Origin of the sequence: Vasconcelosia minhoensis LEGE 07310 (assembly GCF_015207255.1) — a bacterium.
Classification (GTDB): Bacteria; Cyanobacteriota; Cyanobacteriia; order Phormidesmidales; family Phormidesmidaceae; genus Vasconcelosia; species Vasconcelosia minhoensis.
Window position 1 is genome coordinate 1 of the sequence record NZ_JADEXG010000009.1, and the last position, 57,671, is coordinate 57,671.

The following is a 57,671-nucleotide window of genomic DNA, read 5'->3' on the forward strand; positions in this document are numbered from 1 at the left end:
GGGTTGAGGGGGATGTAGGGGGGTAATGGAGTGATGGGGTGATGGAGTAATGGAGTGTAGACGCGATAGCGGCTTCCCGCAGGGTAGGGGTGTTCGCGAAGCGTCCCGTAGGCGTTAGGGGTGGGGAGTCAAGAGGGAAGAGTTAAGAGGGAAGAGTCAAGAGTCAAGAAGGATGGGTGGGTCAGTAACGGTGGATGAGCTGGCGGACTTCGGCGGCTAGGGACTGGTCTTTCATGGCTTGCCACTCGGCTTGGCGGACGGCGAGATAGGTTTGGGCCAGTGGTTTGCCTAGAGCGGTCTGGAGGACTGAGTCTTGCTGGAGATGCTCAATTGCTCGGGAGAGCTGATCGGGTAGGGGATCGATTCCCTGCTGCTGGCGCTCCAGTTCAGTTAGCTCGCCCGGATCGACGGCTATGGGAGCACTTAGGGGGAGTTTGCTTTGAATTCCGTCTAGTCCAGCCGCGATCGCGCTGCCCAGAGCCAGATAGGGGTTTGCCGCGCCGTCTACGGTCTTGAGTTCGAAGTGGGTGGGGCTTGGCGGCTGGGGATTGCTGGGCACGCGCACTGCGGCCTCACGGTTGTCGAAGCCCCAGACCCGAAAGGCCCCGCTCCAGCAGCGGGGCTGAAGGCGGCGGAAGGAATTGCAGCTGGGCGTGGTAATTGCCATCAGGGCGTTGAGGTGAGCTAGCAGGCCCGCGATAAAGGACTGCGCCACTGCTGAAAGGCTTCCCTGGCCAGCGTCCTGCCGATAGGACGTAATGTTTTTCCCCTGCTGCCAGAGGCTCAGGTGCAGGTGACAGCCGCTGCCCGCTGCTGCCTCGAATGGCTTGGGAATAAACGAGGCGTGCAGGTCGTGTTGAAGGGCTACTGCTCGCACGGTTTCGCGCAGCACAATATGCTGGTCGGCAGCGCCCATAGCATCGGTGTAGCGCACGGAGATTTCCTGCTGGCCTGGCCCCGACTCAGGATAGTACTGCTCAACGGGGATATTTTGGGCGACGAGGGCGGACGCGATCGCGTCAATCACCGGACGCTGCCGATCCATCCCCAGGCTCTCAGCGAACGCGGTCTCATCGGCTGGCAGAATCTCACGCCCCACCCTGAGCAGGTAGAACTCCGGCTCGAACGCCGCTTTAATCTCCAGTCCTAGACCAGCGGCCTGTTCGATCATTCGCCGCAGAAAATCCCGGCTGCACCAGGGCCAGGGCTCGCCACCTGGCTGGACCATATCGCCGAGCACTCGCGCGTGGGTTGGGGCATAGGGTAGCACCCGCAGCGTAGACCAGTCGGGCCGCAGCCAGACTTCACCAACCGGACCCAGTCCGCTACCGGGGACAACGGCATCGATTGTGACCGGAACCGCCTGCTGCCCTGCCGAAATGCCAACGCCGTAGTCCAGGTGACGCGCTAGCGCTCCAACATGAATCGCTTTAGCTCTCAGAATATTGGCGTTATCGCACCAAAGCACGCGGACAAACTGCACGCCCTGACGGCTGAGCCAGTCGGGCAGCTCAGCCGGTGCAGGAGGCGCGAGGGAAGCGGTCATGCTGGTCAGGCTCTGCTTAAAGGGTTTCTAGAAACTCTAGCAGGTCAGCCATATCTTTGGCGGTGGGCTGAAACTGAGGCATTGGGGGCGTATTGCCGCTAATGACCTGGTTGATTAGAGCTACCCGCGACTTGCGGTCAGACACGCCGTGCAGATTTGGCCCGACTTCGCCCGAAGCTTCTAAGCCATGACAGGTAGCACAGTTGAGCTTGAAAATTTCTTCACCCCGAGCCGCATTGCCCGCAGTAGACAGCACCGACTGCATGTAGGGATCGGCTGCTCGCAGCGCCCGCATACCCCAGGTGATGAGTCCTACAGCTAGCACCAGGCTTAGCAGCAATAGGCCAATCTGCTGTAGCAGGTGAACTCCGGAGGATACTTCAGCTTCTTTTTCTAACGTCTCCTGGGTCACAGCTGAGCTATCCAAAACTTTTTGTTATGACACATAGCTTAAAGTTTTCTCACGAATTCCGGCAAGGGGGTAAAACCCTATTAGCCCCCGTACCGAGCCGATTTTTTTATCCAAACATTGGCTCAGCTCGCGTCTTAGACGACTGCTCAGGTCTAATCTTAGGGGTAAAAAAATGAATCTTTAGCAAACATAACTTAACATTCCCAATAGCCGTTCAGCTTTTTCACCCTGTAGCGATTAAAATAATGGCCATAGGTAATTTCTGACAGAAGGGAAATTGGATGTGGTAGAACCGTTGCTTGCAGGCATTGTGCTAGGGCTGATCCCAGTCACATTGGCCGGGCTGTTTGTCGCGGCTTATATGCAGTATCGGCGCGGCAGCCAGCTCGACGATATTTAGCTCGTCAGATTGGTTTGCCAGCGCCTTGATTACAAATACAGGCTGTCGCCTGACTGAGCCAGTCGGGCTGTGCCGTAGGCCGCTTCGGTAGCGCCCGCCGGGCAGACCGGCACCCGTAAATGGCGCGATCGCAGTTCCTGCCAGACCCAATTTTGAGCCCCGCCGCCCGCCGTGTACACCCGCTGCACGGCGGGCGCTCCCAATCTTTGCAGCAGCCGATAGCCCGTCGCCTCGATTCGGGCTATGCCGTCAAGCAGTCCATAGAGAAAGGCGACATCGCTGTCAGGTCTGGGCGTTAGTCGTGGCGCATAGGCGGGATCGTTTACTGGGAAGCGCTCCCCCGGCTGCGGCAGGGGATAGTAGTCATAGGGGCAGGGCTGCGATAGGTCGATCTGCTGGCTCAGGTGGCTGAGCTGGCTATCGGGAAAAAACTGCTTGAGCACTGCCCCACCGCTGTTGGAAGCTCCACCGGCCAGCCAAAGGTCGCCTAGCCGATGGCTATAGACGCCCGTGGCAGAATCATTCACCGGGCACGGGCTGAGCAGCTTGAGGACTAGCGTAGAGCCCAAGGACGTAACCGCCTCCCCCGGCCTTTGGGCACCGCTAGCCAAAAAAGCCGCAATACTGTCTGTGGTTCCGGCGTAGACCTGGCAGGTGGCAGGCAAGTCTAGCCGCCGGGAAATTTCTGGCAATATTGGCGCGATCTTGCTACCGGGCACCTTCACCGTCGGCAGCCAATTCGCTATCGGCAGCGCTAGCAGCCAGTCTGGATAGCGCCGCTCTGCCACGTCATAGCCCAGCTTCAAGGCGTTGTGATAGTCACTAATGCCCCACTGGCTGTGGAGCTGGGCGCTCAGCCAGTCGGCCTGATGCAGCAGATAGCGCGCCTGGCTCAGCGGCTCAGCCGGGAGGTGACGCTGCCACCAGAGCGCTTTAGCCAGGCTGGAGGTCGCGCTGAGAGCTGGACTGCCCTCTGGCGCAATGTTTTCTAACTCGTCCAGTCCTACGCCGCCGCGAGCATCGTTGTAGAGCAGCGGTGCCGTTAGGGGATTTCCAGCGCGATCGCACAGCAGTACCGTCGCTGAGGTTCCATTGATCGCAATCCCCTGCAGCTGCTGACGAACGTCCTGAGGTAAATCAGCTAGCAGCTGCCAGAGAACTTGCTGCCAGCCTTGAGGATCGGCGGCAGACTTAGAATCAAACGCCTGCTGGGTTTGGGCCAGAATCTGGCCGGTGGAGGAAAGCGCGATCGCCCTTGCGCCGCTGGTACCAAAGTCAATGCCGAGAGAAACCACTAAACCGTTGCCATGAAACCGCCTATTCGAGCACATCTACAAAAAAAGGGCGCTCAGACGAACGCCCTCCAGACACACAAACCACACACAGCCAACCCATCAGGGCTAAAGCGGTCTAGATACTGACCTCACTCACCTCACGGGTAATGTAGTCAAACGGCTGGTCGATAAAGGCGGCATTCTCAATACCGGCATCGGCAGCCATCCCTTTGACCATATCTTTCATAATTTGGATACCAATCACCGTCGGGGCAATCGGCACGCCCAGAGAGTTGTAGGTTTCTCTCAGGCCTTGCAGCACGCGCTCGGTGAGGACATCGTCATTACCGGCAATCATGGCGTAGCTGCTATAGCGTAGGTAGTAGTCCATATCGCGTAGGCAGGCCGCATAGCGCCGCGTGGTGTAGGCATTGCCGCCCGGGCGGATCAGCTCAGGCACTTGCTCAAACAGCCGGGTACCCGCTGCCCGTACGATCCCCGCCGCATTGGCGCTGATCATGGTCGCGACCTTCACCCGGTCCATGCCGCTGGTGAAATAGGACTTCAGCGACTCCATCGCATCTCGATCGAGGTAGCGACCGGCACCGTCGTAGTTGCTGATTAAGCTTGTTACCGTATCCCGCATAGATTTCCACTTCCAACTCGCAGCTCAACAGCCAGTTTATCATGGGCAGCTGGGCTCTATGAGAATGCGCCCAGCTGCGTAAACACTCTCAATCAAAAACGTTACAGACTGCAACAAACTCCTACAAAGTTTGGCCAGATTCTTCCCCAATTCTGGCCAAATTCTTTCGGGAGCGACGACTTTTCGTATAGGTCAATACAAAATGAGTTTCTCCCTATTTCTAGGATGGGTCAGGCCAAACCACTGTCTGGGGTTCGCTATTCCCGGCTGGGCAACCTAGCAAGCTTTGTAGTTTCTAGTGGTTTCTAGATATTTAAGTAAGGACATAAGGAGTAGTTCATGGCTCAGACCGCCCAAGAAGTCTTGAAATGGATTCAAGACGATGATATCCAGATGATCGATCTGAAGTTCATCGACATGCCAGGAATTTGGCAGCACCTGACTGTCCATCGGAGCCAGATCGAGGACGAGAGCTTTACCGACGGGGTTGCCTTCGACGGTTCCAGCATTCGCGGCTGGAAGGCAATCAACGAGTCCGACATGATGATGGTGCCGGATCCGAAGACGGCCTGGATGGATCCCTTCATGAAGGAGCCAACCCTGAGCCTGATCTGCTCAATTAAAGAGCCTCGTACAGGCGAGGACTATGACCGCTGCCCTCGAGTGATCGCTAAAAAGGCGCTGGAATATCTTCAGTCCAGCGGTATTGGCGATACAGCCTACTTCGGCCCAGAAGCCGAATTCTTCATCTTTGAAGACGTTCGCTTTGACCAGACTGAAAACTCCAGCTTTTACTTCGTAGACTCGGTCGAGGGCCGTTGGAATACCGGCAGCGATGAAGAGGGCGGCAACCTGGGCTACAAGCCGAGCTATAAGGGTGGCTATTTCCCTGTGGCACCAACCGATACACTCCAGGACATCCGCACCGAAATGCTGCTGACCATGGCCAAGTGCGGCGTACCGATTGAGAAGCACCACCACGAGGTCGCTACCGGCGGTCAGTGCGAGCTGGGCGTCCGCTTTGCCGAACTGATTCAGGCGGCGGACTACCTGATGACCTATAAGTACTGCGTTAAGAACGTCGCTAAGAAGTACGGCAAGACCGTCACCTTTATGCCCAAGCCGCTGTTCAACGACAACGGCTCGGGGATGCACACCCACCAGTCGATCTGGAGCGGTGGCGAGCCTAAGTTTGCCGGAGACCAATATGCCGGGCTGAGCCAGACAGCGCTTTACTACATCGGCGGCATTCTCAAACATGCGCCTGCCATCCTCGCCTTCAGCAACCCCAGCACCAACTCCTATAAGCGGCTGGTGCCTGGGTTTGAAGCGCCGGTGAACCTGGCCTACTCTCAGGGCAACCGCTCGGCCTCAGTGCGGATTCCGCTGTCGGGCGACAGCCCCAAGGCCAAGCGGCTGGAGTTCCGCTGTCCCGATGCGACGGCAAATCCCTACCTGGCCTTTGCCGCGATGCTCTGCGCTGGCATCGACGGGATCAAGAATGAAATCGACCCGGGCGATCCGCTAGATGTCGATATCTACGATCTCACCCCAGAGGAACTCTCCAAAATTCCATCAACCCCAGGTTCGCTGCTCGACGCCCTCAACGCTCTAGAGGCTGACCACGAGTTCCTAACGACGGGCGGCGTCTTCACAGAAGACTTCATCACCAACTGGATCGAGTTCAAGCTGGATAATGAAGTCAACCCGATGCGGCTGCGGCCCCACCCCTACGAGGTGGCACTCTACTACGACGCTTAGCTTCTCAACTGAGCTCAACAGCTAAATCCCTGGCTTCTCTAAAAGCTGGGGATTTTTTTGAGAAATGGCAAATTTGGGCGCGATCGCACCTGAGAGCCCCTGCAAATTTCGTTACAACCTTTTACAATAATCAAAGCTTTATCTATTTTCGCAACTTTACTTCCATCCTTCACGTCCTACTATGCCTGATACACTGACGCCTGACACATTCACCAAACTGGCTTACCAGACGTTCCAGCAGGGCAAACAGTACTTCGGTCTGGCCCACAAGACCATTAGCTCGCGGATTATGAACACGGTTTTTCCCAAGCCGCAGGAAGAGCCCAATCCGCTGACGCCGAAGATGATGAGCCTGCTGCAGGCGCGGATGAATGCGCTGATTGCGGTTGACTGGCAAGAGGCTGAAGCCGGCGTCTATCCCAAGAGCCTGCTGTTTGAAAATCGCTGGGACGACTTTTTCCGCTACTACCCGATGATGTGTCTGGATATTCCGGGCATCTGGCAGCGGGCCAACAGCAAACGCCATCAGGAATTTTCCACTGGGATCAATACGGAAGGCTATCCCGACTACTACGTTCAAAACTTTCACCACCAGACAGACGGCTATTTCAGCGATATGTCTGCCAACCTTTACGACCTTCAGGTCGAGGTATTGTTCAACGGCACGGCTGACCCCATGCGGCGGCGGATTCTGGTCCCGCTTAAGCGTCACGTTGAGAAAATGCAGGCGCAGCAGCAAAACGTCCAGGCGCTTCAGCCAGTCAAGGTGCTAGACGTGGCCTGCGGTACCGGGCACAGCCTCCAGATGATCCGGGCAACGCTGCCTCAGGCGTCACTGTACGGGCTAGATCTCTCTCCAGCCTACCTACGCAAGGCCAATCAGCTACTTTCTGAGGACGCGGGTATCTTGCCTCAGCTCGTCCATGCCAACGGTGAGCAGATGCCCTACCTGGATAACTACTTTGAAGCCGTTACCAGCACCTTCCTCTTTCACGAGCTACCCGCCGACGCTCGCCAAAATGTAATTGACGAAGCCTATCGGGTGACTAAACCTGGCGGCGTCTTTATCATCTGCGATTCGGTTCAGCTGTCGGACTCGCCTGAATTCACCCCGATGATGGAAAACTTCCCCGCTATTTTCCACGAGCCCTACTACCGTCACTACACGACGGATGATCTGGTCAAGCGCCTGGAGCAGGCCGGTTTTGTCAATGTCACGACGGCGAATCACTTTATGAGCAAGTACTGGGTGGCTGAGAAACCGGCTGGCGAATAGCAGGCGAATAGCGATCGCAAGGAATGACGCGCAGAGACATAAATAAAGTGCTTTAGGGTCGGCTCATCACCATAATGCGAGTAGCGATAAGTTCTCATCTTCATGAAATGATTCAATAGCATCAAAATATTGGCGCAGCAAACTTTCAACTTGTGATGTTGAGCAGTTTCCAAGGCGAAGCTAAATGACTTTTGGCGGATTTCCAAGTACAAGGCTCAGGTCATGCATATCAGTATCTTTCGAGACAATCATCAGCTTATTGCCTTTGGCATAATTCCAAACGACCGAGTCAATTGTCGCTTTCATACCTATCATCTCGAACATGAAGCGAATCTGGGTAAAGGTCGCTCAAACGGATTGGCAATTTTGGCGATAAGTTTTCATCAAAAAGCAATTTCATGCGGGTAGTGAAGCAGCCATAAATCGGCGTTCACGATCAGCAGCATAAGCGATGCAGGCCTTTAAATCTTCTCGCGTTAGGTCGGGAAAATCGTCGAGGATTTCTGCTTCAGTCATCTCGGAAGCTAGGTACTCAAGTACCTCATAAACTGTAATCCGTAAGCCGCGGACACAGGGTTTGCCGCCGCGCTTTCCAGGCTCGATTGTGATAATGTCTCGATAGTTCATGAGTTTTTTAAATCATTTATTATAGCTATTCGTATATCTTGCCGAGATAGAGAAATTCGGCGAACAATTTCCAACTCGGACTTTGTTCTGTGTAGGTCACGGGCTGCGCAATAAACCCTTCGAGTGCGGCATCGAGGAAGCTAGAAATATCCCCATTCTTCCATCCTAATGCCCCATCCAAAATATAGGCATTGGGAGTTTTGTTTTCAATCTCTTGTGCTCTTTTCCTCTCAGCGACTAATGCCTGTACAAATATAATGATATTGCGGGGGAAGGTATCCCAGTCATCCTCTATTCGTACTGATGGAGCTGCTCGAATAGCTGGGCGACTTTAGCTAAGTCCTTATCGCCAGGCGATCGCTCTACGCTGCTGGAAAGGTCAATCCCGGCTGGGGAGAGCTGCGCGATCGCGCTCAGTACATTCTCAGGACTCAGCCCACCGGCCAGAAACCAGGGCCGAGCGGGACGAAACTGGGTCAGCTTTTCCCAGTCCAGCGTTTGGCCCGTGCCGCCGAGCTGGGTGGGGTGATAGGCGTCGAGCAGCAGCGTATCGACGTAGGGTTCATAGGTTTGGGCCGACGCCAGGTCAGCCGCCGAGCGAACGCGCAGGGCTTTGATGAGTTCGACTTGGGACAGCGCTGCGCGCACCGCCTGACAGAAGGCTGGGCTTTCCTGGCCGTGGAGCTGGACGGCGGTGAGATGAGCTCGAGCAACTGTCGCCTGAATTGTCGGCAGGCTAGCGTTTGCAAAGACGCCGATGCAGTCCGGGTAGGGCGGCGGCAGAGCGGCGGTGATAGAGCCAATCTGGGCAGGTGAGATATAGCGAGGGGACTCAGGCACGCAGATAAATCCCAGGGCCGTGGCTCCCAGGGTAGCGATCGCGCTGCCCTGCTCCACGGTCGTAATGCCGCAAATTTTCACCCGCAAAGTCATGGGGCCGCTGCCGCTAATGTGAACTCTGATAAAAAAATCGAAAGGGGGTTGAGCCGGTTACCTATAATCGATAGTTAACTGATTAGCTTTTAGGAGACCCTGATGAATAGCCTAATCTGGCTGGCCCAAACCCCGCCGCCAACACCCGAATGGTCTTTTAGCGTAGCGCTGGTGATGATTGCCTGCAATCTGTTTGCGATTGCCATTGGCCGCTACGCCATCCAAAATCCGGGTAAGGGGCCACGGCTGCCGTTTACGCTGCCCGGGCTATTTGAAGGTTTTGGCGTACCCGAACTACTGGCGACGACCAGCCTGGGTCACATTTTAGGGGCTGGGATGATTTTGGGCTTGGGTAACGCTGGTCTGCTTTAGAGGGCCGACGCTAGCACCTTTGGAGCATCGGTTATCCCCCCAAGATCCTCAGCGAGTGATCTCATAAAATAGAGCTGTTGAGGGTCTCCAGGGGAGGCCACTGTGAAAGGAAAGGAATATGCAATCTGGTTGGCGCGTGGGTTCGCTATTTAATATCCCATTTTTTATTGACCGCTCCTGGTTTTTGGTCGTGGTTCTGATTGCTTTTGTTTATGGCAGTGACCCTGCCTGGCAGGAGCAGGTCGGGACCACGGCAGCCTGGGGCGTTGGTTTGCTGTTTGCCCTGCTGCTGTTTGGCTCGGTGCTGCTGCACGAGCTAGGTCACAGTCTGATTGCCCAGCGACAGGGGATTCAGGTCAACTCGATTACCCTATTTCTATTTGGCGGCGTCGCGGCGATTGACAAAGAGTCGAAAACGCCTGGGCAGGCTTTTCAGGTTGCAATTGCGGGTCCTCTAGTCAGCCTCTTTCTATTCCTGGCGCTGACCGCAGTGAGCCAGCTGCCCAGCCTGCCCGAATTTGGTCAAATTGTGATTCTCAATGTCGCCCGGACCAACTTAGTTTTAGCTCTGTTTAATTTGATTCCCGGGCTGCCGCTAGACGGCGGCCAGGTACTCAAATCTGCCGTTTGGAAAGCCACCGGCAGTCGCTCTACGGGCATCCGCTGGGCTGCACGCACCGGGCAGATTCTCGGCTGGACGGCGATTGGACTAGGCGTTCTGGCTTACCTCAGCAGCCAGCGGTTTGAACTGCTGTGGATCGCGCTAATTGGCTGGTTTGCCGTTCGCAACGCCAGCACCTACAGCCGCGTTACCGACTTGCAAGACGCGATCGCGTCCCTCAAAGCCGCCGATGCCACCGTCCGCGAGTTCCGAGTGCTGAATGCCGATATGACGCTGCGCCAGTTTGCCGACGAGCAGGTTTTACAAAATCCGGGTCAGGCACCTATCTACTTTGCCGCCTCAGACGGTCGCTATCGCGGTTTGGTTTCCGCAGAAGATCTGCGCACCGTCGAGCGCAGCGAGTGGGAAACGCGCACGCTGCATAGCATCGCCCATCCCCTGCTGGAAATTCCCCATGTGCAGGAAGATACACCGCTGAACGAGGTGATCAGCCAGCTGGAGGAAAGCGAGGTCAGCCGCCTCACGGTGCTGACGCCAGCTGACGCGGTCGCCGGTACGGTTGACCGGGGCGACATCGTGCGAGCCCTGGCGAAAAAGATGAACTTCCGCATCTCTGAAGCGATTATTCAGCGGATTAAGGAAGAGGGGAGCTATCCAGCTGGACTGCAGCTGGCCGCGATCGCCAAAGGCGCTGAGTAATTCCGCAGCTAGGCTTCACATCCATCAAAGCACTATAGCAAAACCCCCGCTTCCGGCTAGAAGCGGGGGTTTCTTAGGCTTACTCTAACCTGACTAGCTAGCCGCGCTGCCAACGGCACCCTTGAGGGCGGCGATTCCCTGCTCGACGCTGGCCCACAGACCCATATCGGGCTCCTTACCGGCCATCTCACGGGTGCCGACAAAGTACAAAACGCCTTTGAGTACTTCCTGGTGGGCGCGGTTTTCAAAGTTGACCTTGTTCAGCGGCTCCATGGCATTTTGCAAGGTGTCATCCAGGGACTGGGCGACCTTGTGTAGCACCAGGCCGGTCATGGTCTGCTGGTGCTTCAGCAGCTCTAGCTGGAAGAACTTGTCATACAGCGTAAGCTCAGAGCCGCTCATCATCTGATTGACTTTCTCAGCGTGCTTTTGGGTGATATCGCGAGACTCGGCAGTGGTGCCAGACTTAGCGATCGCGGTTTCAATAGTACCGAGGTTTTCGCGATCGCGCTTCAGCATCCCTTCCAACCGCTCCCGAATCGTGCTGTCGTCCGTCGCGGCCATCAGCTTTTGCTCTTGCTCAATCAGCACGTTTTGAAAAAGCTTCAGGTCGGCAAGCTTGGTTGCCAGGGTGGTCATGTCAGCCATTGCTATGGTCTCCAGAATAGTCGTGTTATTCGCCAAACTCCATGATTCTGCGAGACTTGGGCGGGTCACTCCCTCTTCAGAGAGATCTAGGCCCAGTTGCCTGGGTGAAATTTTTCAAGCTTCAGCAGCTGAATATCAGAATCCGTACCAAGCCCCCCGACCTTGCCCATGTAGCTTCAAATGGCCATTCGCAACCAACCGCCTGAAGTGCAGTTTGAGCGTATTCCGGCTTACGCCAGTTAAAGTAACCGCTTCGCCGATGGTGATTCGCCCATGGTCTTTTACATGTTCCAAAATTTGGGCCGATATTTCCGACAGATCTGCCAGCAACAGGCTTTCTCGCTCGGCTTTCTTGCGCAATCGCTGCATCTGTTGCTGCAATGCTCTCAGGAAAAACACTAGCCATGGCTCCCACAAGGGAGCATCGCTGCGAATGGTACGCTGCGTTTGCCGCAGCGCGATGTAATAACCTTCTTTACTCTGCTCAATTACGCTCTCAAGCGAGCTGTAGGGTACATAGGTATATCCTGCCTGCAATAGCAGCAGAGTTGTTAGCACCCGACTCAAGCGCCCGTTGCCATCTTGAAACGGATGGATTTCCAAAAAAACGACTATAAAAATGCCGATTATCAGAAGCGGATGCAGAATTTCTGCTTGTTTTTCTGCTTCAAACCAGGTTACCAGCTCCGTCATGAGCCGTGGAGTCTCAAAAGGACTAGCAGTTTCAAAAACAATGCCGACCTGATTGCCATCGGCATCAAAAGCTGCCACGCGGTTAGACGACGTTTTGTACTGACCCCGATGCCAGTCATCTTTTTCGCTGTAGATCAGCAAGTCCCGATGTAGCTGTCTAATGTAGTTCTCGGTAATCGGAATTTGCTGCCATGCCTGAAACACGGTTTCCATGACTGCGGCGTAACCGGCAACTTCCTGCTGATCGCGGCTAATGAATGCTTTGATGTCGAGATTGGACAAAAGCTCTGCGACTTCCCGATCAGACAGCTTACTCCCCTCAATCCGCGTGGAAGAGCCAATACTTTCAATGGTGGCAACTCGTCTGAGGGCAGACAGCCTTTCTGGCGCTAGAGTCCCTAGCGCTCGCCATGCCCCCTTAAACTCATCGATCTCTGCGATCAGCTTAAGTATCTCTGGGGTAATTTTCAGGGTTGACGTTGCGACCATCACCCATTAATACACCCAATTAGACCCAATTAGCGCGATCGCGCTAGCAAACCCTGTTTGGGTCGCAGACGCGGCTAATGGCTGACCGACCGCAGCACGCCCACAACTTCGTATAGGTCATTACCTGGATTGAATAGCGAAAATGGTTTAGATAGTCCGTACTGACCCATATCTTTTCGCAGTTTGACAAAAATGAAATCGGCACCGTTTGTGATCATTCCAAATCGAGTTGGCGTGGGCTGATCGCTGCTAGCCATATAGGTCAAAGTCTGAGGTAGTCCTACCAGCCAGCTAAACTGCGGGCCTTTGGCTTCCACCGTGGTTACCCAAAGCTGCTCGTTCAGCACTAAAATATCAATTCGCCCTCGGACAATTTCATCTTCAGCGTCAGTCTCAGTCGCCTCAATCTCAATCTCAATCGTTTTCTCAGCCACGGGGCGAAAAGGGCTTTTATAGAAGCCCGCAACCGACAGCAGCGGTGAGACAACCACCATTTTCACCAGCTCTTCGTGAATCGGATAGTCCGTCCAATAGATGTAATCTGCCTGGGTTTGGTCGAGTAGCTGCCGCTGGTAGTCGTTTAAGGCAGGCGGCGGCACCTGCCATTCAGTAAAGAAATCAGGCTCGGTTTCAGGCTGCAAACCAAACTTGGTCTTTACGTCATGTAGGGTGAGCTGAGTCGCTTGCAGAACTCTGACCATCGGTTATTCCTAATGTGCTCATAGCGATCAGGCTAAGTGAGGAATAGACCTGCGTCAACGCTGAATCGCTGGCTCAGCGCGATCGCCATTCCCTTACTGATGCTTCGCTTGCCATTGACCACTTCTGAGACAACCCCGCTAGAGCCGATAATGCCTACCAGATCGGCTTGCTTCAGGGCGTTGCTCTCCGTGAGGAATAGCAGCATATCCAATGGAGTTGACTGTTTCTGAGTGGGAAAAGCATAGTGTTTTGCTTCGAAATGCTCAACCAGCTGGGTTAGCAGTTCCAAAAGGTCTGCTTCGGCTGTGGTTAATGAATCCTGATTTAATAGCGCTTCGACCTGAGATAACGCGCGTTCATGTATTAATAGGAGCTGCGCTTCCACTCATTAGTCCAATCGGAGTATCAGGCCATTATACCTAGCTTAGCAGTCCTGCCGCTGGCTGAATTTGCTAGACTGAGAAGGATTTGCCAAAGGACTCCGCCGGAATGACGACCGCTACTTTTCCCGCTCGGCTACTGCGTCTACAAGAAATTCCCAACCTCGACTATGCCGCTAATCCCTCCCGCTTCGACCAGTCCTGGGAAGCGCCACTGGCGACCCTGCTGGGCCTGGGTCGGGCCGTCGGGGCTGACCTGGTGGAATTTTTTCTAGAGCGGAAGAACTACATTAACTGTCTGGCGGAAGACGATTCGATTACCAGCATTTCGCCCAGCCTGATTACCGGGGCGGGGGTGCGCGTCTTTCGGGGAAATTCGGACTGCTACGTCAGCACCAACGACCTTTCGTTCAAAGGGCTGAAAGCCGCCCTAGAGAAGGGCCTGGCGATTATGGGCTTCAGCCCGCCTAGTCCCCATGCCCACGTTCCCGAGCTCAACCTGGAGCCGCTGCGTGACTACGGCGCTAGCCGCAATAAAGAAGACTGGCTGCTCAATGTGGTCTCCATGCAGGATATGGGTGAAGTGCTGCTAGCCGCCAATGCGTCCCTATCGCAGCAGGCCAGCCATGTCCAAGCCCGCCGCGCCGCCTATTTTCGCGACTGGCAGGAGATTCTAGTCGCGGCCAGCGACGGCACCTTTGCCCGCGACCTGCGCCTGACCCAGTCCGTTGGCTACAACCTGCTCTGCGCCGATGGCGACCATCGCTCTTCGATCAATCAGCGGCTGGGCAACACCGGCGATCCTGGCTTTCTCACCGACTGGGATTACGCTCAAACGGCGGCAGAAGTTTCCGAAGCGGCGGGCAAAATGCTCTATGCCGACTACGTTGAGTCGGGCAGCTATCCGGTGATTATGGCCAACCACTTCGGCGGCGTAATCTTCCACGAAGCCTGCGGCCACCTGCTAGAGACGACTCAGATTGAGCGCGAAACGACGCCATTTATGCATAAAAAAGGTGAGAAAGTCGCACATGAAAACCTCACCGCCTGGGATGAAGGGCTCTCTACCGCAGCCTTTGGCACCATTGATATGGATGATGAAGGAATGCCGGTACAGAGCACGCTGCTGATTGAAAACGGCATTCTCAAAAACTTTATCGCCGACCGGGCAGGCTCCATGCGGACGGGGCATCCCCGCACCGGCAGCGGTCGCCGTCAGGACTATACCTACGCCGCCGCTTCTCGGATGCGCAATACCTACATCGACGCTGGCGACTACAGCCTAGACGAGCTGTTCGCCTCGGTCGATAAGGGCATTTACTGCAAGAAAATGGGCGGCGGCAGCGTTGGCCCCACCGGCCAGTTTAACTTTGGCGTGGATGAAGCCTACCTGATTGAGAATGGACAGGTGACCCGACCGCTGAAGGGGGCGACGCTGATCGGCGAAGCAGTGAACATCATGCAGAAGATTTCGATGTCTTCAAAAGACCTGAGCCTGGCCCCGGGCTTCTGCGGCTCGGTCAGCGGCAGCCTCTACGTCACAGTAGGGCAGCCCCACATTAAGGTAGACCACATTACAGTCGGGGGCCGGTAGAAATCCGATAGAAACTATGGCAAACATTCAAACCATGGCCGAGCAGGCTGAGAAAATCTCTCGGCAGCTGGGCATCGATAAGTACGACATCTACGGCTCTTCGGTAGAAGAAACCAGCGTCCAGGTAGATCGGGGTGAGCCCAAGCAGGTCAAGGCGTCGCAGCGGTCGAGCGTGATCGTGCGGGTGTGGAACGGCGATCGCCAAATCGGCGTCACCTCCACTACCGACATTGATCCAACCGGGCTAGAGCTGGCGCTGAAGACGGCCTACGAGGCCAGCAGCTTTGGCGCGCGCGAGCATGTGCCCGACTTCAGTCCAGAGGCCCAGGCCCCGACGGCTGAGGTGACGCGATCGCAGATCTCCCCCGCCCCAGTTCCTGACCTGGTGGAAAAGCTCGTGTATGCCGAGAAGGAGCTGCTAGAGGCCCATCCCGCGATCGCCAGCGTGCCCTATAACGGCCTGGCCCAGCGCGCCCTAGAGCGGTTTTACCTAAATAGCGACGGGGCGCTGCGCAGCGAAGCCCGGACCTATGCTTCGATCTATCTCTACAGTAAAACCGAACAAGAAGGCCGCAAACCGCGCTCAGCTGGGGCGGTGCGGGTCGAGAGCGGCTTGAAAAAGCTGGACATTGCTGGCTGTCTGCAAGAGGCGGCTGAAAAAACCGTTAGCCACCTGGACTACGAGCGCATCCCCTCGGGCAAATATCAGGTGGTATTCTCTGCTGATGCTTTTTTGAGCCTGCTGAGCGCCTTCTCAAATCTCTTTAACGCCCAGAGCATTTTAGACAACCGCAGCCTTTCGACGCCGGACTCCTTGGGTCAGCAGATTGCCTCACCGCTGCTCTCGCTCTACGACGACGAGCTCAACGCCAACAACATCGCTGCGGAAACCTTTGATGGCGAAGGCACGCCGACCCGCCGCCTGCCGCTGATTGAAAACGGCGTGCTCACCCACTTCATCCACAGCGCCGGCACCGCTAGGCGGATGGGCGCAACGCCAACCGGTCATGCCAGCATCGGGGCAAAGGTCAGCGTTAGCCCCAACTACTTCCACGTCATGCCGGGGGAAGCAGCGGACGATAGCTACCGCCTCGACCGGGCCGATAACGTGATTCTGATCGATGAGCTTCAGGCTCTCCATGCCGGTGTGAACGCGCTCCAGGGCTCGTTTTCGCTGCCTTTTGACGGCTGGCTGCTGCGCGATGGCAAGCGGATTAGCGTCGAGTCGGCTACGGTGGCCGGTGACTTTCGCCAGGTGCTCAACTCGATTCTGCATATCGAACCCGACGCCGAAGTGATTCCTGGCGGCATCTGTCCCCGCATCTGGGTGAGCGAACTGTCTATCACAGGCGAAGAGTAACCGGCACGCCATGCCCCCCTGCGGCTGGCCAAGGCAGATTATTGAACAGTGCGTTTTTCAACAGGCCGATGCGACCTCATCCAGGCCCGAATAAACAGCTTCTCTAGCTCTACCCAGACAAAAATCAGCGTACTAAAGCCAAAGCAGACCGCTAGCTCGGTCAGGGTTAGCGCATGGGTGCCGAAGAAGTTGCGCAGTGGTGGCACATAGACCAGCGCTAGCTGGAGCAGCGTCGTTACGCCCACCGCCAGCAGAATGAACGGATTGGAAAAGGGCGACATTTCTACCGCCAGCCGTCGGTCTGAGCGCACCGCGATCGCGTGGCCCATCTGCGACAGACAGAGCATCGTGAAGACCATTGTCTTCCAGCGGTCGGGGTCGCCGGGAGTCGTCTGGGCGTAGTCGTAGGCCCAGAGCATGAGCATGATCGCGATGATGCCAAAAATAATGCCGATGCGCACCATGTAAAAGCCCAGGCCGCGGGCGAAGATGCTCTCCTGCGGATCGTAGGGCGGTCGGTTCATGACGTTGGGTTCGGGCGGCTCGACGGCCAGGGCTAGAGCCGGGAAGCCATCGGTGACCAGGTTCATCCAAAGAATCTGCAACGGCGTTAGTGGCACGGCCACAACCGGCAGCAGCAGCGGTGAGAGGGCGATCGTCAGGACTTCGCCAATATTCGAGCCCAGAATGTATTTAATAAAGCGGCGAATGTTGCTGTAGACCACTCGCCCCTCTTCGGTCGCCGCCACAATCGAGGCAAAGTTGTCATCGAGCAGCACCATGTCGCTGGCTTCTTTACTCACATCGGTACCGGTAATCCCCATGGCGATGCCGATATCGGCCTGCTTGAGGGCGGGGGCATCGTTCACGCCGTCGCCGGTCATCGCGACCACCTGATGCTGTTTCTGCAACGCCTGCACGATTCGCAGCTTGTGCTCCGGCGCGACCCGGGCATAGACGCTGACCCGCTGCACCGCTTCTTCCAGCTCCGGTTGGCTCATCTGCTCTAGCTGCTGTCCCCGCAGGGCTTCGGCCCCCGTTTCAGAAATTCCCAGGTCGATCGCTAAGGCCCGGGCCGTGAGTGGATGGTCTCCGGTAATCATCACCGGTCGAATCCCTGCCTGCCGACAGCGCTTCACCGCTTCTCGCACTTCGGGTCGCGGGGCGTCGATCAGGCCGACCATGCCTAACCAGACCAGGTCGCGCTCCGCTGCATCGGGGTCGTCTGCGTCGGGAATTTCCGTCAGCGGGCGAGCGGCGAATCCCAGCACCCGCATTCCCTGCCCGGCCAGCCGCTCATTGGTTTGGAGAACGAGGTCGCGCCACCCCCGCTCCATCGCCTCAGTTTCGCCCAACGACTCCACCGCTACCGCATTGCAATAGTCCAGTAGGATTTCAGGCGATCCCTTAGCCAGCAGCAGATAGGGCGAGTCGAATTGAAACCGACTATCCTCAGCCGCCTCGACTGCGACGCTCATCCGCTTGCGCTCCGAAGAAAAGGGAAATTCGGCCCGGCGCTTGAACTGGTAGGTCAGGGGCTGCTGCTCCAGACCGGCCTTGCCCGCTAGCACCACCAGCGAGCCCTCGGTGGGGTCGCCCATAATCGCCCATTCGCCGTCCTGCTTTTGCAGCACCGCGTCATTGCAGAGGACGCAGTCGAGCAGCAGCAGGGCCAGTACGGGCTGCTCCAGCGGCTGAATGGACTCTTCTGCTTGCAGAAAATTGCCCTCTGGCGCGTAGCCTTCGCCGCTAACCTGCCAGCCGCCGCTGGGTGTATGGACGGACTGCACGACCATTTTGTTCTGCGTTAGCGTCCCGGTTTTGTCGGAGCAGATGGTCGTCACCGAGCCCAGGGTTTCAACGGCGGGCAGGCGTCGGATCAGGGCCTGCCGCCGCACCATCCGCTGGGTACCAATCGCCAGCGTTACCGTGATCACCGCAGGCAGCCCCTCGGGCACGACCGCTACGGCCATACTTAGAGAAACCGTCAGCAGCTCCTCGAAGGCCTGCCAGCCCATGGCCACAACGCCGCCGATGACGACGATTGCCACCAAAATCAGGGAACCCAATACCAGCGCATTGCTGAGCTGACCCATCCGCCGCTGGAGGGGCGTATCCTCGGCCTCGACCCCTTGCAGCATGTCGGCAATCCGACCCAGCTCGGTCTTCATACCGGTTCGCGTCACCAGCACTTGGGCCCGGCCCTGGACAATCTCGGTGCCTTGAAAGACTAGATTTTTGCGATCGCCCAGGGCTGCATCTGCCTCTAATACAATTTCTGCTTTCTTAGTCACGGCCTGAGCTTCGCCCGTCAGCGCCGACTCACGGGCCTGGAGATTTGCCGCTTCTAGCAATCGTCCGTCAGCCGCGACCTGATCGCCCGCTTCCAGCAAAATGATGTCGCCGGGGACGAGCGCTGCGGCAGGGACTTCCCGGATTTCGCCCTGCCGCAGGGTGCGCACCGCCGGCGCAGAAAGCTGCTTTAGGGCCGACAGTGCCTGCTCCGCCCGGTTTTCTTGCAGGTAGCCTAGGACGGCATTGAGCAGCACGATAGCAAAAATCGCGATCGCGTCCTTCGGCGTCTCTCCCGCCCGCAGCGACAGCACACCCGATATCACTGCTACCCCAATCAGCATCAGCAGCATGACGTTGGTAAACTGGTCGAGCAATATCCGCAGTCGGCTGCGACCGCCGGTTTCCTGGATGGCATTCGGCCCATATTCGGCCTGGCGCTGCTCAACCGCTGTAGAAGATAGGCCGCAATCGCGATCGCTCTCTAAATTCGCCAGGGCTGCGGCTGCTTCAACGGTATGCCATTGCTGATCGTCCATAGGGCTGGCTGGGATGCTTAAAGGCTTAAGTATATCGATGACTGACCGAGCTGTATCGAACGCCTGAAATGTCAAAACTGCCACTGGGCTTTGCGGCCAGCGGCAGTTTTGAAGATATGAGCAAGCAAAATGCTTCTATCGGGGCTTAGACAGATGCTTTTGACTTCGACCAGACGCCGTTTTCATCTTCGTCGTACTGTTCTCGAATCGTCTCCCAGGCCTCATGTTCAGCCTGCATGGCATCCTGGGAATCGTCGTAAACCGCGTTGTAGCGTTTGACAAAATCCTTCTGAGCCGACTCAGAGAGGTGACTCCGGATTTCCGGCGACAGCTCTTCGACGCCACCGCAGCGGCCCTCGCAGGGACGGGGCAGCGCCGTTTCGGTCAGGTGCATTTCTTCGCCGCCAGCGCTTTCGAGCAGCAGCTGAAGTTCACCCGTTTTATCCGCTGGCACTTCTGCCATCACGACGAATTCGCCAGCCTGGAGGCGAGTTTGGTAGATCGCAGCCTTTTCTTCGGGCAGGCCAATTGCGGCGAGCACTGAAACCAGTCCGGCCCCAGCGCTACCGGCTAAAGCGCCGCTGGTTGCGCCCAGCAAAATTGTGCCAATTGGCCCAGCTGCCACAATCGGACCGACAAAGGGAATGAATAGAACGCCTACGCCGGTCAGCAGGCTCAGCAAAGAGCCAAACAGGGAGCCGAAGATGGCGCCGTTTTTGAGTCCGCCTAAAATGACGTCTTTCTTGGTCAGAAAACCGGAAATTCGAGATTCGCTTTGAAAATTGCGTCCCATGACGGAGATATGGTCTCGGGGGACGCCCCGGTCCAGCAGGCGGCGGACGACGGAGTCAACCTGAGACTGCTCTTTAAAGACGCCGGTGAGGGTGCGTTCTGCTTTATATTCAGTAGCCATTGGGTATTGTTGGGGTCGTAATCAGTAAAAATCGCCCAGAACTCCATCAAGAATCTGGCAAGAATCTGGCAGAGGTCTGGACGACGGAATCAGGCGCAGTTAGCAGCGCCCTAAAAGGTCGATATCATCACGTGGCGGTGAGCCCTAGCCCTATACCTTTGCAGGTACCTTGATCGCAGGCCGTTCGCCGCTGGGCTCCAGCCGCTGGCCTTCGAGGAAGGAACGCAGCATCCAGGCCATTTCTTCATGCTGCTCCATTAGGCCGGTAAGAAAATCAGAAGTCCCTTCGTCATGGAACTTGTCAGAGCACTGATCGATATGATCCCGCAGGTTGCGAATAATCTGCTCATGATCGGAAACCAGTCGGGTTACCATCTCGTCGGCGTCGGGCAGATCACCGCTGTGCTCGCTGATGGTGGCGTGCTTCAAGAAACCTTCAGCGGTACCAACCGGATAGCCGCCTAGGGCCCGAACGCGCTCGGCGATCGCGTCGATGTTTAGCGCGATCGCTTCGTACTGCTCCTGCCATAGCTCATGCAGGGTGCGGAACTGAGGCCCAATCACGTCCCAGTGATATTTCTTCGTTTTGATGATCAGCAGGTACGAGTCGGCTAGGTCACCGTTCAGCAGGTCGATAACACCCGTGCGCTGCTCGTCGCTTAAACCAATATTGATCGGTCTCATGCAATAGTCTCCTAATAAAACTTAATACTGACTCCATTGCATCAAATTTGCTCGATTGCAGCATCCTTCAATAGGGAGATTTGTCCCTGATATTGTCCAGCAGTGCGTTGTACCCGCCATTTTAACCCCATGCACTCTTCCGCCCAGCCCATCCTGCCTCCCCGGTAAGGAGCTTACTGGGGCTGGTGCCAGTCCACCGCCCTTTGATGAATTTCATTGAGCTCTTCCTCTGACAGGCGGTCGAGGTTGGCCAGGATGAAATTCATGCGGCCCTGGGAGCCGAGCTTGTCGCGGTGGCGGGCGAGAAAATCCCAGTAGAAAAAGTTGAAGGGGCAGGCGTCATCTCCGGTGCGGGCCTTGCGGTTATACTGGCAGCCTTGGCAATAGTCGCTCATGCGGTTGATGTAGTTTGCCGAGGAAGCGTAGGGTTTAGTGGCTAAGACGCCGCCGTCGGCGAATAGACCCATGCCGATGACGTTGGTCTGCATTACCCAGTCGTAGGCATCGATGAAGGCCGCGTGGAACCAGTCCTCGACCGCCTGGGGAGAGAGACCCGCAATCAGGGCAAAATTACTCAGCACCATCAGCCGCTGAATGTGGTGGGCATAGCCGGTTCGCCTGACCGTATCCAGGGTTTGGTGCAGACAGTTCATCGGCGTGTCCGCCGTCCAGAAAAAGTCAGGCAGCGGCTGGGTGTGCTCAAAAAAGTTGCGCTCTGGGTAGTCAGCTTTGACGTGGTGATAGATGCCATGCATGTATTCCCGCCAGCCCAGCACCTGACGGATAAAGCCCTCAACGCTGTTGATGGGTAGATCATCCTCGTGATAGGCCTGTTCCACCGCTTCAATCACCTCCAGCGGATGCAGCAACCCCAAATTGAGATAGGGCGACAGCAACGCGTGCCAAAGGGTTTCGGCCCCGGTAACCATGGCATCCTGGTAGGGGCCAAAGGTCCTGAGTCGGACCTGGATAAAGTGTTCGAGTACCTCTAGGGCCTGCGATCGCGTCACCCCCCACCGAAACGGTTCCGCCTCGCCAAATGTTTTCAAATCCAGCCCGTTTACCCAATCAGTAACGTCCCGCGTCACCGAGTCGGGCTCAAACCACAGCGGCTCTGGCGGCTCAATCTTGCCCTTGGGCGGCCGCCGGTTCTGTTTGTCAAAGTTCCACTGGCCACCAACCGGCTGCTCGCCCTCCATCAACACCTGAAAGCGCCTTCGACCCTCGCGATAAAAGGTCTCCATCAGCAGACTTTTACGCGACTTGGCCCAGCCTGCGAAGGCTTCCCGCGACCAGAGGTACTGGTTATTGGGCCGCAGCGTCAGCTTACAGGGCAGCGATAGCTCGGCCAGAAACTCCGCAAAGGGCCGGTCGGTCGGGGCCATCACCCGCAGCTCTTGAATGCCCTGCTGTTCAATCCAGTTGGTCAGCGGAGTGGCGAAGTCTTCAGCCATTTCATAGGTTACCGGCCAGCCTTCGGCCCGCAGCTCGGCGGCAAAATGTCGCATCGCCGACCAGACTAAAATCAGCTTCTGCTGGTGATAGGGTCGTCGCCGGACCTGTTCCAGCGACTCGATCAGGATGACGGGCATTTTTGACTTGCGGTTAGCGCAGCTCTCTAGCGCGGCCTGCCCTGTCCAAAGCTGATCGCCCAGTACCCAAATGCCAGTAGTCATTTTTTTACGATAGCTATAATAAATACTGTCATCACTATTCGCCTGAGCCGAGAAGATCGATTTTCATCACGCATAGGCTGCTGCGGGCAGCTTTTCCCTGTTTTGCCGCATTTCTAAAGCTGTAGCTGTTTGGTGGCGCTAAATCCAGATCGGGGGGAATCCTGAATAAGCCAATCTCGCTACATTTCCCAGCCGCCGCACTATATCTGTCAGGCTTATCAAACTAGTATCTATGCCGTTCTAGTTCTCATTAGTTACATTTATATCAATGTCTGACTGTCTACCCGCCTGTATTGCGCTGCCCATGGCTGAGCCAAACTGCTTTCCCATTCCTGACAATGAGACTGAGCGCCTGAAAGCGCTAATCGAGTACGATGTCCTCGATTCCCTGCCCGAGCAGGATTTTGACGACCTGACTCAGATTGCGGCCCAGATTTGTCAAACCCCGATTGCGCTGATCAGCTTAATCGACAGTCAGCGCCAGTGGTTTAAGTCCAGGATCGGCATGGATATGATGGAAACGCCCAGAGAACACGCCATTTGCAGCCATGCCATTTTGCAGCCTGACGAGCCGACGGTAGTTCCCGATTTACTCAAAGATAGTCGTTTTATCCAGAATCCCCTAGTTACGACAGCGCCCTTTATGCGCTTTTATGCCGGTACGCCGCTGGTCAATCCAGAGGGCTATGCCCTGGGCACCATCTGCGTTTTAGATCATCAGCCCCGTCAGCTTACCCCGGCTCAAATCCGCGCCTTGCAGGGGCTGAGCCGACAGGTCGTGGGCCAGCTAGAGCTGCGGCGAAAAACGGCCCAGCTGAAACAGCAGGTGCGGCAGCAGGAAGCGATCGCAAAAATTGCCACCGCTAAAAACCAAGCCTTAGAGCAGACGCTGATCCAGCTGCGGGACACTCAGACAACTCTGGTTCAGACCGAAAAGATGACGGCCCTAGGCCAGCTCGTGACCGGCATTGCCCAGGAAATTAACAATCCGCTCGGATTTATCTACAGCAATTTACCTTACGCCAGGGACTATGCAAATGAGCTAATGGCACTATTGCAGAAGTACTCGCAGGCCGATTTTGCAGCCCGGTCAGCGGCTGATCAGGCGGCGGCAGCGGCAGAACTCGATTTTCTCAAAGAAGATTTCTTTAAGGTGCTGCAGTCAATGCAGCGGGGGGCCAGCCGGATTCACTACATCATCCAGGCCCTACAAGCCTTTTCTCAACCCAGCGAAACGGTCTTTCGATACGTGGGACTGCGCAAGCTGGTCGAAGCTTCCCTCACGCTGCTGCAGCGATCGCTGAAGTCAAATCTCAGCCGACCTGAAATCCAAGTGATTCGCTCCTACGGTCACCTGCCGCGGATCTGCTGCGCTGTCGGACCGCTGAATCAGGCCGTGCTGAACCTATTGCTGAATGCGACTGAGGCCCTGGCCAATGGCCCCGGCGAGCTGCACGGTCAGCAGACCGGTGAAACGCCACCGCCATCGATCTGGATTACAACTCAGCAGCTCGATTCAGAGCGGGTGCAGCTCTGCATTGCCGATAACGGTTCGGGCATTTCGGCTGAAAGCCAGGGACATATTTTTGAGCCGTTCTATACCGCGAAGCCGAGCACCGAGAAGCCAGGTGGTGAACGGCTGGGGATAGGGCTAGCAGCGAGCTATCAAATCGTGACCCAGCAGCACAATGGCCAGCTGACGTTTCACTCTGAGCTAGGCAAGGGCAGCGAATTTCGGATTATCTTGCCGATTCACTGTCAGCGCTAATTGGAGCCCCGCCGAGGGAACACAGCACCTACTCTGCCAAAGCCGACTTTTGTTTTGACGGGGAAGAACTCATGGGCCTGCTGACAACTGCAATAACGGTCAATCAGGCATTAGCGCATGGTGACGAATTCTTCGGCGGAGCTGGGGTGGATGCCAACCGTGGCGTCGAAGTTGGCCTTAGTAGCGCCCATTTTGACCGCGATCGCGACGCCCTGAATAATTTCTGCGGCGCCATCGCCGACCATATGAGCGCCGAGCACCTTATCCGTCTCAGCGTGGACGATCAGCTTCATCAGCGTTCGCTCGTCCTTATTGGGCAGGGTGTAGTACATCGGGCGGAAGCGAGAGCGATAGACGGTAATGTTGTCCTCGCCGTACTGCGCCATCGCTTCGGACTCAATCAGTCCTACCGTTGCCGCCTCGGGCGTGGTGAAGACGGCAGTCGGAATATTGTCGTAGCTCATTTGGCGCGACAGGCCGCCGAAGACCGTGTCGGCCAGGACCCGCCCTTCGTTGATGGCGACCGGGGTGAGGTTAATCCGGTCGGTGCAGTCGCCGATGGCGTAGATATTGGACTCGGCGGTGTGGTTGTATTCGTCTACCGCGATCGCGCCGCTGTTGGTTTCTACCGCGGTATTTTCCAGCCCCAAATTGTCGAGCTTGGGCTGGCGGCCGGTGGCGGCTAGGCTAACGACATCCGTCACAATTGTCTCCTGACCGTTGCGATCGACTGTGACCTTGAGCCCCGCTTCGGTTTCTTCCATCGCCAGCAGTTCGGCATTGTCAATAATCCGCACGCCGTGCCGCACCATCGCTTCGTGAATCTCAGTTCGAATATCTTTGTCAAAGCCACGCAGAATCTGATCGCGCCGGATCACCTGCGTCACCTCGGTACCCAATCCGTTGAGAATGCTGGCAAACTCGCAGCCGATGTAGCCACCGCCGAGAATTACCATGCGCTTTGGCTGGGTCGGCAGGTGGAAAATATCGTCGGAGGTAATCGCCTTTTCAATGCCCTCGATGTTCGGCTTGACCGGCTTGCCGCCCACCGCGAGCAAAATTTTATCCGCTGTCACTTTCTGGTCGCCCACTTCTAACCTGTGGGCGTCGAGCAGCCGGGCATGGGCGCGAAATAGGGTCACTTCCGCATTGTCGAGCATCCGCTGATAGATGCCGTTGAGCCTTGTCACCTCATCGTTGACAGCTTTGATCATCTTTGACCAGTCAAACTGTCCGGCGCCAAACTGCCAGCCGTACCCCTGCGACTCTTCCACATAGCCGGGAAACTTCGAGGCATAGACCATCAGTTTTTTCGGCACGCAGCCTCGATTGACGCAGGTGCCCCCTAGCCGGTCATCCTCGGCAATCCCGACTTTTGCGCCATGGGAAGCTGCGCGCCGGGCCGTAGCAATGCCGCCTGAACCGGCGCCAATGACAAAGAGATCAAAATCGTAATTCATAGTGAAGCAGCTCCAGACGTGGAGCAATCGGCAAATGAGCTAAAAATGAGCAAAGGCGAGTAGACCGTTTTACCCGCTTGCAGCGCTGACACCATAAGTCTACCCGCCTTCAGTCGATGGCCGTGAACAGCGATGACCTAACCGACCTGAGCAGTTTGCTTTTGGAAGTAAGCTTCGAGATCATCTGAACCGCCGACCAGCATGCCGTCGATAAAGACCTGCGGCGTGGTGCTCGCCCCAGAGACGGCCAACAGCGTCCGAGTCGAAACGCCATTGCCGTTCAGTGAGATCTCTTCGTAGTCCATATCATGGGACTCGAGCATGTCTTTGGCCTTAGCGCAGTAGGGACAGCCGGGCTTGGTAAACAGCGTTACCCGCTTAGGATGACGGGCCTCTGCATTGATGTACTCCAGCATGGTCTGGGCGTCGGAGACCTCAAACGGGTCGCCTGGCTTTTCTGGCTCAATAAACATCTTCTCGATTGTGCCGTCTTTGACCAGCATTGAATAGCGCCAGGAGCGCTTGCCGAAGCCCAGGTCGTTTTTATCAACCAGCATGCCCATGCCGTCGGTAAATTCACCGTTTCCATCGGGAATCAAGGTGATGTTATCCGCTTCCTGACTCTCGGCCCAGGCATTCATCACAAAGGTATCGTTTACCGATACACAGAGAATGTCGTCAACGCCATTGGCTTTGAACACCTTGGCATATTCGTTGTAGCCCGGCAGATGGGTTGAGGAGCAGGTCGGCGTAAATGCGCCCGGCAGGGAGAACACGATCACCGTTTTGCCTTTGAACAGCTGATCGGTTGAGACATCAACCCATTCGCCATCCTTGCGGGCTCTAAAAACAACGTTGGGGACCTTCTGGCCTTCGCGATTCTCTAACATAAGCGTTTCTCCGTGATTAACTCTAAGCAATGATGCGGACTGTCAAATCATACTCGTTATGAGTACGCTTTGACAAGTAGCAATTCTTTAGAAAACTATCAAATTCTCAACATTGAAGCATCTGCTGCTGGGAGGAACGTTAGCCGGGCCTAGCCGAAGGTAATGTCTAAAAACATCATGAGCACGAAGCCTGCCAGTACGCCCAGGGTGCCCTGCTGATTCAGCCCCTTGTGGTCAATCTCGGGAATAATCTCATCTACGATGACGTAGAGCATCGCCCCGGCGGCAAAGGCCATTCCCCAAGGCAGCAGCGGCTCGGCCAGGCTGACGACGCCCGCGCCAAACAGGCCACCCACCGGCTCTATCAGACCTGTCAGGGTAGAAATACCCAGGGCATAGCGGGCCGAATAGCCCAGGTTGCGCAGCGCGATCGCGACGACCAGTCCCTCGGGAATATTTTGCAGACCGATCCCTCCGGCCAGGGCCAGGCCGCCCGCCGTATCGCCGCCGCCAAAGCCCACACCGACAGCCAGTCCCTCGGGGAAGTTGTGAAGCGCGATCGCGATCACAAACAGCCAGATCTGCTCAAAATTCTCCCGCAGCTTACCTTCCTTGCCCTTAAAGAAATGCTCGTGGGGAAAGAAAACATTCGCAGCAAACAGCGCCATCCCACCCATCATCAGACCAGCGACCATAATCAGCGCCGACACCGGTTGCGAGGCCCCCTGCTTAACCGCCGCGTCAATGCCCGGAATCAGTAGCGAAAAGGAGGTGGCCGCCAGCATCACGCCGCCGCCAGCGCCGAGCAAAAGCCCCTGAGTCCTTTCCGAGAGGGTAAAGGGCAGCAGCACCGGCAGGGCCCCTACTCCCGTGCAGAGTCCCGCCCCCAGACTCGCCAAGGTGCCAATCCAAACCGTATCCATCAATGCTTAAAATTCTCAGTCGCGACTTGGGGGCAGCAGTTGGTCAGACCAAAGCCCTTTTGATTCTAGCCATTCGCGGCTAAAAATCTTGGACTGATAGCGCGAGCCGCTGTCGCAGAGAATCGTGACAATGGTATGGCCCGGCCCCATCTGCTTGGCTAGCGCCACCGCCGCGCCCACGTTGATCCCCACCGATCCGCCCATATATAGGCCGTCCTGGTAGAGCAGCTGGTAGATCACCCGCAGCGCTGCGGGGTCGTCCACCTGCAGTGCGTCGTCGATGGGCGCTCCTTCCATATTGGCGGTGATTCGGCTATTGCCGATGCCCTCTGTTACGGAATTGCCCTCCGGCTGAATCTCGCCGGTTTTGACATAGCTATAGAGGCCGCTGCCCATAGGGTCAGCCACGACACAGCGGATGTCGGGATTCTTTTCCTTGAAAAATAAGGACGCTCCGGCATAGGTGCCCCCAGTTCCGGTGGCGGCAGTCCAGGCGTGAATCTGACCGTCGGTCTGGTGCCAAATTTCCGGTGCGGTGGTTTCGTAATGGGCCAGGCGGTTGGCGAGGTTGTCGAACTGGTTGGCCCAGATGGCGTTGTCGAGTTCCTCGGCTAGACGACCCGACACTTTGACATAGTTATTCGGGTCGCGATAGGGCACCGCTGGCACGGTTCGCACATCGGCTCCTAAGGTCCGCAGCAGGTCAATTTTTTCGGCGGACTGGGTCTCAGGGATGACAATCAGGCAGCGATAGCCCTTGGCATTGCAGATGTGGGTGAGGCCAATCCCCGTATTGCCCGCCGTGCCCTCGACGACGGTGCCACCCGGCTGTAGCTGGCCCTTTTTCTCTGCTTCTTCGATGATGTAGAGCGCCGCCCGGTCTTTGACGGAACCGCCCGGATTGAGGAATTCAGCCTTACCTAAAATTTCACAGCCGGTCTCATCGCTGAAGCTGTTAATCCGAATTAGGGGCGTATTGCCGACGGTTCCGACAAAACCCGTTTTGATATCCATGCCTGGCCAGTATGACGGTCAATCCCTATCCTACTGGGCAAAGGCAACCCCTGCTGGAATCATCAGCTATTTTTGGGCCCGCGCCCAGTCCAGCGCCGCAGCGGCGGAGGTAATCTGCCCTTCGGCCTGGGCCAGCGCGATCGCGTCTAGCAGCTGGCCGATGCGCCGACTGGGTTTGAGCTGGAGCGCCTGCATCAGGTCTCGGCCTGTCACCAGGGGCATGGGGTGGGCTACCGGGTCGTCTGGGGTGAGATAGCGCTGGATCAGCGATCGCACTAGCCCCAATTCCGCTCCCTGCGCCGCCGCCACCAGCGTAACCGCAGGAAAGCTCTCGCCCGTCTGCTGGAATAAAAAATATTGCTGCCGCAGCGAAAGCGGCCCTTCGATCAGCGCGTCAATGTAGGGCTGGCTGCGCAGAATTGCCAGAATCGCCTGTAGCTCAGCCCGGCTATATTTTAGCTGCGTCAGCTGGACCTCGGCCGCCTCGGGGTCGGCAGGGAGCAACTGACTCAGCCGGGCCGCCTTCACCCAGCTACGATGAACGCTCGCCGGCCGGGTTTTAATCCAGCCAAATAGAACGGTGCCATAGCCCGGGATCGCCTGCCGCAGCAGCTCAACAGCCTGGTCAACGGCCCGCAGCCGGTCCAACGGCTCCGCCCCGACCTGGGGCAGCCAAAATTTCAGCAGCCCTGCCTGCCACGCCTGCCGCAGCGGCTCGGAACTATCGGTCTGGCTGAGCAAAATATCCAGCTCGGTGCGAAATCGTTCGGCGGCGACCTGAGCTAGCAGCGGAGCCAGTTCACTGATCGCAGCCTCGGTTACCGGTTCAATCTGAAAGCCGAGCTGGGCCGACTGGCGGTAGGCCCGGAGCAGCCGCAGCGGGTCGTCTGCCAAATTCTGCGGCGCGACCATGCGGATCTGGCCCGCCTTCAGGTCGCTCAGGCCGCCTAGCGGATCGATGGTCTGCTGGCTGTGGGGATGGTACGCGATCGCGTTTACCGTAAAGTCCCGCCGCCGCAGATCTGCCTCCAGCGACGCCCCCTGCTGCTGGGCAAAATCCGCCGTCGCCTGGGCGAACACCACCCGGGCAATCTGGCGCTGCGGGTCGAGCAGTACAAACCCAGCCTGACAGCGATCGGCAATCTGCCGCGCCGTTTCGACCGCCCGCTCCGGCAGGACAAAGTCGAGATCCAGATAGGCACTCTGCCGGTTGAGCAGCGCATCGCGGACGCTACCGCCGACCAGGTGGGCTGTTTGAGGCAATAGGTCTAGCGAAAACGGCCAGGTTTGGGGAGACAGAGCAGACATAGGGTTTAAACCGCAGTTTTTCATTTTGCAACATTCCCATCGCAGGTGAGAAGGGTTCGCGATGCCTGCGCTAGAGTAAGAGCAAATAATCGGCTCCTAGTGGCTCCTAGTGGCGCTTGGGGGCTGCGCCGTTCAGGATGAGTCGCCATGTGTATTTGCGTAAACTGCCACTACGTTGACCGCTGCATTACCTACCACGCGGTCGAGGCCAATCATCAGCAGCCCCACCTGACGATGTCTCCCAGCTTTGAGCCCGATAACCCGACGGTTAACGCCAACATCATGCCGCCCAAGGCGCGGGTTGAGGGCGACCGAATCGTACAGGATGGCGACTTTGGCTTCGAATATGACGTCGTTGGCTGCAACAGCTTCTTGAAAGAGCAGGGCAAATGGGCGAAGCTTCGCCCCGGCGAGGCCATTCCCACCTAGCCCTATCGTCCTCTAAATCTATGAGCTACTGCCTGAATCCGGCCTGCCCCCAGCCGCAGAATCCGGCAGACGCCAACTACTGTCAGACCTGCGGAACGCCGCTGATTTTAGCCGAACGCTACCGGGCAATCAGTTTAATTGGCCAGGGCGGTTTTGGCCGCACGCTGCTAGCAGAGGCTGCTGGTCGCGATAGCGGGGATACCCCGTCCGGCAGGTGCGTGATCAAACAGCGGATTTTTAACCGGGGTCGGCTGTCCTCAGCTGATTTAGACCTGTCCAAATCTTTTCAGCAGGAAGCTGAGCGACTGCAGCGGCTAGGGGAACATCCCCAAATCCCGCGCCTTTTGGACTATGTAGAAACCGAGCTGGGCCAGTTTTTAATTCAGGACTGGATTGCGGGACCCAACCTAGAGCAGCGGCTGGCGGCAGAAGGCCCCTGGGCAGAACCGCTCTTGCAGAACCTGCTGAAGTCACTGCTGACTGTACTGGAGTACGTCCATAGCTTTCAGATTATCCATCGCGATCTCAAACCGGCCAATATCATCTGGGCCGCGCCCGCCCCGCCCGTACTGGTTGACTTTGGGGCTGCCAAGCAGCTTTCGCGACTGGAATCGCCCCAGACGGGCACCGTCATCGGCAGCGCCGGCTATGCCGCCCCCGAACAGACCATGGGCCAGGCGGTTTACGCCAGCGACCTCTACAGCCTGGGCGTCGTCTGCATTCACCTGCTCACAGGACTCCACCCGTTCGACCTCTACTCCGTCAGCGAAGACCGCTGGGTCTGGCAAACCTATCTAACCCAGCCCGTCACCCCCCACCTCGCCCAGGTGCTCGACGGCCTGCTGGCCCGCTCTCTCCAGCAGCGCTACCCCACCGCCGCCGCCGCTAACCAAGCCCTAAAGCAGAATCGCTATTCCCTGAAGCCGCTGCTGAACCAGGTGCGATCGCGCCTCATCCCATCCATCCAGGCACCCATCCACCTAGGCAGGGAAACCCTACCCCATCACCCCATCACCCCATCACGCCAAACCTGGCACCCCCACCACCGCCTCACCCCCCCAGGCCTCACCCAAGCCCTAGCGATCAGCCCCGACAGCCGCACCCTAGCCACCGCCGGCCAAGATGCCGCCATTCGACTTTGGGATCTCAACCGGGGTGAATGCCTGCATACCTTCCGACGCGGACGGCTGCTGGGCGGGGGACATCGCGATCGCGTCACCGCCCTCCAGTTCCATCCCGATGGCAGAGTGCTCTACAGCAGCAGCGAAGACGGCACCCTGAAAGAGTGGGACGTCGGCGAATATCAGCTGCTAAATACGCTCCCCGCCCAGGGTTGGACGCCGACTGCGCTGAGCCTAACCGCCGATGGTAAAACCCTGATTAGCGCCGGAGTGGCCGGTCAGATTACGTTTTGGGACATCGCCACCCTAACGCCTCGGCAAACGCTAGCCCCCCATCGCGAACGGGTCACTGCCCTGGTCAGCACCGAACACCAGCTCGCCAGCGCCAGCTGGGACGGAACCGTCCGACTCTGGCAGCTGCCTGAACTCAAGCCAATTAAATCTTTCAAAGCCCACGATGCTCAGGTGACGGCGCTAGCGCTGCGGCCTCAGGGGGACTATCTGGTTAGCGGCGGCAGTGAGGGCATTGTCAAGCGCTGGACGCTCAATGGCCAGATAGTCCAGACCCCGCTCTATACTGCTACGAGCGGCATTACGGCCCTGGCCCTCTGCCCAGGTAAGCCTCACCTGGCCGTCGGCAGCGGAGACAGTCTGCTGACAATTTGGCAGATTGAGACCGGCGACTGTATGGCCAAAATTGAGCATGGCTGGGGACTGGTCGCGATCGCGTTCACCCCCGATGGCCAAACGCTAGTCACCAGCAGCGCCGATGAGGTAATTTCAGTTTGGCAAAGAAAAGAGTCTGGGTAGCTCGATTTCACAGTCACCAACCCCCTGTCACAAAGCACTTCCCTATGCCACCGCCGCTGAAAATTCCGCCGCTGCTCCAGCCGGGCGATCGGCTCTACGTGATTGCGCCCAGCGGGCCACTGCGGGAGCGAGATAAATTTGAGCAGGGGCTAGCGATTTGGCGATCGCGGGGCTACCAGCTCCAGCTTTGCGCCGGCTATGACGGTCGCTGGGGTCACCTGGCCGGACTAGACGAGCAGCGCCGGGAGCAGCTGTTGACCGCGCTCAAGGATCCGGACTGCCGGGGCATTCTCTGCGCTCGGGGCGGCTATGGCGGGGCGCGGCTGCTGGAGGACTGGCGCTGGCCGCAGGTTGAGCCCAAGTGGCTAATCGGCTTTTCTGACATCACCAGCCTGCTGTGGAGCTGGAGTCAGCAGGGTGTTTCCGGCGTCCATGGGCCGCTGCTGACGACGCTGGCAGCGGAGCCAGACGGGTCGCGATCGCGGCTCTTTAACTGGGTAGAGCGGGGAGAGCTGCCGCCGCTGCGGGGTAAGGGCTGGGGCGGCGGAAAGGCGACCGGACGCTTGCTGCCGGGCAACCTCACGGTCGCGACCCATCTGCTGGGAACCGCTGTAGAACCTAGCCTGGACGACGTGATTCTGGCCTTTGAAGACGTCGGCGAAGCGCCCTACAGAATCGACCGAATGCTCACCCAGTGGCGCATGATGGGCAAATTTCAAAGGGCGAAAGGGATTGCCCTGGGCCGCTTCAGCCAGTGGCAGCCCGCCCAGCAGATGCCGACGCTGACCGTCGATGAAACGCTGCGAGACCGGCTGGCCGACCTCGGCATCCCCATCGTCTCCCAACTGCCCTTTGGCCATGACGGGGAAAATGCGACGCTGCCCGTTGGCATTCAGGTTCGGCTAGATGGAAATACGGGCGAAATGTCATTCCCAGACTTTCAGTAGCCCGTACAATAAAGAAAATTTTGGATACAGCCTGCCGTGGTTCCCCTTAATGATGACAATCCGATTAGCATTACCCCCGTGGTCGTCTATAGCCTGATCGCGATTAATATCGTCATCTTTTTATTTGAGATGTCGCTATCGGAGCCAGCCCTACAGCAGTTTTTTAACACCTACGCTGTTGTGCCTGAGGAGCTCACGGCTAGCTTTACGGGGGGCGACGTCAATGCCGGGGGTGAGTGGCTAACCTTAATTAGCTCTCAGTTTCTCCACGGTGGTTTCCTGCACGTCGGCGGCAATATGCTTTACCTCTGGGTGTTTGGCAATAACATTGAAGACCAGCTCGGCCATGTCAAATTTCTAATTTTTTATCTCGCCTGCGGGGCATTAGCAGCGCTGGCGCAGTGGTTTTTTATGCCGACTTCGAATGTGCCGACGCTAGGGGCGAGTGGCGCGATCGCGGGCATTATGGGAGCCTACATCATCCGCTTCCCGCGAGCCAGAATTCTGACGCTGGTACCGCTGTTCATCTTTATTACGACTTTTCGGATTCCCGCCATATTTTTTCTTGGCTGGTGGTTTATTCAGCAGGCCCTCTATGGCCTCATGAGCTTAGGCGCAACTGCTAATACGGGCAGCGGCGGGGTTGCCTACTGGGCTCACGCGGGTGGTTTTGTCTTTGGCGTCGTTTTGGGGCCGATTCTGGGCCTGTTTTCAAAGCCGGGGGGACCGCCCAATCCCTATCGCTATCGTCGATAATGAGAATAGAGAGTCAATATTTAATCCATGTTTTCTGAGGCGAAGATTATGCAGTCAGAAATGCAGTCCGAAGTTTACGAAGGCCAGTTTGGCAATTTTACGATTGAGCCCGAGGACCGGCGAGAGGTGGTAATCTATCGCGCTGGGCTCGCGATTGCCGCCATCAGCTTTGCGGTAGGAACGCTGCTAACGCTCCAGTGGGGTGCTGAAAACTGGGCGATGCAGGCGGCCAGCGTCTGCTATGTCGTGCTGTGGGTGGCCCTGGGCGTCAGCCTCAGCTACATCCATATTTATTTAAGGGCGCTGCATCGGGCCATCCAGGTTTTCTGGGCGGTTGGCGGCGTCGCTAGCCTGGGCATTGCCCTGACCCAGCCCGGCCCGCTGGCGCTGACGGTCTATCAGCAGCCGCTGACCATTTTGGGCATTGGCTTCACCTTTGCGTCGCTCACCGGCATCTTCTTCAAAGAGGCAGTCTGCTTCAACCGATTTGAAACCAAGCTGCTGGCGCCGATTGTGCCGCTGCTGCTGCTGGGGCATCTGGTCGGCTTTTTGCCCGCGTCGGTCGAAGCGGGGCTGCTGGCGGCCTGGGCCATCCTATTTGGCGTGTTTGCCCTGCGTAAAGGGGTACAGCCCATCCCGCCGGACATTGGCGATAAGAGTGTGTTTGCCTACCTGGCGCAGCAGCGCGAGCAGCAGTCTAGCGCCGTCTAAGCGGAATTGGGCACAATAGGCCAATCGCTTTGGCCATCCGTTTGGCCGATAATTTAGCCAGACAATTGGCGGAGGCAGGGCCTTGGTCGGTGAGCGAGCCTATTGGCTAGCCTGGTCTCAGGTAAAGGGCGCAGGCCCGGTTTTAATCAAGCGCCTCTACGACCATTTTGGCTCGCTGGCGGTGGCCTGGGAGGCCGAGCCGAGCGAACTGCTACAGGTCGAGGGGATTGGCCTGCTGGGGGCAGATGAGCTGGTGGGATCGCGATCGCGTCTGCAACCCGCCGATTTGCTGGCTGAGCACGAAGCCCAAAATCGCGCCTTCTGGACGCCCGCCGACGCCGACTATCCCGCCCTGCTGTTTGATATTCCCGACCCGCCGCCCGTTCTTTACTATCGCGGTCCGCTGCGGCTGAAGACGGCCATAGCGGTTGGTATTGTCGGCACCCGCAGCCCTTCCGCCTACGGGCGTCGCTGGACCCACCGACTAACTACGCGCCTGACCCAGCAGGGAATGGTGATTGTCTCTGGGCTGGCCGCCGGGATCGATACCGAAGCCCACAGCACCTGCCTCCAGCACCAGGGCCAGACGGTCGCGGTCTTGGGGACTGGCGTGAATGTCGCCTACCCGTACAAAAACAAGCAGCTCCATCGAAAAATTGCTGAAACGGGACTGCTCCTGAGCGAATATCCTGACGGCACCCAGCCCGACCGCACCCACTTTCCTCGCCGCAATCGGATTATTGCCGGCCTCAGCCATGCCCTGCTGGTCACCGAGGCACCGGTTCGCTCAGGGGCGCTGATTACGGCTCGCTTGGCCAATGACTATGGCCGCGATGTCTATGTTTTACCCAGTTCGCTGGAAAACCCCACCGGCTACGGCTGCCTGGCGCTGATCGACCAGGGCGGCCAGATTGTACTTAGCGAAGCCCACCTGTTAGACTCGCTCGGCGCTATTCCCGTCATTACCCCCGAAGCCGCCCCGCCCGATCTGGAATCGCCCCTGCGCGAAATCTTCAGCGCTATCTCTACCGAACCCATCCTGCTAGACCTGATTGTGCAAAAAACCCAAATGGAAACCGGTACCGTCTTAGCCGCTCTGATACATCTAGAGCTACTGGGCCTGGTCACCCAGGTACCCGGAATGCAGTACCAGCGCAGCTAGGGCAAATGTTCAATGACTTCTAGCGCTTCTGGGCTCAATGGGCTAATCCGCTTCCCTTACGCTGATAGCATCTCGGCTGCCGTGAGAGACCATTCTGAAAACATGGGCGAAACGACTGTTTCGTCTTCAGTAAAAATAACTTCCTCATAGCCATTGTCTGTCAAAGACAGCACCGTGACCTGCCGCAGCACCGGATCTACGATCCAATACTCAGGGATGCCTCGCCATTCGTACTGATTGCGCTTGTCGATATAGTCTCGTCTCTGGTTATCGGCTCCAGGGCTAACAATCTCGATGACTAGCATCGGCGGTGCCATGTCAAAGCGAATCGCAGATTGCCCCAGTCCTTTCAACTGTTCAGGATGTTCGGGTCTCAGTACGGTAATGTCTGGAAAACGATTTTTAGGCTGCCCCGGCATTTCGAGAGCGAGCTGATGGGTGCGGACGCGCCGGAATCCGACGATGTCTGACAGGGCTCGATCCATCGCTCGGGCCATAATCACATTTTCATCCGATTCAGGGGGCACCTCAACTAGCTCTCCATTGGTAAGCTCGTAGCGGTTATCAGTCCCGTCAGAATAGGCCAGGTAGTCATCGAAAGTTTTGAGTTGGGTGACCTGCACCATGAGAGGGGCTGCCTCCTGATTGCTGAACGATGCTTAAATTTTATGCCAGGTTTAGGCGGAGCGATCGCGTAACCCAACGTGGCATGGGTCTGCGGCGAGATGTCCTTTACCGGGCCCCTTAAGCCATCACCAAGGGAGTCGCCTTGGCATTAAAGGAAGCGGCCTTCAGCGCGGCGACAGCGGCTTCGGAATCCTTCACCCGGAACTGTGCCCCCAGCCTCACCGCCTGCCGACTGCCCTGGGCCGTAATCATGGCGATCACGGGTACCTTGGCGGCGTCTCGGTCTTCGCCCTGCTGCTGCTGGAGCACATTGCGCAGACGATACTGCTGCTCGATGTCGCCGGCAATGCTGGGATTCAGCTCAACCATCACCAGGCGAACGTCTTCGATTGGTTCGGCATCGTCGATGATCAGCTGATTGCGGTCGTCGCGGCGGTCTACCTTACCCCAGACGATCAGCCGCGCATCGGGCCGGATGTATTGACCGATGCGCTGATAGGAGCGCGGAAAAACGACGGCTTCGGCCTGACCGCTGAGGTCTTCAATCTGCACAATCGCCATCGCATCGCCCTTTTTGGTCGTAATCGGTTTGACGCTGCTGAGCATGACGATGGCGCTGACCGTTACCTTCTCGGCCTGCTCTGGCAGCTCGGCCAGGCTAATCGGTGCCAAGATTCTGGCCGGGCGCTGCACCGACTTGAGCGGATGGTCAGAGATATAGAAGCCCAGCAGCTCTTTTTCCAGCCGCAGCCGCTCCTGGGGGTCAAAGTCCTCTACCGGCGGCGCGCTAGGGGCCGACTCATAGGCCTGGCTGGCAGTCTGACTGGCAGTCTGACTGGCGTCGCTGGCGGTAGCGCCGCCCAGCATGTCAAAGATATTGCCCTGGCCGGTTTCGCGATCGCGGGCCCGACCCTGCGCCCAGTCCAGCACATATTCTAGATCCTGCATTAGCTGCCGCCGGTTGCCGTTCAACCCGTCAAAGGCGCCGCTCTGAATCAGGGCCTCTAGGGCGCGGCGGTTGACGGCGCGCAGATCGACGCGATCGCACAGATCGGCCAGCGACTGAAAATGGCCTTCCGTCTGCCGCGACTTCAGCAGCGCTTCGATTGCGCCCAATCCCACATTGCGCACCGCCGACAGGCCAAACAAAATCTTTCGCTTCAGCGGCGTAAAATCCACCCCAGAACGATTGATATCCGGCGGCAGCACCTCAATTCCCATACTGCCGCAGTTAGCAATATACATCTGCACCTTGTCCTGATCGCCGCTAATCGCCGTCAGCAGCGCCGCCATATATTCGACGGGATAATTAGCTTTTAAGTAGGCGGTCTGAAAGGTAACAAACCCATAAGCTGTTGAATGGGATTTATTAAAACAGTACTCCGCGAACAAAACCATCTGTTCAAACAGCGCCTCTGCTGTCTTTTTATGAACACCATTTTTCTCAGCACCAGCGATAAAAATCTCTCGATGTTTTTCCATTTCCGAGACTTTCTTTTTGCCCATGGCCCGACGCAATAAATCGGCCTCACCGAGAGAATATCCGGCCATATCTTGAGCAATTTTCATGATCTGTTCCTGATAGACCATGATGCCGTAGGTCTCATTCAAGATTGGCTTAAGAATGTTATGCTCGTAGTCGATTGCTTCTCGTCCGTGCTTGCGATTAATAAACTTAGGAATCAGCCCGGCATCGAGTGGTCCAGGCCGATAGAGAGCGAGAACAGAAGAAATGTCTTCTAAGCCTGAGGGCTTGAGCTCTCGAACGATCTGTCGCATCCCAGAAGATTCTAGCTGGAAGACGCCACCCAAATCGCCTTTCGCTAGCAGCTTAAACGTCTCGGGATCGTCCATTGGCAGCCGGTCGAGGTCGATTGTCGTTTGGTGGTTTTGCTCGATGTAGTCCACTGCTTTTTGGAGCATGGTGAGGTTTCTTAGCCCCAAAAAGTCCATCTTCAACAGGCCGACGGCTTCGATGTCTTCCATGTAGTACTGGGTGATCACCGAGCCGTCGTTGTTGCGCTGGAGCGGAACAATCTCGTCTAGCGGCTCGGCAGAAATTACCACGCCTGCCGCATGCATGCCAAAAGTTTTATTGGTGCCCTCAATCGTCATGGCCATATCGAGCCAGCGACGATAGGTGACGCTAGCGCCGGGGACGAGTTCGCCGCTGTCGTATTTTGCTTTAAATTCCTTCGCAGGCGTATCGTCCGAGATCATCACCTTCAGCTTGGCTGGCTTACCCCGCGAAATCGGAATCAGCTTTGCCATCTTGTCGGATTCGCCGTAGGGAATATCCAGCACCCGCGCTACGTCCTTGAGCACGGCTTTGGAGGTCATGCGGTTGAAGGTAATAATCTGGGCAACGCGGTCCTTGCCATATTTTTCGGTGACGTAGCGGATCACGTCTTCACGCTTTTCAATGCAGAAGTCGGTATCGACGTCCGGCATTGACTTGCGCTCGGGGTTGAGGAACCGCTCGAACAGCAGACCGTGATGCACCGGGTCAATATTGGTGATACCCATGGCGTAGGCGACCAGCGACCCGGCGGCAGAGCCCCGCCCTGGCCCTACGGGAATATCATTATCTCGGGCAAATTTAATGTAGTCCCACACCACTAGAAAGTAAGTAGCAAACCCCATCTGGTGCATCATCTGGATTTCGTACTCCAGGCGATCGCGATATTCCGCTTCAGCTTCCTCATAGCTCGACAGCTCAAACCGCTCGACCAGCCCATCGCGGGCCACCTTAGCCATGTAGCTCTCGCTGGTATAGCCGTCAGGAATGGGGAAATTAGGAAATTGGGGGTCGCCCAGGACGCTGTAGGCTTCCACCTTGTCGGCGACTTCGACGGTAGTCGCGATCGCGCTGTCGATCACTTCCTGGGGCAAATGGTCGCGAAACAGCCGCCGCATTTCTTCAGCCGACTTCAGGTATTCGGTACCGCTATAGCGCAGCCGCTTATCTTCGGTCACCAGCTTGCCGGTTTGGATGCAGAGCAGCGCGTCATGGGCTTCCACATCCAGGCAGGAAATAAAGTGGGAGTCGTTGGTGGCGATCACCTTGATGTCGAGCTCCTGGGCAATCCGAATAATCTCGACGTTGACAATCCGATCTTCGGGAGAGCCGTGGTCCTGAATTTCGAGGTAGAAATCCTCGCCAAAGCGCTCCTGGTACCACTGGGCTACTCGCCGGGCCACGTCCAGCCGCTGCTGGAGGATGGCCTGGGGAATTTCACCGCCCAGACAGGCGCTGGTGACGATCAGGCCCTCGCGATACTGCTCCAGCAGCTCCTTATTAATGCAGGGCCGAGAAAAAATGCCGCGCCCCTGGACGCCCTCCAGGTGAGACAGGGTGGTCAGCTTGACCAGATTTTTGTAGCCCTGGGTATTCTTCGCCAGCACTACCTGGTGGTAGCGGGGACGGCGCTCCTGCTTGGTGATGTCGCCGTTGATCACGTACATCTCATTGCCGATAATCGGCTTGATCCCCGCGCTCTGGCAGACTTTGAGCAGCTCCACCGCGCCGTACATAACGCCGTGGTCGGTGAGCGCGATCGCGCTCATCCCCATTTCCTTTGCTCGCTCGACCAAGGGCGGCAGCTGGCTGGCCCCATCGAGCAGGCTGTAGTCGCTGTGGATGTGGAGGCCAACGAAGGACATAGGGCAACTCAGGGGTGAATAGTACAAATATACCTTCAAAACCCCCTGTTGCAATGGTTTGGACAGGGGGTTTTGAAGGGAAACTCAGACCAAGACTAGCTCTAGATTATCGAATATTAGCCGCTACATCTAGTACTTCTGTGAAAATGTAGCGCTAACTGTAGAGTTTTTTGTAATGCGCCTGAAACCGGGCTAAAAATTCAGCTGGCGATTCAAATTCTGAGCGGTATCCTGGCCAACAGTGCAAATACTGACCAGCCAAGCTAGACTAAACCCATAAGTTTAGTTAACGACCGCCTGACGCAGTTTTCGTCCCTGTGTTGGTCCATCTTCCGTAGCCCAGGACGACCCGGTAGCGCTGATGACCTCTTCTGCAGACCCCCAGGGTACCGCCAATATTGCGCCCCATGAATCCAGCCTGGCCCTGCCGCCAGATGCGCCACCCCCCAACGCCTCAGAGCAACAAAACCCGCGTCGGAACTGGCTGATTTTAGCGGCGGCGCTGCTCGTCATCGCCGGTGGTGGATTTGCCCTCTGGCGACGCTTAGGAGGACGGGGGCAGCAGCAGATGATGCCGCAGGAGGTTCCCGTGCAGCTAGAGCGGCTGCAAACAGCGCAGCTGGAGGATAGTTCTGAGTATGTCGGCACCTTAGACGCCCAGGCCGGTGTTGTCCTCCAGCCCGAGGCGTCAGGGCGAATCACTCAGATTTTTGCTTCCTCGGGCGATCGCGTCGCGGCTGGCGATCCGATTATGCAGCTCAGTCCTGAGCGCTCCGAAGCCGAGCTGAGCGGCGCTCTGGCCAACGTCAGCGCGGCCCGCTCGGCGCGTGACAATGCTCGCGCCTTGCTACAGGCTGCAGAAGCTCGGCGAATTGAGCTGCAGGCCGATTTAGAACTCCAGCAGACTGAATACGAACGGACGGAGTCGCTGGTAGCCCAGGGGGCTCAGGCCCAGCAGGCGCTCGACCAGGTGAGCCGTGATCTCAGCGTTTCCCGGGCTAGCCTGGCCGCCGGCCAAGAAGAAATTGACGCCGCTCGAGCCAGCCTGAACCAGGCTGAGGCAGCCCTATCCCAAGCTCAGGCCAACGCCAGCGCGGTGCGCCAGGATCTGCAAGATAAAACGGTTACCGCTCCGATTGCCGGAATCATCGGCGACATCCCGGTGGATTTGGGGGACTATGTCAATGCCGGGGCCACCCTGACGACGATTACTCAAAATGAGAGTCTGGAGCTAGAGCTGGCGGTGCCCATCGAAGCAGCCGATCGGCTGCGGGTGGGTCTGCCGGTCGAGCTGATTCCCTTCGGAGCCGAGGAGGCGGTTTCCTCCGGCACGATTAGCTTCATATCACCGCAAACTACGGCTGGCACCCAGACCGTTTTAGCCAAGGCTCGCTTTTCTGCTCCCAATCGGCCCCTACAGGATGACCAGCGGCTAGAGGTCAGGGTGATCTGGGATCGGCGTCCCGGCGTGTTGGTGCCGGCAACGGCGATTAATCGCATTGGGGGGCAAGCCTTTGTCTATGTTGCCGCAGACGCACCGCCGCCCGAGGAAGGCGCAGGAGAGGCGGCGCCCGGCCCTGCCGCTGCCGGTGGGAATGGCGCTCCGTCGCTGTGGCGCAGATTTTTGGGTCAGGGTAATCCCCCCGAAGCGGCCGGGCCGCCGCCGCCTGAGCAGATCGCCAGCCAGCGACAGGTTGAGCTAGGGGCCATTCAGGGCAATCGCTACCAGGTTTTAGAAGGGCTCGAAGCGGGTGAAACGATCATTACCTCCGGCCTGCTCAATCTCAGAGACGGCGTGCCGATTGTGCCCCAAAGCGAAGCCGAAAGCGAAGGTTCTGCCCCGGCTCCACCCCAGTAGGCCCGTCCAGGAGTCAGGCCCAGGAATAATCCAGTTTAGACCAGCCGTTAGACCAGCCCCCTTTAGATTCAGGGTGAATCTATGTTTGTCAACTATTTCATCAAGCGGCCTGTTTTTGCCACGGTTTGTGCGCTGATTATGCTGCTGATTGGCGCGGTCAGCATTCCTACCCTGCCGATTGCCCAATATCCCGACATCAGCCCAATCCAGGTGACGGTCACGTCCAACTACATCGGCGCCGACGCGCTGACGGTTGAAAATGCCGTCACGACGGTGCTGGAGCGAGAGATCAACGGGGTCGAAGGGCTGCGCTACATCACCTCGAACAGCAGTAACACGGGGGTCAGCAACATCACCGCGACCTTTGAGCCCGGTCGGGACAAAGACATTGCCGCAGTAGACGTGCAGAATCGGGTTTCACTAGCGGAGCCGCAGCTGCCCGAAGTGGTGCGTCAGACCGGGGTCGTGGTCTCGAAGGAATCCAGCAGCATCCTGCTGGCCATGAGCCTGTTTAGCGAGAACGGCGAGTACGACGATATCTTTCTCAGCAACTACGCCGACCTCTATATGGTGGACGCGCTGCGGCGGGTTCAGGGCGTCGGCAATGTGCAGATTTTCGGCGAGCGTACCTACGCCATGCGGCTCTGGCTAGACCCCCGGCGGCTGGCCAGTCGCAATCTGACTTCGCAGGATGTAATCGATGCGCTGCAAGAGCAAAACATTCAGGTGGGAGCGGGCCAGATTGGACAGCCGCCCAGCCCCGACGATCAGTCCTACCAGATTGACCTGCGGGCTGAAAGTCGATTGGAAGATCCCACCGAGTTTGAAAATGTGGTGATCCAGTCGGGCGAAGACGGCCAGCTGGTGAAGGTGAGGGATGTGGGCCGAGCCGAGCTCGGGGCCGAGGGCTATGGCTCATTCCTGCGTTTTCGGGGTCAAGAGTCGATTGGTCTGGGGATTTTTCAGCTGCCGGGCAGCAACGCGCTGTCGGTAGCCCAGGGGGTCAAGGCCACGATGGAAGAGCTGGCGGCTGATTTTCCGCCAGGGCTACAGTACGGGATTGGCTTTGACACCACCGAATTTGTCGAAGAATCACTCTCGCGGGTGGTCTGGACGCTGGTGCAGGCCGTGGCTCTGGTGGTGCTGGTGATTTTTGTCTTCCTTCAGGACTGGCGGACGACGGTGATTCCGGCGATTACAATCCCGGTTTCGCTGATTGGCACCTTTGCCATTATCAAAATCTTTGGGTTTTCGATTAATAGCCTCACCCTGTTTGGTCTTACCTTGGCGACGGGGATGGTCGTCGATGACGCCATCGTGGTTGTCGAGGACATCAGCGACAAGATCCAAAACCAGCAGATGCCGCCACGTCAGGCCGCAATCCAGGCGATGCGAGAGCTGTCGGGGGCGGTGATTGCCACGTCGCTGGTGCTGATGGCGGTATTTATTCCGGTGGCGTTTTTCCCCGGTACAACGGGAGCGCTGTACCGGCAGTTCGCGCTGACGATCGCGTTTGCGATCGCGATTTCCACCTTCAACGCCCTCACCCTCACCCCCACCCTTTCGGGCCTGCTGCTGCGGCAAAGTCCCGAGCGCAGCGGCTGGCTGGGGCGCGGCTTCCGCACCTTCAATCGGGGACTGGACTGGGTGCGCGATCGCTACAGCGGCATTCTAGATTTTCTGGTCGGGGTGAAGCCGCTGGTGATTGGGGTCTTTGCACTGCTGCTGGTAGTTACCGGCTGGCTCTATACCAGCGTTCCATCAGCTTTTCTGCCGGACGAAGACCAGGGCTACTTCATCACCCTAGTCCAGGGGCCTGAGGGCGTCTCAATCAACTACACCAGCGACGTGATGGCCCAGATTGAGGAGGAGCTGCTCAAACAGCCCGAAGTCCGCGCCACCTTTGCCGTCGGCGGCTTCGGCTTTAGCGGTAATACGGCCAATAGCGGCGTTGTTTTTACGACGCTGATTCCCTGGGGCGAGCGAGACGCTTCAGTCTTTGACATCATTGGTCGGGTTCAGGGGCCGCTGATGGGCATTACCGAAGCTCGGGTGCTGCCCGTCAACCCCCCGTCCATCCAGGGTTTGAGCAGCTACGGCGGCTTTGAATTTCAGCTACAAGACCGCAGCGGTAACTTAGAGCTCGGTACCCTGGTGTCCTACATGGGCCAGATGCTTGGGGCTGCCAATCAAAACCCGCAGCTGCAATCTGTCTTTAGCACCTATGCGGCCAGCACGCCGCAGCTGACGGTGGAAGTGGATCGAGATCGCGCCAAAACCCTCCAGGTGGACATCGACGATGTGTTCAGCGCCCTGCAAACCAATCTGGGCTCTAGCTACGTCAACGACTTTAACCTCCAGGGTCGCACCTATCGGGTCTATGTCCAGGCCGACCAGGCCTATCGCTCTAAGCCAGAAGATATTCAAAAGCTCTACGTTCGCTCGGAGACGGGCGAAATGGTGCCGATGGGGAATCTGCTGTCGGTCAATCCAACCACGGGGGCCCAGACGATCAACCACTACAACCTCTTCCGCTCGATTTCGATTAGCGGCCAGGCCGCACCGGGGGTCAGTTCCGGCGCTGCGATCGACGCCATGGAGCAGGTCGCAGCCCAGGTGCTGCCCACCAGTCTGGGCTATGAATGGTCGGGGACGGCGCTGGAAGAAATTGAGTCGGGCAACCAGGCCCCGATTATTTTTGGCCTGGGAATTGTCTTCGTCTTTCTAGTGCTGGCTGCCCAGTACGAGAGCTACGTGGACCCAGTGATTATCCTCTTTGCCGTACCGCTGGCGATTTTAGGGGCGCTGCTGGCCCAGACCCTGCGCGGCCTGCCCAATGACATCTACTGTCAGATCGGCCTGGTGATGCTGATCGGCCTGGCCAGTAAAAACTCGATTCTGATTGTGGAGTTTGCCAACCAGCTGCGAGAGCAGGGCCGCACGATTGTTAAAGCGGCGCTAGAAGCGGCCCAGCAGCGGATGCGACCGATTTTGATGACGGCGATTTCCACCCTGAGCAGCATCTTTCCGCTGGTGATTGCCAGCGGGGCCGGGGCGGGCAGCCGTCAGTCCCTGGGAACGGCGGTCTTCGGCGGCATGTTTGTGGCGACCTTCCTCAGCCTGTTTGTGGTGCCGATTCTCTATATTGTGGTGAAGCAGCTGAGCGAAAAGTTCGTGCCGCCGAGCGATGGAGATAACGGCTCAGGTGATTACAATGGCGATGGCCACCGTGACGGGCAGGGCCGCTACGTTGAGCAGGCCTCTAACGTTGAATCGGCTTCTTAGAAGCCTTTAGAACCCTATGGAGACAACCGCACCCCAGCCCCATCATGACAATCTGGCCGACCGGGTCTTTATCTGGCTGTTTTCTCGTAAGATGGCCAAGGCATTGGGACGGGGAACGCCCAGCACTGGCTATGAGGGCTTTGTCGCTCTGTCGCGGCAGATTATGCGGGGCCGCAGCGCCCAGGCCCAGCAGGCGGTGGTGGCCCAGGTGCTGCGATCGCTGGTTCCCGCTCCGGTGCTCTGGGCGACTCGCACCTTCTTTTCGCCAACCCGACTGGTCTGCGAGCTCAACGCCTGGTTTGCAACGCGGCTATTTGAATGGCTGGTCGGCCCCTGTGAGGTAGTCGAGGCCGAAATTAAGCAACTCGATGGCGGACTCAAGCGGCAGCGCAGCGGCGTCCATATTGAAAAGTGCCGCTATCTCGACCACAGCGGCTGCGTGGGCATGTGCGTCAACATGTGCAAGCTGCCCACGCAGGACTTTTTCACCCAGAAGTTTGGCATTCCCCTGACCATGACGCCAAATTTTGAAGACCTGAGCTGCGAAATGGTCTTCGGCCAGCTGCCGCCGCCGCTGGAAACCGAAGATGCCTACCGGCAGCCCTGTTTGGACGATCGCTGCGAGATGGCTGAGCCGGGCGAGATCGCCTGCCCTAAGGTGCAGGAAAACTGACTTGGGGTTGAAGCTTTGTCGTTACATTTCTTAAAATAGAGGTATCCCCTGAGCGCTTGCCTCAGGCGGCGCTATTCACTTCTGCCAAACCATGACCCTTGCTGACACCCAAACCGAACCCTCTGCCGCTTCCACCCCGAGCTGGGACATCGAGCTGCTCTACGACGGCAACTGCCCGCTTTGTTTAAGAGAAGTCAACTTTCTACAAAAGAAAGACGCCGGACGCGGCATCGTCCACTTTGTCGATATCGCCGACCCCGACTACGACCCGGCCCAGCACGGCGACGTAGACTTTGAAACCGCTATGGGTCGCATTCACGCTGTGCTGCCCGACGGCAGCGTGGTGAAAAATGTCGAAGTCTTTCGCCGGGTCTACAGCGCTCTGGGCATGGGCTGGGTCTATGCCGCTACCCAATGGCCGATCGTTGGGCCGATCGTCGATAAGATCTACGACTTCTGGGCCGACCGACGGCTGGCGATGACCGGACGCCCCGACCTGGAAACTATTGTTGCCCAGCGGCAGAGCTGCGAGTCAGACCGCTGCCGCATAAGCGATAGCTCAGTGGAATGAACCGCAGACCGAATAACGGCGGCATAATGAGAGTCCACTAACTTTTTCAACCGCTTAATTCTTGCTGCCTCTTCGCTCAACCGCCTTTCGAGTCCGCAAAATTCTATCTCGGGCCGCTCGGCCTTTCACGACGCTGAGGGATTTGCCCCGGCTGCGGCGGCTGGTTTGGGCGGCGGCTCCCAGGCTGCTGCTGGTGAGCCTGCTGCTGACGCTGAGCAGTTCGCTGCTGCCGGTGGCGCAGCTCTACATTGGCAAGCTGATCGTGGACCAGGTGGTAGCGCTGGTGGCGGGGGGGACTGCGATCGCGGCCCTGATCCAGCAGCTCATTCCCCTGGTCAGCCTGGGGTTTGGCCTGATGGTGGGTCAGGCGATTTTGCAGCAGCTGGATAGCTATACGACTCAGATACTGGGCGATCGCTTTTTGCTCTATGCCAACACCCAGCTGCTAAACCAGGCCGTCCGGCTCGACCTGGCCCACTACGAATCGTCAGAATTTCACGATATCCTCAACCGGGCGCAGCAGAGCGGCAGCCAGTATCCGCTCAGGGTGCTGCGGACGTTGACCAGTCTGCTGGGGCAGACGGCTCGATTTGTCGGCCTGCTGGCCCTGCTGCTGCGCTTTAGCCCGCTGGTGATCCTGCTGCTGTTAATCAGCGCAATACCGACCTTTTGGGTCGGGGTAAGATTCTCCGACCGGCGATTCTGGATGACCCGCCGCCAGACGTCCTCGCGCCGCCTAGCCGACTATTTTGGTGAAGTGCTGACCGAGCCCCAATACGTTAAAGAGGTGCGGCTATTCAATCTGGGTGACCACCTGGCCAAGCAGTATCAGGACATTCGCGAAGCGTTCAATCAGGAGTCGCAGCTGCTGGCCCGGCGACAGGCGATCGCGCAGAGCAGCATTGAGCTGGTGGCAGCGGTTGGCTTTTATGGCGCCTATGCGCTGGTGCTGTGGCAGGTGATCCAGGGGGCGGTGACGATTGGCGACCTGACGCTCTACGTCGGCTCCTTTCAGCAAGCCCAGTCGGCGGGCGCGGCCATGCTGCTCAGCATTGCCAATATCTATGAGTTCAATCTCTACGTCTCGCAGTATTTTGAATTTCTCGACCTGACGCCTAAAGTAGTCAGCCCGCCTCGACCCAAGGCATTTCCCACGCCGCTGCGGGAGGGGCTGGTGATGGAAAACGTATACTTCACCTATCCCGGCGCTAAAGCCCCGACGCTCAAAAACATCAGCCTCACTGTCGGGCCGCGCGAATGTATTGCCCTGGTGGGCCTCAACGGCTCGGGCAAAACGACGCTGCTAAAGCTGCTCACCCGGCTTTACGACATCGATCGCGGTCGGATTGCCGTTGATGACATTTCCCTATCGGCCTTTCGGCTGAGCGACCTGCGGCGCAATATCGGCGTTCTGTTTCAGGACTTTGCCCGCTATGCGCTGAGCGTAGGAGACAATATCGGCTTTGGCAATTTGCCGATGCGCCAGCAGACTCCCCAGATTCAGCAGGCCGCCGTCGATGCGGGAGCCGACAGCGTGATTGAGGCGTTAGATCAAGGATATCAAACCATTCTGGGAAAAATGTTTTCTGGCGGGGTAGACCTCTCCGGCGGCCAGTGGCAGAAGGTCGGCCTGGCCCGGGCGTTTATGAGCCAGGCGCAGATTCTGATTCTGGATGAGCCCACGGCTGCGGTAGACGCGATCGCAGAGCACGACCTGTTCCAGCGCTTCCGCCAGCTCACCCAGGGAAAAATGACTTTCTTGGTCAGTCACCGCTTTTCCACCGTCCGCATGGCCGACCGGATTGTGGTTCTCGACCAGGGCCAAATTATTGAAATGGGTACCCACGAGCAGCTCATGGCCGAGTCAGGCCGCTATGCCGAAATGTTCCGCCTTCAGGCCGCGAGCTACACAACAGAATCAAAATCGGGCAAGGTCTAAACCCTGCCCGGAGGATTCGAGAACGCGATCTTTGCTGATCTACAGGACTGAGCTGCTGCCATTGACAAAGGAGTGGGTCGTCGAGCCTACTGCGGTGAGGTCCTCTAGCGTTTGACCTAAGCTATCAGTCGTAGCCATGCTGTTTGCTCCGGTTGACCTGGAACCCACTCGAACGAAATCGACGTAGTCGAACCGGGCAAACTCGCCAGCCTGCTGCTGCCCACTGATGGTAAATGCATCGCCTGACTGCAGCGCCAGCGTATCGATGGCTCGACTGACTTTGTTCTTTTCACTGACCCAGTTGCTTGGCAGCTTTTGGTCAAATGTCCAGCTTTGAGTCTTGCCACCGACCGAGAAGCTGGCCGCCGACTGACCATCGTTCTCATCGTAGTAGCCCACCCGGATTTCATAGAGCCCCTCAGGCCCGTTGAAGATGCCTTTAGCCGTTCCCTGCTTGGCTTTGCTGTTTTTGAGGGAAATAAACTGATTCCCAGAAGCCCGAGCCGCAGCCACAGACTTAATCTGATAGCCCTGCAGCTGGAGGCTTTCAGCTTCAACTCTTAAAGAATACGGAGATTCCTGCTCTCCTGCCATCGGCCCTGAACTGTTCCCCGATGGCGGATCAGATTCAGCCGCCCGATTGCTTTCGACTGGAATGAAGTCTACATAGTCAAACCGAGCATACTCTCTGTCCTGCCGCTGGCCGGACAGCATGAAGGCATCGCCCGACGTTAACGACAGCGTATCAATCACTTGGACCACTTTATTCTCGGCGCTAACCCAGTTGCTCGGCAGCTTTTGGTCAAATGTCCAGCGCTTAGTCTGACCCCCGATCGAAAAACTCGCAGCAGAGCGACCATCGTTCTCGTCGTAGTAGCCGACCTGAATCTGGTAGAGCCCAGCCGGGCCTTGGAAAACGCCCTCAGCTGTTCCCTGCTGGGTGCCGCTGGTCTTTAAGGAGATAAATTGATCGCCAGAAGCCTGAGCAGCGGCGGCAGTGTTGAGCTGATAGCCGTTTAGCTTCAGCTTTTCAGCTTCGATGCGGATGGGCGAACGAGGGGTAATGTCAGGTTGAGTCAGGGGTGGAGTAGGGGCCTCGGGCTGCGGTATGGGGGGTGTAGGCGCTGACGGCGAAGGCGTCCCCACAGGCACATCCTGACCGCCGAGAATAAGGAAATAGCCGTCTTTTCCGCCGCCCGCCTGGCCCTGAATCGGGTTGTCGGTAATCTGGCTGCCTTTGAAGTTGGTCGTAGTCGCGATCGCGGCTACGCCATCTCTCACGGCAATAACGGTGCCCTTCGCACTCGAAATTGGCGTCCAGGCATAGCGTGTTTTGAGATCGGGGCTGATAATCGCCAGAAAGCCGTCGTTGGCCACATAGCCGCTCACCTGCTGGCCTTCGATTTTCTGACTATCCCGGTCCTGGATGGAAGCCGACGCGCTACCGCTGAGATAGATATTACCGTCCTTGTCCGCCGTGATCGCATCGGGGGTGATGCTGTTGCCCTTACCGTCTGAACGGCGAGTGACCAGCCCTTGCCCCTTGACCAAACCGCCGGTCTTGAGGTCATACTCGCCGTACCAGGTCATCGCCACTTTGCTGGTATTGTAGGAATTCGTGTACTTGTCGGTGATCACCATCTGCTCAGTCACTTTTTGAGCCAGGTCAGACGGTTCACGGCTAAAGATGGAATAGCCGATGCCGCCATTCACCCAGTTAGCTGAGTAGAGCTTGCCGTCTTGACCAAAGGCGATTCGCTCGCCTCGGGTATCGGCCAGAAGATTGACCGCATCGACGGCCTGAGAGCTATAGTCATAGTTGCTCCAGCGAGCCTGACCGTCGTAGGTCCAAGCCTGGGTAAAGGCGACCTGCAGGTCAACCCGGGCCTGCTTGAAGCCGGTAATCACCACCGCACCGCCGTCCTGGTCGGAGATGGCGACATCCTGAAAATAGCGGCGACCGCTGTTGCTGCTCCAGTCCTGCAGGGCCGCGCCGCTGCTGCTGTAGAGGGTGACGCGATCGCTTTTCCCAATCGGGAAATCCTGGAGGACAGCGACTTTTCCCGAGCTAGAAACGGCAATCCGCTCGGCTCTGTCCATGGGCTTGCTCCAGATCACTGTGCTGGCGTCTGGGCTGAGCACGGCAATGCCGCTGCCGTAGGCCACTGCGATCTCTCCCGTATTTGGATTCACTTCCAGATCGCGCACCTGACCAGGCAGGCGAGTATTCGATAAAACTTGATTGGTCTGGCTGTCGTAGCGCATAACGATACCGTCACCGCCGCCGAGCAGGCTATACGGCTTGCCACCAGGGGAGTGATTGGGCGTTTGCCCGCCGATAATCACCGTTTGGCCATCCAGACTGATATCAACAGCTCTAGCCGAATCGTCTCCGCTGCCTCCTAGATAGCTGGCTGCGGACACGTCTAAGTTGTTGTCTTCAATACCGTTTAGGAAACTAGGTTTGGTTGAATTTGAAGAAGGATTCATAACCAGTCAGCCCTTCGTAAAGATTTAATGTTTTTGCCTTCAGCATGGTACCCAGCAAAATTTAACACCTAACTCTGGCTCAGTACAAAAGAGTCCAAGCAGGTTTATTTGCTCGTAACTCAGACTAGTCAGGAACGCGGATGTTCCCGGGGTCAGGCTTTTGGGCCAAGCGCCAACGGGACTAGCCCCCATACTCACAGAGTGGGGCAAACGAGTTGAGTAAAAACCTCTGAATTTTAATCGATTAATTGATACCGATCCCATGCAGAACTACTGACGTACTGAGACGCGGATCCGTAGATTTGCCGGTAAAAAAAAGGCAAATTTACAAGTCAAAAAAGTGAATGAAGGGCCGATTTAGTCTGAAATCAAATATAGGTAAGGACGATATTTTCTGACTGGCAAGCAAAAAAAAAGGCCAAATGGCTGTGACCCGTTTGACCCATTGACTCTAAATAAAGCAAAAAGCAGCAGTCTCGAGCGCGATCTCGCCCCTCAGCCGACGCTGACCAGCACGGTATTGCCTTCAACTTTGGCCTGATAGGACGGTAGCGGCTCACCTGCTGGCCCGTTGGCAACCGTACCATCCGGGTTGAACTGGGAGCCGTGGCAGGGACAGGCAAACACCTCACCTTCCCAGGCAACCGTGCAGCCCGCGTGGGTGCATTTGGAGCTGAGCGCGATAACCGCGTCGGGGTTAGCTGGGTCTCTGACGGCAATCACCTGCTCGCCCTGGAGTGATTCATTCGCCAGGTAGCCCTGCTGGTCGAGCTCCGCGACGGGGCCAAGTTCTACAAACTCAGCTTCTCCCGGCGCGGCCTGGGCCGTAGTGTCTCCATCTGCGACGGCAGAGGGCTCGATTGGCTCCGAAGGATCTTCTGGCGCAGCCGGTTCGGGGGTGCAGGCCGCTAGGGCAATGGGCAGAGAGGTCGCGATCGCGCCTAACCCTACCCAGGTCATAAATTCACGGCGTTTCATTGATGTTCTCCTCTGTGTATGCCCAGCGAGTTCTCAGGATGCGGGCTTGTCAAAAGCATAGCAATGGAATCATACCAGCGAAATTATTTCAGCTTCTGGCATCGCGTCAGCCTAGCCCGCTACACTGCCTGTATTAATCCAACACTGGCCAATGTATAGAGGTGAGCGATTGAAATTTTTGCCGATGCTGTGGCACAGCGGTTTGGTCAGCGCGCTGCTTTTGCTGCCGCTTGCGGCCTGTAGCTACGACCCACCAACCCTAGCTGAGGTTTCGGCCCAGTCGTCGGCCCAGTCGCAGGCCCAGTCGCAGGCCCAGCTGCAGGCCGAAATCCTGACCCGCTTAGAAACCGCCGATGTGGTCTACCTGGCTGAAACCCACGACGACCCGGCGGACCATCAGGCCCAGCTGGAGATCATTCAGTCGCTGGACCAGGCAAGGGAAATCGCGATCGCCCTCGAAATGTTCCAGCGCCCCTTTCAGCCGACCCTCGATCGCTATCTGGCAGGCGAGCTGACCGAAGCCGAGCTGATTGCTCAAAGCGAATATGAAACCCGCTGGGGCTTTCCCTGGGAGCTCTACGCGCCGATCATGCGCTATGCCAAAGCGAATCAAATTCCGCTCATTGCCCTGAATACACCTGCCGAAGTCACCCGCAAGGTGGCCCAAACCGGGCTCGATAGCTTAGCTGAAGCCGATCTGCGATATATTCCGCCGTTAGCCGAAATCGATACCAGCGATACCGACTATCAGGACTGGCTGCGACAGTTCTTGGAAGGTCACGGCGGCCCCCACGGCGGCCTCAGCTTTGAGAATTTCTTTGCCGCCCAGGTGCTCTGGGATGAAACCATGGCCGAGGGCGTGGCAGACTACGCGGCAGCTCATCCCGACCAGCAGGTGATCGTCTTAGCCGGAGAAGGTCACATTATTTTTGACTACGGTATTCCCAGCCGGGTCGCCCGACGCTTGGGAGCAGACCTAACCCAGTACAGCGTGCTGCTCCACCCGCCCGACGCCACCCTAACCGAAACCGATGACCACATCGCCGACTTCTTCTGGACCAGCGCCCCCCCAGCCAAACCCGAATGAATCTATTCTTTAACTCACTACCCTATTCCAATGGCCTCGCTGCGCGGGTAGGGAAACCCTGCCCCTACTGCCTCAACCACTGCGGCTGCAAATGCACCGGATACGCCTTCACCGTCTTCAGCTCCGGTAGCCGATAGGTCATCTGCTTACTGGTCAATTTCTGTAGGCCAATCAAAGACTCTGCCAGCTTTACCGCCGCTGCGACCGAGTCGATCACGGGCACACCTAAACGCTTCTCTAGCTGAGAATCCAGCCCGCTCATGCCAGCGCAGCCCAGGCAAATCGCCTCTGCCCCATCTTCTGCGATCGCGATCTGACTGACGATAGTTAAGGCTTCCAAGGTGGCATCGCGGTGATTCGTGTCGAGTACGGCCAAATCCGTTGTGCGTACCGAGGCGCAGCGATCGCGAATGCCCGTCTTCTGCACTGTCTTTTCCACCATGTCGCGGACTCGATGGGTAGTGGTGACGACGCTCCATTTCGCCGCCAGCATATTGGCAATATACAGACTTGCTTCGGCAATGCCGACGACCGGTCTGGTCGTCATTTCCCGGGCGGCCTCAATTCCCGGATCGCCCCAGCAGGCCAGGATAAAGGCATCTGCGTCCTTGTCTAAGGCAATCTGCTCCAGAATGCCAGGAATTGCCAGATACTCGTCATAAAAGCACTCAATCGACTCGGGGCCGCTCTCGGGCTGGACCGTGACTACTTTGGTCTGCGGCAGCCGCACCGCCTGGGCCGCGGCGTCGATGCCTGCGGTCATCGTTTCATTGGTATTGCCGTTGATAATCTTGATTCGAAAGCCGCGATCGCACACCATTTCACTCTCTCCACTGCTATTGATTCCGTTTTTCTAGTAAACTGGGGTATACTCTCCGGCGAACTGGAGGGTTGAACTCTCAGCCCGAGTTTATCGATATCAATCGAATTATGTCTGTTTCTACCCAAACCCTACTTCAGATCGGCGAGGTCAAAGCCCAGAGCGGCGTGCCGGTCAAAACCATTCGCTACTACGAAGCGCTGGGCCTGATCCAATCTAAAAAACGAACCAGCGGTGGGTTTCGGCTATTTGCGCCCGATACGCTGATCCGGCTGGCGTTTATTAAGCGATCGCAAACCCTCGGCCTTACGCTTCAGGAAATCAGCGAGATCCTAGCCATTCATGACCAGGGCGAGCTGCCCTGCCCGGAAGTCCGCCAAACCTTTCAGACTAAAATTGCTCAGATTGACCGCCAAATTGAGCAGCTCACCGGGCTCAAAACCCAGCTCCAGTCATTGATTACCGCCGAGCCCTCCGCTAATGCCCCGATCTGTCCCATCATCGAATAGCCGTTCACCTATGCATTGCCAACGTTTCTCTCGATAGATGTGAGCCAATCGGTAAATAGGCTATATCAGATTAGCCTGACCCATTCTAGAACCTCGTCAATGCCTGATGAATCTCCCAAAATTCTGATTATCGATGGCTCTCAGCCAGACCGGGCGATGCTGAGCGACTACCTCAGACAGGACCGGCGCAGCCAATATACTGTCTTGGAAGCAGACTCTGGCGAGCAGGCCCTGACCCTGTGCCAGACAGAGCAGCCAGACGTGTTACTGCTCAGCTCGCTGCTGCCCGACATGGCCGGGCTTGACCTTTTGTCTAGCCTGAGACAGCAGCTGTCTCGCCCAGTACCGGTCATTCTGCTGACTGAGAAAAGCGACCAGACCATTGCGAGGCAGGCCGTCAGGCAGGGGGTCAAGGACTATGTTGCGAAGGACGGACTCTCGGCCCAAGACGTCTGGCAGGTCATTGACTCAGCCCTGACCCAAACCCATTTGCAGCGACTACTTAATAAAAACCGGCAGCAGCAGACCCTGATCGCCGAGGTCGCCCTGCGGATTCGGGAAGCGAGCGGTACCCAGCAGGTGTTGGACACGGCAGTTGAGGAAGTCAGGCAGTTTTTGCACTGCGATCGCGCCGTTATCTATCAGATTATACCAGACCAACCAGACATTATCGTCGCCGAATCGGTTGGGGCTGGCTGGCGACAGTCCCTGGGCTGTCTGATTCAGGATACCTGCTTTCAAGCTCAGGAGACCCGGCATTATCAGCAGGGGCAGGCGACCGTCATTGACGACGTTTATAGCGCCGAACTCTCGCCCTGCCATTTAGAGCTGCTGGAGTCGTTTCAGGTTCGGGCCAATCTGGTCGTGCCGGTGATGCTGCACCCGACTCAGCAAAATGGCTTCTCGGCACACCTGTGGGGGCTGCTGATTGCCCACCAGTGCAGCAGCCCGCGACATTGGGAAAGCGATGAGCTAGGAATGTTCGAGAAGCTGGCCGTACAGATCGCGATTTCGCTCCAGCAGGCCAGGCTGGTTGACGATTTGACGGCTGAACTCAGCCGTCGGCAGCAGGCTGAGGCCGACTTACAGCAGCGAGCCGATGAGCTAGAGCGGGTGAATACTGTCCTGTTTGAAGCGACAGAGTCGGTCAGACAGCGCAATCGAGAGCTTGACGAGTTCACCTATATTGTTTCCCATGACCTGAAAGCACCGCTGCGGGCGATCTCCAATCTGTCTGACTGGCTGATGGAGGATCTCGGCGGTCAGCTCCCTGAAGAAAATCAGCGGCAGCTCTCGCTACTCCAGTCTCGCGTTTTGCGAATGGACGGCCTGATCGATGCCTTGCTCAAGTATTCGCGACTAGGACGGCTATCGATCGAGAAGACAGACGTTGATGTAGCTAGGCTGCTAGCGGAGATTCAGGCAGGCTTATCGCGGCCACCGGAGTTTGACATCCAGATACAGGGTGAAATGCCGACGTTGCACACCGAGCAGGTTGCCCTGGAGCAGGTACTCACTAATCTAATGAGCAACGCGATTAAGCACCATCACCGCTCTGATGGCACAGTGCAGATTTCCTGGCAGAAACAGGAGCGGTTTTATGAATTTACGATCGCCGACGATGGCCCCGGTATCGCGCCTGAAAACCAAGAGAAGATTTTCAGCATTTTTCAGCGCCTCAATTACTCTAATGCAGATAGTACCCGGTCATCTGAGAGCACGGGTATCGGTCTCACTATTGTGAAAAAGCTAGTTGAGGATCGCGGTGGTCGGGTGACTCTGAAGTCGGCGCTTGGGCAGGGCAGTGTTTTCCGCTTTACCTGGCCGGGGTGAGGGTAGGGTGATGGAGTAGGGGAGTAATGGGGTGGATGGGTAGGCGTTGGGAGTGATGATTTGGGTATCGTTCTGTTGCAAACTCAGCTTGCTCTCATGATAATCTCATCGGCGTTATCTAAGGTAGATGCGATCGCATTAATACCTTGGAGGAGCTTGCTATGAATGCCAATGCTCGGATTGCGCTTTCTTTACTGCTGATGCGGCTCAGCGTCGCCCTGGTGCTGCTGATGTGGATACTTGATAAATTCGTTCGGCCGGATCACGCTGTTGCTATCTTTGCCGCCTTTTATTCGATTCAAGGCGTTGGCACCGCGGTTGTCTATGTTCTGGCCATGCTCCAGCTGCTGGTGGTGATTGCTTTTGTCATTGGCTTTCGCAAAGGCATTACCTACCTAATTGTGCTGTTTATGCACGCCCTTTCAACGGTGATTGCTTTGCCCAAATATTTCGCGCCTTTTACCGACCCTAACCTGCTCTTTTTCGCCGCTTGGCCGATGCTGGCCGCTTGCTTTGCGCTGTACATGCTCAGGGATATGGATACCCTCTGGACGGTTGAGAGCCAGTCAAACCGCTCTTTAACCCAGCAGCCTAATCGAGCTGAGTAAGGATCGACTCAATGCCGCTGTAGGCTGCCGTGAGTTCTTCTGCGGTAATGCAGTAGGGCGGCATCAGATAGAGCACGTTCCCCAAGGGGCGCAGGAGTAACCCGCGCTCCAGGGCCGCCTGGCGAATCTGCATGCCTACCGGGTTGAGATAGTCGGTTTGCTCTGGCGTGACGATATCCATGGCGGCGATGGTGCCGGTGACGCGCAGCTTCTCTAGGCGGGGGTGCGATCGCAGCTTTTGCAGCTCTCGCGTATGCTGTGCCTCCATTGATTGAAAGGTAGGCTCATTCACTGCCATTAGATCCAGCGAGGCTAGGGCGGCGGCACAGCCCAGCGGATTGGCCGTATAGCTATGACCGTGGTAGAGCGTCTTAATCGGAGCGTCGCTGTAGAACGCCTGGTAAATTTGCTCTGAGCAAACCGTCACCGCCAGTGGCAGAAAGCCGCCGGTGATGCCCTTAGACAGGCAGATAAGGTCGGGGGTGGATTGGGCTCTCTGGCAGGCAAACCAATCGCCAGTTCGGCCAAATCCGGTCATCACTTCATCAAAAATCAGCAGCGTATTATGCTGCTGAGCCAGCTGCCGCAGCTGCTGTAAAAATTCAGGGCGGCACATCTGCATTCCCCCCGCTCCCTGCACCAGCGGCTCGATCAGAATCCCGGCGTAGCGCTGGGGCTGTTCGGCCAGAGCCGCCTCAATTTTTTGGATTGCCGTCTGTTCTTTTAATTCAGCCTGAGGATCATCCCAGTAGGTGGCCGGAAAAGGAACAAAGTCAACCTCAAACAATAAATCGCTGAAGACTTCCGAGAAGATTGAGCGCCCGCCCACTGCCATGGTGCCAAAAGTATCGCCGTGATAGCCGCCTTGAAACGCCAGAAAAGCCTGACGCGGC

48 protein-coding genes and 1 pseudogene (1 of these 49 running past the window's edge) are annotated in these 57,671 nt (G+C 57.2%); 23 read left to right on the forward strand and 26 right to left on the reverse strand.

Translation table 11 applies throughout. From position 1 onward, the window contains the following. Positions 1-181: 181 nt before the first annotated feature. Positions 182-1,546: a glutamine synthetase family protein gene (locus IQ241_RS05495; protein ID WP_193905417.1), complete on the reverse strand. Its 1,365-nt coding sequence runs from the start codon at positions 1,544-1,546 to the stop codon at positions 182-184. A 16-nt stretch (positions 1,547-1,562) separates the two neighbouring features. Then, positions 1,563-1,958 (reverse strand): cytochrome c, encoded by a 396-nt coding sequence (locus tag IQ241_RS05500; RefSeq protein WP_322743586.1) that lies wholly within the window; start codon positions 1,956-1,958, stop codon positions 1,563-1,565. A 283-nt stretch (positions 1,959-2,241) separates the two neighbouring features. Between IQ241_RS05500 and petG the strand changes: the two genes are divergently transcribed. Further along, the gene (gene petG / locus IQ241_RS05505; RefSeq protein WP_193905418.1) at positions 2,242-2,358 is read left to right on the forward strand and encodes a cytochrome b6-f complex subunit V; all 117 of its coding nucleotides are present in this window, start codon (positions 2,242-2,244) and stop codon (positions 2,356-2,358) included. A 29-nt stretch (positions 2,359-2,387) separates the two neighbouring features. Here the strand turns inward: petG and IQ241_RS05510 are convergent, their stop codons facing one another. Next, the gene (locus tag IQ241_RS05510) at positions 2,388-3,653 is read right to left on the reverse strand and encodes an FGGY-family carbohydrate kinase (protein ID WP_322743587.1); all 1,266 of its coding nucleotides are present in this window, start codon (positions 3,651-3,653) and stop codon (positions 2,388-2,390) included. Positions 3,654-3,768: 115 nt separating this feature from the next. Beyond that, entirely contained in the window at positions 3,769-4,278 is a 510-nt protein-coding gene (gene apcB, locus IQ241_RS05515) for an allophycocyanin subunit beta (RefSeq protein WP_193905420.1), read from the reverse strand. A gap of 339 nt (positions 4,279-4,617) precedes the next feature. Between apcB and glnA the strand changes: the two genes are divergently transcribed. Together glnA and IQ241_RS05525 are read left to right on the forward strand one after the other, a co-directional pair. Next, positions 4,618-6,039, forward strand: coding sequence for a type I glutamate--ammonia ligase (glnA, locus tag IQ241_RS05520; RefSeq protein WP_193905421.1), 1,422 nt, complete (start codon positions 4,618-4,620; stop codon positions 6,037-6,039). A 181-nt stretch (positions 6,040-6,220) separates the two neighbouring features. Continuing rightward, a complete protein-coding gene (locus IQ241_RS05525; protein ID WP_193905422.1) occupies positions 6,221-7,315 on the forward strand; it encodes a class I SAM-dependent methyltransferase in 1,095 nt (364 codons plus the stop codon). 66 nt (positions 7,316-7,381) lie between these two features. Here IQ241_RS05525 and IQ241_RS26365 read toward each other — a convergent pair. The 3 genes and pseudogenes from IQ241_RS26365 to IQ241_RS05540 form a co-directional block, all read right to left on the reverse strand. Then, positions 7,382-7,715, reverse strand: a pseudogene (locus IQ241_RS26365) (DUF5615 family PIN-like protein). Next, positions 7,712-7,942, reverse strand: coding sequence for a DUF433 domain-containing protein (locus IQ241_RS05535; RefSeq protein ID WP_193905423.1), 231 nt, complete (start codon positions 7,940-7,942; stop codon positions 7,712-7,714). The pseudogene IQ241_RS26365 and the gene IQ241_RS05535 overlap by 4 nt, the downstream one beginning before the upstream one ends. 291 nt (positions 7,943-8,233) lie before the next feature. Next, on the reverse strand, positions 8,234-8,869 hold the full coding sequence (locus tag IQ241_RS05540) for a phosphoribosylanthranilate isomerase (protein WP_193905507.1): 636 nt from the start codon (positions 8,867-8,869) through the stop codon (positions 8,234-8,236). Positions 8,870-8,977: 108 nt separating this feature from the next. Here IQ241_RS05540 and psaK point away from each other — a divergent pair, with 108 nt between their 5' ends. Continuing rightward, the gene (gene psaK, locus IQ241_RS05545; RefSeq protein WP_193905424.1) at positions 8,978-9,247 is read left to right on the forward strand and encodes a photosystem I reaction center subunit PsaK; all 270 of its coding nucleotides are present in this window, start codon (positions 8,978-8,980) and stop codon (positions 9,245-9,247) included. Between the two features lie 118 nt (positions 9,248-9,365). Beyond that, the gene (locus tag IQ241_RS05550) at positions 9,366-10,568 is read left to right on the forward strand and encodes a site-2 protease family protein (RefSeq protein ID WP_193905425.1); all 1,203 of its coding nucleotides are present in this window, start codon (positions 9,366-9,368) and stop codon (positions 10,566-10,568) included. Between the two features lie 93 nt (positions 10,569-10,661). Here IQ241_RS05550 and IQ241_RS05555 read toward each other — a convergent pair whose 3' ends face one another. The 4 genes from IQ241_RS05555 to IQ241_RS05570 all read right to left on the reverse strand — a co-directional run bounded on the left by IQ241_RS05555 (position 10,662) and on the right by IQ241_RS05570 (position 13,389). After that, positions 10,662-11,216: a hemerythrin HHE cation-binding protein gene (locus IQ241_RS05555; RefSeq protein WP_193905426.1), complete on the reverse strand. Its 555-nt coding sequence runs from the start codon at positions 11,214-11,216 to the stop codon at positions 10,662-10,664. A gap of 135 nt (positions 11,217-11,351) precedes the next feature. Then, positions 11,352-12,398, reverse strand: coding sequence for a Fic family protein (locus IQ241_RS05560; protein ID WP_193905427.1), 1,047 nt, complete (start codon positions 12,396-12,398; stop codon positions 11,352-11,354). Between the two features lie 74 nt (positions 12,399-12,472). Further along, complete coding sequence (locus tag IQ241_RS05565; RefSeq protein ID WP_193905428.1) at positions 12,473-13,099, reverse strand: restriction endonuclease subunit R; 627 nt, start codon at positions 13,097-13,099, stop codon at positions 12,473-12,475. Between the two features lie 32 nt (positions 13,100-13,131). Continuing rightward, positions 13,132-13,389, reverse strand: a complete 258-nt coding sequence (locus tag IQ241_RS05570) for a helix-turn-helix domain-containing protein (protein ID WP_193905429.1) — start codon at positions 13,387-13,389, stop codon at positions 13,132-13,134. A gap of 200 nt (positions 13,390-13,589) precedes the next feature. Between IQ241_RS05570 and IQ241_RS05575 the strand changes: the two genes are divergently transcribed. After that, on the forward strand, positions 13,590-15,074 hold the full coding sequence (locus IQ241_RS05575; protein WP_193905430.1) for a TldD/PmbA family protein: 1,485 nt from the start codon (positions 13,590-13,592) through the stop codon (positions 15,072-15,074). Between the two features lie 16 nt (positions 15,075-15,090). Next, a complete protein-coding gene (locus IQ241_RS05580; protein WP_193905431.1) occupies positions 15,091-16,434 on the forward strand; it encodes a TldD/PmbA family protein in 1,344 nt (447 codons plus the stop codon). Positions 16,435-16,472: 38 nt separating this feature from the next. Here the strand turns inward: IQ241_RS05580 and IQ241_RS05585 are convergent, their stop codons facing one another. From IQ241_RS05585 to IQ241_RS05600, 4 genes are all read right to left on the reverse strand, one after another. Continuing rightward, on the reverse strand, positions 16,473-19,265 hold the full coding sequence (locus IQ241_RS05585) for a cation-translocating P-type ATPase (protein ID WP_193905432.1): 2,793 nt from the start codon (positions 19,263-19,265) through the stop codon (positions 16,473-16,475). Positions 19,266-19,410: 145 nt separating this feature from the next. Then, positions 19,411-20,178: a ChaB family protein gene (locus IQ241_RS05590; RefSeq protein ID WP_193905433.1), complete on the reverse strand. Its 768-nt coding sequence runs from the start codon at positions 20,176-20,178 to the stop codon at positions 19,411-19,413. A gap of 150 nt (positions 20,179-20,328) precedes the next feature. After that, the gene (locus IQ241_RS05595) at positions 20,329-20,862 is read right to left on the reverse strand and encodes a Dps family protein (protein ID WP_193905434.1); all 534 of its coding nucleotides are present in this window, start codon (positions 20,860-20,862) and stop codon (positions 20,329-20,331) included. Between the two features lie 173 nt (positions 20,863-21,035). Further along, entirely contained in the window at positions 21,036-22,538 is a 1,503-nt protein-coding gene (locus IQ241_RS05600) for a cryptochrome/photolyase family protein (RefSeq protein ID WP_193905435.1), read from the reverse strand. A 268-nt stretch (positions 22,539-22,806) separates the two neighbouring features. Here IQ241_RS05600 and IQ241_RS05605 point away from each other — a divergent pair, with 268 nt between their 5' ends. Next, complete coding sequence (locus IQ241_RS05605; protein WP_193905436.1) at positions 22,807-24,306, forward strand: ATP-binding protein; 1,500 nt, start codon at positions 22,807-22,809, stop codon at positions 24,304-24,306. A 110-nt stretch (positions 24,307-24,416) separates the two neighbouring features. Here IQ241_RS05605 and gorA read toward each other — a convergent pair whose 3' ends face one another. The 5 genes from gorA to IQ241_RS05630 all read right to left on the reverse strand — a co-directional run bounded on the left by gorA (position 24,417) and on the right by IQ241_RS05630 (position 29,901). Further along, entirely contained in the window at positions 24,417-25,766 is a 1,350-nt protein-coding gene (gene gorA, locus IQ241_RS05610) for a glutathione-disulfide reductase (RefSeq protein WP_193905437.1), read from the reverse strand. Between the two features lie 137 nt (positions 25,767-25,903). Next, positions 25,904-26,656 carry a glutathione peroxidase gene (locus IQ241_RS05615; RefSeq protein WP_193905438.1) on the reverse strand — a complete coding sequence of 251 codons (753 nt, stop codon included), beginning with the start codon at positions 26,654-26,656 and terminating at the stop codon, positions 25,904-25,906. A gap of 149 nt (positions 26,657-26,805) precedes the next feature. Beyond that, on the reverse strand, positions 26,806-27,579 hold the full coding sequence (locus IQ241_RS05620; RefSeq protein ID WP_193905439.1) for a ZIP family metal transporter: 774 nt from the start codon (positions 27,577-27,579) through the stop codon (positions 26,806-26,808). Positions 27,580-27,594: 15 nt separating this feature from the next. Then, the gene (locus IQ241_RS05625; RefSeq protein ID WP_193905440.1) at positions 27,595-28,593 is read right to left on the reverse strand and encodes a cysteine synthase A; all 999 of its coding nucleotides are present in this window, start codon (positions 28,591-28,593) and stop codon (positions 27,595-27,597) included. 66 nt (positions 28,594-28,659) lie between these two features. Next, a complete protein-coding gene (locus tag IQ241_RS05630; protein WP_228021415.1) occupies positions 28,660-29,901 on the reverse strand; it encodes a CCA tRNA nucleotidyltransferase in 1,242 nt (413 codons plus the stop codon). Positions 29,902-30,048: 147 nt separating this feature from the next. On the opposite strand from IQ241_RS05630, the gene IQ241_RS05635 reads away from it, so the two are divergent. The 6 genes from IQ241_RS05635 (at position 30,049) to dprA (ending at position 35,837) form a co-directional block, all read left to right on the forward strand. Continuing rightward, the gene (locus IQ241_RS05635) at positions 30,049-30,330 is read left to right on the forward strand and encodes a Ycf34 family protein (RefSeq protein WP_193905442.1); all 282 of its coding nucleotides are present in this window, start codon (positions 30,049-30,051) and stop codon (positions 30,328-30,330) included. A 20-nt stretch (positions 30,331-30,350) separates the two neighbouring features. Further along, positions 30,351-32,261 carry a WD40 repeat domain-containing serine/threonine-protein kinase gene (locus IQ241_RS05640; RefSeq protein ID WP_193905443.1) on the forward strand — a complete coding sequence of 637 codons (1,911 nt, stop codon included), beginning with the start codon at positions 30,351-30,353 and terminating at the stop codon, positions 32,259-32,261. A 44-nt stretch (positions 32,262-32,305) separates the two neighbouring features. Continuing rightward, positions 32,306-33,208 carry a S66 peptidase family protein gene (locus IQ241_RS05645; protein ID WP_193905444.1) on the forward strand — a complete coding sequence of 301 codons (903 nt, stop codon included), beginning with the start codon at positions 32,306-32,308 and terminating at the stop codon, positions 33,206-33,208. Positions 33,209-33,244: 36 nt separating this feature from the next. Beyond that, entirely contained in the window at positions 33,245-33,964 is a 720-nt protein-coding gene (locus IQ241_RS05650) for a rhomboid family intramembrane serine protease (protein WP_193905445.1), read from the forward strand. Between the two features lie 48 nt (positions 33,965-34,012). Next, positions 34,013-34,675, forward strand: coding sequence for a DUF2301 domain-containing membrane protein (locus tag IQ241_RS05655; protein ID WP_193905446.1), 663 nt, complete (start codon positions 34,013-34,015; stop codon positions 34,673-34,675). A gap of 82 nt (positions 34,676-34,757) precedes the next feature. Next, positions 34,758-35,837, forward strand: coding sequence for a DNA-processing protein DprA (gene dprA, locus IQ241_RS05660; protein WP_193905447.1), 1,080 nt, complete (start codon positions 34,758-34,760; stop codon positions 35,835-35,837). A gap of 56 nt (positions 35,838-35,893) precedes the next feature. Here dprA and IQ241_RS05665 read toward each other — a convergent pair whose 3' ends face one another. After that, positions 35,894-36,463 (reverse strand): Uma2 family endonuclease, encoded by a 570-nt coding sequence (locus tag IQ241_RS05665; RefSeq protein WP_193905448.1) that lies wholly within the window; start codon positions 36,461-36,463, stop codon positions 35,894-35,896. Positions 36,464-36,581: 118 nt separating this feature from the next. After that, on the reverse strand, positions 36,582-40,127 hold the full coding sequence (locus tag IQ241_RS05670; RefSeq protein WP_193905449.1) for a DNA polymerase III subunit alpha: 3,546 nt from the start codon (positions 40,125-40,127) through the stop codon (positions 36,582-36,584). Positions 40,128-40,488: 361 nt separating this feature from the next. Between IQ241_RS05670 and IQ241_RS05675 the strand changes: the two genes are divergently transcribed. The 5 genes from IQ241_RS05675 (at position 40,489) to IQ241_RS05695 (ending at position 48,453) form a co-directional block, all read left to right on the forward strand. Beyond that, positions 40,489-41,985: an efflux RND transporter periplasmic adaptor subunit gene (locus IQ241_RS05675; protein WP_193905450.1), complete on the forward strand. Its 1,497-nt coding sequence runs from the start codon at positions 40,489-40,491 to the stop codon at positions 41,983-41,985. A gap of 81 nt (positions 41,986-42,066) precedes the next feature. Beyond that, positions 42,067-45,270, forward strand: coding sequence for an efflux RND transporter permease subunit (locus IQ241_RS05680; protein ID WP_193905451.1), 3,204 nt, complete (start codon positions 42,067-42,069; stop codon positions 45,268-45,270). Between the two features lie 16 nt (positions 45,271-45,286). Then, positions 45,287-45,943, forward strand: coding sequence for a DUF4033 domain-containing protein (locus tag IQ241_RS05685; protein ID WP_193905452.1), 657 nt, complete (start codon positions 45,287-45,289; stop codon positions 45,941-45,943). Positions 45,944-46,034: 91 nt separating this feature from the next. Then, on the forward strand, positions 46,035-46,514 hold the full coding sequence (locus IQ241_RS05690; RefSeq protein ID WP_193905453.1) for a thiol-disulfide oxidoreductase DCC family protein: 480 nt from the start codon (positions 46,035-46,037) through the stop codon (positions 46,512-46,514). 61 nt (positions 46,515-46,575) lie between these two features. Next, complete coding sequence (locus IQ241_RS05695) at positions 46,576-48,453, forward strand: ABC transporter ATP-binding protein (protein ID WP_228021416.1); 1,878 nt, start codon at positions 46,576-46,578, stop codon at positions 48,451-48,453. Positions 48,454-48,492: 39 nt separating this feature from the next. Here IQ241_RS05695 and IQ241_RS05700 read toward each other — a convergent pair whose 3' ends face one another. Both IQ241_RS05700 and IQ241_RS05705 read right to left on the reverse strand, forming a co-directional pair. Next, entirely contained in the window at positions 48,493-50,943 is a 2,451-nt protein-coding gene (locus IQ241_RS05700; RefSeq protein ID WP_193905454.1) for a hypothetical protein, read from the reverse strand. Between the two features lie 495 nt (positions 50,944-51,438). Further along, positions 51,439-51,921, reverse strand: coding sequence for a QcrA and Rieske domain-containing protein (locus IQ241_RS05705; protein ID WP_193905455.1), 483 nt, complete (start codon positions 51,919-51,921; stop codon positions 51,439-51,441). Positions 51,922-52,090: 169 nt separating this feature from the next. Here IQ241_RS05705 and IQ241_RS05710 point away from each other — a divergent pair, with 169 nt between their 5' ends. Next, positions 52,091-53,008: a ChaN family lipoprotein gene (locus tag IQ241_RS05710; RefSeq protein ID WP_228021417.1), complete on the forward strand. Its 918-nt coding sequence runs from the start codon at positions 52,091-52,093 to the stop codon at positions 53,006-53,008. Between the two features lie 64 nt (positions 53,009-53,072). Here IQ241_RS05710 and IQ241_RS05715 read toward each other — a convergent pair whose 3' ends face one another. Then, positions 53,073-53,828, reverse strand: coding sequence for an aspartate/glutamate racemase family protein (locus IQ241_RS05715; RefSeq protein ID WP_193905456.1), 756 nt, complete (start codon positions 53,826-53,828; stop codon positions 53,073-53,075). A 110-nt stretch (positions 53,829-53,938) separates the two neighbouring features. Between IQ241_RS05715 and IQ241_RS05720 the strand changes: the two genes are divergently transcribed. The 3 genes from IQ241_RS05720 to IQ241_RS05730 all read left to right on the forward strand — a co-directional run bounded on the left by IQ241_RS05720 (position 53,939) and on the right by IQ241_RS05730 (position 56,778). Continuing rightward, positions 53,939-54,337 (forward strand): heavy metal-responsive transcriptional regulator, encoded by a 399-nt coding sequence (locus IQ241_RS05720; protein WP_193905457.1) that lies wholly within the window; start codon positions 53,939-53,941, stop codon positions 54,335-54,337. A 99-nt stretch (positions 54,338-54,436) separates the two neighbouring features. Next, positions 54,437-56,170, forward strand: a complete 1,734-nt coding sequence (locus tag IQ241_RS05725; protein ID WP_193905458.1) for an ATP-binding protein — start codon at positions 54,437-54,439, stop codon at positions 56,168-56,170. A 161-nt stretch (positions 56,171-56,331) separates the two neighbouring features. Next, positions 56,332-56,778, forward strand: a complete 447-nt coding sequence (locus IQ241_RS05730) for a hypothetical protein (protein ID WP_193905459.1) — start codon at positions 56,332-56,334, stop codon at positions 56,776-56,778. Here the strand turns inward: IQ241_RS05730 and bioA are convergent. Beyond that, positions 56,762-57,671, reverse strand: partial view of an adenosylmethionine--8-amino-7-oxononanoate transaminase gene (gene bioA / locus IQ241_RS05735; protein WP_193905460.1) — the 3' portion only. 371 nt of this gene lie beyond the right edge of the window; 910 of the gene's 1,281 nt are visible here — the last part of the coding sequence; its start codon lies beyond the right edge, outside the window — the gene reads right to left on this strand; its stop codon occupies positions 56,762-56,764. The two genes, IQ241_RS05730 and bioA, sit on opposite strands and share 17 nt — an antisense overlap.

What these genes read in the sequence shown, in the direction of transcription:
- gorA (WP_193905437.1), bottom strand. Translation starts at nt 25,766, where the DNA reads ATGAATTACGATTTTGATCTCTTTGTCATTGGCGCCGGTTCAGGCGGC.
- IQ241_RS05575 (WP_193905430.1), top strand. Translation starts at nt 13,590, where the DNA reads ATGACGACCGCTACTTTTCCCGCTCGGCTACTGCGTCTACAAGAAATT.
- IQ241_RS05655 (WP_193905446.1), top strand. Translation starts at nt 34,013, where the DNA reads ATGCAGTCAGAAATGCAGTCCGAAGTTTACGAAGGCCAGTTTGGCAAT.
- glnA (WP_193905421.1), top strand. Translation starts at nt 4,618, where the DNA reads ATGGCTCAGACCGCCCAAGAAGTCTTGAAATGGATTCAAGACGATGAT.
- IQ241_RS05585 (WP_193905432.1), bottom strand. Translation starts at nt 19,265, where the DNA reads ATGGACGATCAGCAATGGCATACCGTTGAAGCAGCCGCAGCCCTGGCG.
- IQ241_RS05680 (WP_193905451.1), top strand. Translation starts at nt 42,067, where the DNA reads ATGTTTGTCAACTATTTCATCAAGCGGCCTGTTTTTGCCACGGTTTGT.
- IQ241_RS05580 (WP_193905431.1), top strand. Translation starts at nt 15,091, where the DNA reads ATGGCAAACATTCAAACCATGGCCGAGCAGGCTGAGAAAATCTCTCGG.
- IQ241_RS05690 (WP_193905453.1), top strand. Translation starts at nt 46,035, where the DNA reads ATGACCCTTGCTGACACCCAAACCGAACCCTCTGCCGCTTCCACCCCG.
- IQ241_RS05715 (WP_193905456.1), bottom strand. Translation starts at nt 53,828, where the DNA reads ATGGTGTGCGATCGCGGCTTTCGAATCAAGATTATCAACGGCAATACC.
- IQ241_RS05720 (WP_193905457.1), top strand. Translation starts at nt 53,939, where the DNA reads ATGTCTGTTTCTACCCAAACCCTACTTCAGATCGGCGAGGTCAAAGCC.
- apcB (WP_193905420.1), bottom strand. Translation starts at nt 4,278, where the DNA reads ATGCGGGATACGGTAACAAGCTTAATCAGCAACTACGACGGTGCCGGT.
- IQ241_RS05730 (WP_193905459.1), top strand. Translation starts at nt 56,332, where the DNA reads ATGAATGCCAATGCTCGGATTGCGCTTTCTTTACTGCTGATGCGGCTC.
- IQ241_RS05555 (WP_193905426.1), bottom strand. Translation starts at nt 11,216, where the DNA reads ATGGCTGACATGACCACCCTGGCAACCAAGCTTGCCGACCTGAAGCTT.
- IQ241_RS05705 (WP_193905455.1), bottom strand. Translation starts at nt 51,921, where the DNA reads ATGAAACGCCGTGAATTTATGACCTGGGTAGGGTTAGGCGCGATCGCG.
- IQ241_RS05590 (WP_193905433.1), bottom strand. Translation starts at nt 20,178, where the DNA reads ATGGCTACTGAATATAAAGCAGAACGCACCCTCACCGGCGTCTTTAAA.
- IQ241_RS05525 (WP_193905422.1), top strand. Translation starts at nt 6,221, where the DNA reads ATGCCTGATACACTGACGCCTGACACATTCACCAAACTGGCTTACCAG.
- IQ241_RS05605 (WP_193905436.1), top strand. Translation starts at nt 22,807, where the DNA reads ATGTCTGACTGTCTACCCGCCTGTATTGCGCTGCCCATGGCTGAGCCA.
- IQ241_RS05700 (WP_193905454.1), bottom strand. Translation starts at nt 50,943, where the DNA reads ATGAATCCTTCTTCAAATTCAACCAAACCTAGTTTCCTAAACGGTATT.
- IQ241_RS05670 (WP_193905449.1), bottom strand. Translation starts at nt 40,127, where the DNA reads ATGTCCTTCGTTGGCCTCCACATCCACAGCGACTACAGCCTGCTCGAT.
- IQ241_RS05625 (WP_193905440.1), bottom strand. Translation starts at nt 28,593, where the DNA reads ATGGATATCAAAACGGGTTTTGTCGGAACCGTCGGCAATACGCCCCTA.
- IQ241_RS05565 (WP_193905428.1), bottom strand. Translation starts at nt 13,099, where the DNA reads ATGGTCAGAGTTCTGCAAGCGACTCAGCTCACCCTACATGACGTAAAG.
- IQ241_RS05550 (WP_193905425.1), top strand. Translation starts at nt 9,366, where the DNA reads ATGCAATCTGGTTGGCGCGTGGGTTCGCTATTTAATATCCCATTTTTT.
- IQ241_RS05560 (WP_193905427.1), bottom strand. Translation starts at nt 12,398, where the DNA reads ATGGTCGCAACGTCAACCCTGAAAATTACCCCAGAGATACTTAAGCTG.
- IQ241_RS05675 (WP_193905450.1), top strand. Translation starts at nt 40,489, where the DNA reads ATGACCTCTTCTGCAGACCCCCAGGGTACCGCCAATATTGCGCCCCAT.
- IQ241_RS05620 (WP_193905439.1), bottom strand. Translation starts at nt 27,579, where the DNA reads ATGGATACGGTTTGGATTGGCACCTTGGCGAGTCTGGGGGCGGGACTC.
- IQ241_RS05600 (WP_193905435.1), bottom strand. Translation starts at nt 22,538, where the DNA reads ATGACTACTGGCATTTGGGTACTGGGCGATCAGCTTTGGACAGGGCAG.
- IQ241_RS05685 (WP_193905452.1), top strand. Translation starts at nt 45,287, where the DNA reads ATGGAGACAACCGCACCCCAGCCCCATCATGACAATCTGGCCGACCGG.
- IQ241_RS05635 (WP_193905442.1), top strand. Translation starts at nt 30,049, where the DNA reads ATGTGTATTTGCGTAAACTGCCACTACGTTGACCGCTGCATTACCTAC.
- IQ241_RS05665 (WP_193905448.1), bottom strand. Translation starts at nt 36,463, where the DNA reads ATGGTGCAGGTCACCCAACTCAAAACTTTCGATGACTACCTGGCCTAT.
- IQ241_RS05615 (WP_193905438.1), bottom strand. Translation starts at nt 26,656, where the DNA reads ATGTTAGAGAATCGCGAAGGCCAGAAGGTCCCCAACGTTGTTTTTAGA.
- IQ241_RS05640 (WP_193905443.1), top strand. Translation starts at nt 30,351, where the DNA reads ATGAGCTACTGCCTGAATCCGGCCTGCCCCCAGCCGCAGAATCCGGCA.
- IQ241_RS05535 (WP_193905423.1), bottom strand. Translation starts at nt 7,942, where the DNA reads ATGAACTATCGAGACATTATCACAATCGAGCCTGGAAAGCGCGGCGGC.
- IQ241_RS05595 (WP_193905434.1), bottom strand. Translation starts at nt 20,862, where the DNA reads ATGAGACCGATCAATATTGGTTTAAGCGACGAGCAGCGCACGGGTGTT.
- IQ241_RS05495 (WP_193905417.1), bottom strand. Translation starts at nt 1,546, where the DNA reads ATGACCGCTTCCCTCGCGCCTCCTGCACCGGCTGAGCTGCCCGACTGG.
- IQ241_RS05630 (WP_228021415.1), bottom strand. Translation starts at nt 29,901, where the DNA reads ATGTCTGCTCTGTCTCCCCAAACCTGGCCGTTTTCGCTAGACCTATTG.
- IQ241_RS05725 (WP_193905458.1), top strand. Translation starts at nt 54,437, where the DNA reads ATGCCTGATGAATCTCCCAAAATTCTGATTATCGATGGCTCTCAGCCA.
- IQ241_RS05645 (WP_193905444.1), top strand. Translation starts at nt 32,306, where the DNA reads ATGCCACCGCCGCTGAAAATTCCGCCGCTGCTCCAGCCGGGCGATCGG.
- psaK (WP_193905424.1), top strand. Translation starts at nt 8,978, where the DNA reads ATGAATAGCCTAATCTGGCTGGCCCAAACCCCGCCGCCAACACCCGAA.